Below are 56322 nucleotides of genomic sequence, written 5' to 3' on the forward strand. Positions count from 1 at the left end.
ATACAAACCCCGCCAGATTTCCCACGCAATTGATCCCCGCAATGCCCACCGCAACGGATGTCCCCGCAAGAAACGACGACGGAATGCTCCAGAACAGCGACAACGCCGACAAGATCCCCGCCGCCGCCACGCTCAGCCAGATTACGGCAAGCGCGGGGTGATGCCCCACGTACCCGCTCGCCGCGAAGCCAATCGCGCCGATCACGGCAAGCACCGAAAAATGCATCCGTCGCGAACGAAACCGGTCCGAACTCATGCCTGTGAGCACAATCGCGGGAATGGCAACAAGATAAGGAATTGCCGAGAGCCATCCAATGACCGAGACATCGGTAAGCCCTGAATCCTTGATGATCGACGGCAACCAGAAACTGATTCCATACAGCCCGATGATCTGGCAAAAATACACCGCGCAAAGCTTCCAGATATGTTTGTCGGAGAGAATGGCGCGCAGGTTGTGATGCGTCGTCTTTTCAGCGTCCTCGCGGCCAATCTCGCTGGTGACGAGGTTCTTTTCGGTATCGGTGAGCCACTTCGCCTGGTGGGGTTTATCGACCATCAAAGCGAGCACGGCGATGCCGCACAGAAGCGCCGGCAAGGCTTCGATAAGAAACAGCCATTGCCATCCCGCCATGACCGTGGAATGCGCGAATTTCGTGAGAATCCAGCCGGACATGGGACCGCCCACGACACCCGAAAGCGGTATCGCAATGTAGTACACGCCGAGCGCAAAGCCGCGTTTGCGCGCGGGAAACCAGTACGTCAGATACAGCATGATGCCCGGCGAGAATCCGGCTTCGGCCACGCCCAGGAAAAAGCGCGCGGTATAGAACTGCACGGGTGTCTTGACGAACAACGTTGCCGCCGAAATGATGGCCCAGGTGATCATGATCCGGGCAATCCATAGCCGTGCGCCGACCTTGTGCAAGATCAGGTTGCTCGGTACTTCGAAGATGAAATAGCCGATAAAGAAAATGCCCGCGCCAAGGCCGTATACGGCGTCGCTCATGTGCAGGTCGTTAAGCATCTGCAGTTTCGCGAAGCCAACATTCACGCGGTCCAGATACCCGCACAAATAGCACAGCACGATAAACGGCATGATGCGCCAGCTTATCTTGCGGTATACGTCGGTGCGCGCCGAGGGCGTGACCAAAATGGTGTCGCTGATATGGCTCATGTCTCCTCCGTCGCCCTTTGGCGGGCGTTATAGAGAACGATCGGTGCGGGATATGTCCCGCATGATCAGGGATACTTACGATGCAAGCTTGGCCGCCGCTACCTCCACGCCAAGTTCCTTCCTGAACAGCGCTTCCATTTCGAGGCGTACTTTCACCGCTTCCCGGGTGGCGTCGAAGGCTACGTCGGTCCAGCAAACCGGTTGGCCTGCGGCAACGGGTCGTTGCAGCACCATGTTGTGCGCGAGGCCAATGGGCAAGGCGCCCTGCATCAGCGAGTCCGTCGCGGGCATCAGCTTGCCGTAGACGGTGTGGCCGCCTTCGCCATCAAGACGTTCGCCCGCCCGCAGGTCGCGCTTCGCGGTGGCCGCGACATCGCCATGAAAGCCTGTCGTCGCGCCCGTTGCTTCGCCACGCACGGCGATGCTTGCAATCGATACCCCCAACTCCAGCCCAATCAAGTGATATGGCTTGTACATGGCCGCAAAACGACCGCTGCTGTCGGTCTTCAGTCCGTATTGCGCGAAGCAGTCGCGCACGTAATCCGAAGGCGCTTCGAAGACCGCGTACACGCCCCAGCGCAAGTCGCGAAAGACGGGCCGCCCGTCGCGTTCCAGGGACGACACCACTTCCACGCTTCCCCGATGCGGGAGAATGCCGCCATCGGACATGGGCTTCAACACATTCGGAAGATCATCGACGCCGCATGCCGGAAACGCGAGGCCATCAGAAGGCGGACGCAAGTCGCACGCATTCGATACCGCCGCCATTTCCAGCGCTGACTTCGTGCCATCGAGAAACGAGTTGAACATTTGCGCGTTGAAGTCGCCGGATGCGATCTGCTCTTCGGTGAAACCGTAGTAGCTCCATACGGTATCGGGCGTGGACTGGTGATAGATGGGCAGGTACTTCGTGCCTTTGCCGGCGCAGATGACGTCGAAACCAATGGTGCGCGCCCAATCCACGAGTTCCGCGATCAACGCGGGTTGATCGCCGGAAGCCATGGAATAGATGATGCCGGCCTCGGCCGCGCGTCTTGCAAGCAAGGGACCAGCGAGCACATCGGCTTCCACGTTCACCATCACAATGTGCTTCTTGTATTTGCAGCACAGCAGCGCATGGTGAATGCCCGCGGCGGGGCTGCCGGTGGCATCGATCACAATATCCACGTGGTCGCTCGCGATCATCGCGTCTGCGTCGTCGGTAATGAACGTGGTGCCGCTGCGCAATGCTTCGGACCACGAAGAAGCAGAATATCGTGCTTCTTCCCAGCCCACCCGATGCATCGCGTTGCGAGCCCGTTCGGGCGAAATATCCGCGATGCCAACCAGATGAATACCCGGCGTGCGCGGTGCCTGCGAGAGGTACATCGAGCCGAATTTTCCTGCGCCGATCAATCCGACGCGAACCGGGCGGCTTGCTTGAGCGCGTGCTTCGAGTTTCGCGATAAGCGACATGCTGTCTCCTGTACGGTAGTTCGAAAGGGATTCAAGACGTCCTTTGAACCAAAGATAGCAGCATGCTTTTTGCAATAGAATGGGCAATTCCACAACCGCGCTGTGCAAAAATCCCCATGCGAAAATTCGATTGGGATGCGCTCCAGGCCTTCCTCGCGATCGCCCGCGCAGGACGCCTGACTATCGCGGCGCAGCAAATGGGCGTGGATCATTCCACCCTCAGCAGACGGGTTGCATCGCTTGAAGCGAGCATTGGCGTGCAGTTGTTCGAGCGCAGTTCAGTTGGTTTTCTACTGACGCCAGAAGGCGAGCGCCTGATGACCGACGCCGAGGCCATGGAAAGCCTTGCAATGCGCATCAACGCGCGTCTTGACGATCCATCCGGCGGTTTGACCGGCACTGTCCGAGTGGGAACGCCGGAAGGTTTCGGCACATATTTTTTGGCGCCAAGGCTCGCCAGACTCACGGCGGCGCATCCCGATCTCGAGATCGAACTGGTCGCAAATCCGCGCATGTTCAGCCTGTCCAAGCGTGAAGCCGATATTGCGGTGACCATGACGCGTCCGACTCGCGGCCGCGTTTATGCGCACCGGCTCAACGACTATGCGCTGGGTGTGTTTGCATCGCGGCAATATGTCGATTCACATGCGCCCATCAATACGTTTCAGGACATTTTCAAGCACCGCTGGATCGGATATATAGACGACCTGATGTGGAGCACGGAGCTCGATTACCTGTCGCAGATCTCGACGGCGCTGATGCCCACGGTGCGCATCTCGAATGTGATCAGCCAGGCGGCGGCTGTGAGCGGTGGCGCGGGAATTGGCGTGCTGCCATGTTTTATTGCGCGCAACGAACCGGCGCTTGTGCGCATATTGCCTGACGAAATCGCACTTAGCCGTTCCTATTGGCTCGTTTCGCATGCCGATACGCGCGATATCGCCCGAGTGAAGTTGCTCACCGATTTCATTCGGACCGAATGCGGTAATTCCGAGGCGTTCTGGAACCGATGGCCGTGACCTTTTTTATTTCACGCGATCAATCGCCACGCGGATTGCCTTTCTTCGCCGCCGGCGCTCGCGTTGTTGTTACCAGGCAGGCCTTTCAAACAACGCGGGCGACCCATCATTCCTTTCCCTGAGGTTCCAGCGGCTTATGCTGTTCTTTACCTGAACCCGGGAAGAATTTGTCCCAGACCGCTCTCACCCCTTCAGCAGCAACCACTTCCGCGCTGATGTTTTCTGTCTCTTCAGCGGCGCCCGGATCAGCCGCGAGCCCGCGCCAGTGCGTAAAAACCAGCAGCGGTTTCTCCGTCCACTCATCGGCGCCAAACTTCGCAAACGCCGTTGCGCCGCTGGCAAGCTGCACTTCGTACCAGCCGTCGCGCACGGGTGCGTAGTCGCTCAACGGAAACCATTCGGTCGGTTCGATTTTCACAAAGTCCCCCATCAGTCGTTTGGACATCGCGGCGGATATCGATACCCTGATGCCTGCGTGTCCGGTTATCCAGAATAAGGTGTCCGTTGCGGACGCCACCGTTCCAGTTTCGCAAAACGTCAAAGCCAGCATACGCCAAGATAAAAAAGCACCGCACGAGATTCAACCTCCTTGCATGTACTTTCTCGCAAAAGAAAGCCGAGCTATTTTTTCTCGCGTTGCAATAAATCCGGTGCTCATTCGTCTTTAACTACAGCAAACGCACCGCGATTAACGAAGCGCATCCTGAATATGCACCAAATTGCACCGAAACGACCGCGAAAGCGCCGCAAATCATATGCAAACTTATTAAGAAATTTCGAAATAGGGCAAATCCTGATGACCCGTTTTTTATGTTTATCGATAATGCCTAAACACAAATTTATATCCGGACCGGTCCCGACGCTTGGGGCGGGTGGAATGGTGAACTGAGAGAGGAGTCCGACATGCGCGACGGCGAGATCGCTTATAGGAACGTTGTCCTGATTCCCTTGGCTGCTTACGACGACGGCACGTACGCCGCTATGCTGATCGTCAGGGAGTCCGACGGCCTTCAGCGCGCGAGCGGCATTCTGGGACACTTTGCATGTGCGCTGGACGCGCGAAAATTCGCGCTTGCCCATGGCATGAACGAGATCGACGCGCGGCGGCATGCGCATCCCGATCCGGCAAAAGTCGACGAATGGAATGCCCATGCTCAGCCCGCTTTCGAGCGGGCTGCATAAATGGTGCGCGTTCGAACTGCATTCCAGCGGGACTTCATAAGTGGAGTTCCGCTAATTTATTTGAATAAATGCGGCGCAATGAATAAAACCAAGGCTTAATTTCTCCGCAACTCTTCACCCAGGAATTCCACAAACGTTCTCAGCTTCGCGGACAACTGATGCCGTTCCAAGTAAACGGCGTGAATATCCGCATTAGGCAGCGCCCAGTCCTTCAGCAATTCCACGAGTTTTCCATCCCGCACCAGCGCTTCCGTCTCCCATTGCGAGCGCACGGCAATGCCTCGGCCATCGAGCGCCCATTCGAGCACCGTACTGCCGTCGTTACTGCTTAACGGACCGTCGACCTTGATCGTCTCCGCTTTTTTCCCGCGCGTGAAGTGCCACGTCCCGTAAGCCGATTCGTTCTCCCGAAGCACCAGACATGCATGCCGCGTCAGATCGTTCGGCGTCGCGGGCACGCCGAACGCCGCCACGTATTCCGGCGATGCACACACCACCCGCCGATTCTTCAGGAGCATTCGCGCGTTGATTCGCGCATCGGGGACATCGCCGAAACGAATCCCCAGATCGAATCCTTCTTCCTGCAAGTTCACTGGCCTGTCCGACAAGTGCAATTGAATCTTGATCGCCGGATAGTGCGCGATGAACTTCGATACCGCCGGGGCCACGCGTCTGCGCCCAAATCCAAACGATGCATTCACGCGCAACAACCCCGCTGGTTCTCCACGGCTTTTCGTGACGAGTTGCTCCAGTTCGGCGAGTTCATCGAGGATGCGCGAGCCGTTCGCCAGATACAGCTCGCCTTCGGGCGTCAGGCTGACGCGCCGCGTCGTCCGGTTCAAAAGCCGCACGCCCAGCCGCCGCTCCAGTTGCGCCAGACGCTTGCTGATGGATGGCGGCGTCACGCCCAGATCCCGCGCCGCCGCCGCCAGATTGCGATGCCGCGCCACGAGCGTAAACAGGTTGAGATCGGAAAAACCGTCCATCGGATTCATTCCTGAAAGTTAAGTCTGGATTGCCTGAATAGAAACTGTATCGTTCAGCGCATCAATTAAACTTTATAAAACTGCTGGAGACAACGATGTTCGAAGATTTCAAGGATGCATCTGCGACGGTCGAGGGAATCAGGATCAAGGCCATAACCGGTGGCGCTGGTCCAGCGCTGCTCCTGTTGCACGGCCATCCGCAAACGCACGCGATCTGGCATAAGGTTGCGCCGGCTCTGGCCCAACATTTCACGCTGGTCGCCGCGGACCTTCGCGGTTACGGCGAGAGCGGCAAGCCGCAAGGCCTGCCGGATCACAGCAACTACTCGAAGCGCCGCATGGCGCAGGACCAGGTGGACCTGATGCGCACGCTGGGCCACGACTCGTTCGCCGTTCTGGGCCACGATCGAGGCGGCCGCGTCGCGGTGCGCATGGCGCTCGATCACCCCGGCGTGGTCACGAAACTGGTCACGCTGGACGTTGCGCCAACATTGGCGATGTACGAAAAAACCTCGTTCGAATTTGCTCGCGCCTACTGGCACTGGTTCTTTCTCGTGCGTCCCGCGCCGTTCCCCGAAACGCTGATCAACGCCGACGCCGACCTTTATCTCAAGCAGACCATTGGCGCACGCAGCGCGGGCCTGAAGCCATTCGCGCCCGAGGCATACGCGCACTACCTGCGTTGCCTGCGGAGTCCCGGCACGGCGCACGGCATCTGCGAGGATTACCGCGCAAGCGTGACCATCGACCTCGAACACGACCGCGAGACGCTCGCAAACGGGGAGAAAATCGCCTGCGAATTCCTGGCGCTCTGGGGCGCGGAAGGCGTGATCGAAACGTGCTTCGATCCGATCGCCGAGTGGCGGCAGTATTCCCGCAACGTCACCGGCCACGCGCTGCCGTGCGGCCATTACATTCCCGAAGAAGCGCCCGAGGCGTTGATCGAATGCGTCTTGCCGTTTCTTGAGGCCTGAGATCATGCCGATCGCCACGACCTTCTATAAAAAGCTTGTCGACTCGCATACGGTTTCGCGTATCGATGAACAGAACGTCCTGCTCTACGTCGATTTGCACTTGATGAACGAATACACGAGTCCGCAAGCGTTCAGCGCTCTCGCCGATAAAAACCGTCCCGTGCGCCGACCGAATCAGCAGCTTGCCGTTGTGAGCCACATCATTCCCACGCACGCCGAATCGCCGCGCGTGATTCGCGACGCCGCGTCGCTGCTGCAAGCCGATAACCTCGCGCGCAATTGCAATCAAGCCGGCATACGCCTGTTCGCCGCGAACGATCCGCTGCAGGGCATTGAACACATCGTCGCGCCGGAACTGGGCCTGATCCGCCCGGGCATGGCCGTTCTTTGCGGCGATAGCCATACGACGACCTACGGCGCGCTCGGTGCGCTGGGGTTTGGTATTGGCACGTCCGAGGTCGAGCACGTGCTTGCAACGCAAACGCTCGTGTATCGCGTAGCGCGAACCATGCGTATTACGGTCGATGGCGCGTTGCCTTACGGCACGTCATCGAAGGACTTGATCATCTGGATCATCAGCCAGATCGGCGCTCAGGGCGCGCGCGGCTACGCCGTTGAATTCGCGGGATCGGCCGTGACGTCGCTTTCGGCCGAAGCGCGCATGACCTTGTGCAACATGACCGTGGAAGCGGGCGCCCGGGCGGCGCTGATCGCGCCGGATCAGACCACGTTCGACTATGTCCGCGCCCACGCGAAGACGCTCGACGACACCGCGTGGTGCGCCGCGCTCGCGGACTGGACGCAACTCAAGTCGGACGAGGACGCAACTTTCGATGCCGAATACCGTTTCGACGCGAGCGACATCGCGCCCTTCGTCACGTGGGGCACGAGCCCGGATCAGGCAATGCGCGTGGACGCGCTCGTTCCCGACGCCGCGTCGCAGGCCACGCCCGAAGCCGCTGCCGCATTGCGCCGCGCGCTGGACTATACCGGCCTCGAATCGAACCAGCCAATAGCCGGAACGCCAATCGACCGCGTGTTTATTGGCTCGTGCACGAATGGGCGGATCGAGGATTTGCGCATCGTGGCCGGGATTGTTCGTGGCCGGAAGGTCGCTCAAGGCGTGCGCGCGATGGTCGTGCCGGGTTCGGGATCGGTGCGCCGGCAGGCGGAGGCAGAAGGTATCGCGCAGACGTTGAAGAACGCGGGTTTCGAATGGCGCGAACCGGGATGCTCCATGTGCCTTGCGATGAACGACGACTTCCTGCAAGCCGGCGAACGCTGCGCGTCGACCACGAATCGCAACTTCGAAGGGCGTCAGGGACGCGGCGGCCTCACGCATTTGATGAGTCCCGCGATGGCCGCCGCGGCCGCGTTGACCGGCAAGATCACCGATGTCCGCACGCTGGAGAACCGCCATGTCTAAGCTAAGCGTCATTGAAGGGAGCGCGGCGCCGTTGCCTATCGAAAATCTGGATACCGATCAGATCATGCCGAAGCAATTTCTTCGGATTATCGATAAAGCGGGTTTGAGCCAGGGCCTTCTATACGATCTTCGCTTCGATGAGCACGGCGAGCCGCTCGACGCTTGCGTGCTGAATCAGGCGCAGTACAAAGCCGCGCGCATCCTGATTGGCGGCTCGAATTTCGGGTGTGGATCGAGTCGCGAGCACGCGGTGTGGGGCCTTCAGCAATATGGTTTCGATGCCGTCATTGCGCCGAGTTTCGCCGAAATCTTCTACTCGAACGCGATGAACAATCGCCTGCTGCTCGTGCAACTGGACCGGGAAGCGGTAGATATCCTGCTGCGTGATTCGGTGGGCGATCCGGCATCGATCATCAGGATCGATCTTGAAGCGCAAACCGTGACATCCGGAACCAGCGGCAAGGTTTTCAGCTTTCCGCTGGGCGCGCGGCATAAACGCATGGTGATCGAGGGCATGGACACAATCGACCTGACGCTCGCGCAACGCGCCGATATTGAAGCATTCGAAAAGCGCCACTTCGAGCGCTATCCCTGGGCCGCCGTGATGTAGTCCACGCGGCGTCCAAACCTGCTCGCGATACAGCATGACCGTTAAGGTTGGCCGTATCGCGAGTCCAGCGGCGCAACGCTACTTCGCCGCCGGGTCCGAATAATCCGGCAAGCCTTGCGACTTGCTGCTGCCGCCCGCGCCCGGCTGCGCAGGGGCCGACGTCGCGCTCGCGCCTGCTGCCGGCACGGCGGTCGCGCCGCTTTCGTCCCCGTAATCGGGCAGCGCCGCATTAGCTGCGCCCGTCAGCAAATACTGGCGACGCTGCGTGTAGGCGTCGCGCACGAATGCGTATTTATCCAGCGCCGCTTGCGACAGGATGTCCGTTGCGCCCAGCAAATCGGCACGCGCGCTCATGAAATGCACGCCGAACAGCGCGGCGTTCGCGCCCGCGCTCATATACGTGCCCGGATTGAGCGGATAGCTCGCAATCCAGCTTGTGGAGTCCCGCACTGAACTCGGTCCAAGCAGCGGCAACACAAGATACGGCCCGGACGGCACGCCGTAATGCCCCAGCGTCAAACCGAAATCCTGGTTGTGCTTCGGCAGCCCCGCCGGCGTTGCCCAGTCGATCAGGCCGCCAATCCCGAACGTGGAGTTGAACGCGAAGCGCATCAGGTCCTCGGTCGCGTCCGTGATCCGCAACTGCAGCAGGTTGTTCGCAAAGTTGCCAATATCCCCGATATTCGAGAAGAAATTGCTGATTGCCGTGCGCAGCGGGCTCGGCGTGACCTTCACGTAACCCGTGGCGATGGGGCGTGCGACGTATTTGTCGGCGGCGTCGTTGAACTTGAAAATCTGGCGGTTCATCGGCTCGAGCGGATCGCCCGGTTTTCGGTCGGGACCGGTCGCGCAGCCTGCCAGCATCAATGCGGCAGCGAGCGCCGCACCGCCCGAAAGGGCGCGCAGGTTGCGGGTGGCGCGTGGCGTGATTGCCATCGTCATGAGTCGTTTCCTTGGATCTTGCTGGTGATCGTACGAATTAATGAGTGTCGGCGGTCTTGCGCTGCACCCGGGGTTTGCCCATTAGAACCGGCTGAAATACCACTGCGCCAATCAGCGTTGTGAACAACGCCAGAACCAGCAGCCGACCCATGCTCGACGTGCCCGGATGATGCGAAAACCACAAACTGCCGAACGCCGTTGCTGTGGTCGCGGCGCTGAACATCACGGCGTGCGTGAGGCTGGAATGCAGCAATCCGGTCTGCCCGGAGCGCCACGCCATCACGAAGTAGATCTTGAACGCCACGCCAATACCCAGCATCAGCGGCAACGCAATGATGTTCGCAAAGTTCAGCGGCATGTTGAACACGACGCACAACTCCAGCGTGACCACGGCGGAGACCAGCAAAGGTATCAAAGTTCTGAAAACATCGCCCACTCGACGCAACGTGATCCACAGCAAAATGGTGATTGCGATCAGGGACAGCGCCGCCGCCTGCTCGAAGGCCTTGATGATGGTATTGGCCGAATGCAGCACGGAAATCGGGCCGCCGATTGCGTTCGGTTCCGCTTTTTGCACGGCGTCGGCGAAGCGGGCGAGCATCTCGTCGTCGTCGCGGTTCTTGCCTTCCAGCGCTTTTGGCGATGCCTCCACGAGTGCGTGGCCGTCGGCGGCGAGCCAGCCGTCGGTCATCGATTTGGGCAGCGAAGCCTGCGTGACAAGCGACGGCTGCAGCAGCGAACGCATCTGGCCGAGCGCGATGCGCAGCGGATCGGACATCGCGTGTTCGGCGCGATCGCGCGTGGCGGCATCGGCGGCGGCGAGCTTTTTCAGCGTCGCGGCGAGATGGCGCGCTTCGTTTTCGCCCGCGCCGGGATGTTCGTCGGCGGCGAGTTCGAGGGAGTTCGCAAGGCGCTTGAGCGTCGCGATGCGAACCGCGTCGCTGGCCGGTTGCGCGACGCGCTGGTTCAACGCCGGCAGAAGCTGTGCCGCCGCGGCCGAAATCAACTCGATTTTTTTCGGCTGGTCGGCGGGAATCAGCGAGGACAGCGTTGTGGCGCGCTCGACTTCCGGCAATCTGGCGAGCTTCGCCGCGATCCTGTCGGCTTCCGCAAGCGATGGCGCCAGCACTTTTACATCGTTTACAGCAGCTTCGGGTGCGTCTTTCAGCGAGATCAGCGTGGCCATGGACTCGGTTTTCGGGTCCTTCAGGTTCAGCGGATTGAAGTCGAAGCGCAGATGCATCAAAAGCGGCAGCGCGCCAATCACGACGATCAACGTGCCAATCAGCACCGGCTTGCGATTGCGCGCGAGGTATTCGTCGACTGGCGCGAGCTTCGGAAAGCCCGGCGAGCCCGCTTCGCCCGGCGGCCCGAACACCTTGATCAGCGCGGGCAGCAGCGTCATGTTGGTGAAATACGCGACCAGCATGCCGACGCCCGCGATCTGCCCGAGTTCCGACACGCCACGGTACGCGGTCGGCAGGAACGAGAAGAAACTCGCGGCGGTGGCGGCGGCGGCGAGCGTGAGCGGCACGCCGACGTGCCGCGCGGTGCTGACGAGCGCGACGTCGAGCCGGTCGTCCTTGAAGCGTTCCTCGCGATACCGCACGCCGAACTGAATCCCGAAATCCACGCCGAGCCCGACGAACAGCACCATGAACGCGACTGAAATCAGGTTGAGCGCGTGGACCATGATGAGGCCGAGCGCGGCCGTGACCGCGAGCCCGACAAACAACGTGATGAACACGGCGACGATCATCCTGCCCGAGCGCAGCGCGAGCCAGAGAATCACCAGCACGACGATAAACGTCAGGACGCCGTTCAGCACCGCGCCATCTTTGAGCGATGCGAATTCTTCGTCGGAGAGAGGCTGTTCGCCCGTAAGACGCACGACCGCGCCGTATTTCTCCTGGATTTTCAGCGCGTTTGCCGTTGCACGGATCGCGTTCGAACCGCTCGCGCCGGGTTCCAGCGCGTTGTAGTCCACGACCGGCTGCACCGTGACGAACGCGCGCGCGGGCTGGGTTGCGGCGGTATCGACGAGATTGCGCCACGAGAACACGGCCGGCTGGTTCGCCACGACCTTATCCAGCACGCCGGCGCTTTGTCCCAGCAGCTTCGACATTTGTCCGAGCGTCACCTGGCCGAGCTGCAACGGGAGGTTGAGGCTGGTATTGAGCGTTCCGGCCAGGCCCGTCAGCGTGGGATCGTGCGCCAGCGCGTTGATCAGTGGGCGCGCCTTGACGAGTTGCTGGGTGGTGTCGGCGACTTTATCGGCAGAAAGATACAGCAGGCCGTTGTGCTCGAAGAACTCGCCGCCCGATGGTTGCGAGACGGCCGTGAATTTTTTCGTGTCCTGGGCGAGCGCCGCCGCAAGTTCGCTGGCGGCGGCATCGGCGAATTCCGGCGCCTGCGCTTCGACCACGACCAGCACCGTGGAACCCCGTTGCGGAAACGCGGCGTCAATGGCGTGACTGCGCGCCGCCCACTCGGGTTCTGTCTCGATGAGCTGGCTGATGTCCGTGCTGATCTTGAAGTGGTGCAGCACGTAATAGCCGCTCAAAATGGCAGCCAGCAGCGATAAAACGATAATCCACGCCGGCCGGCGGATGGACAAGGTGACGAGACGCGCAATAAGAGGCGTGAGCATGAAGACGAGTGCCTCGGAGGGCTTGTTCGGTGTTTTTTGGGGGAAAAGTGCGAAAGCCGGCGTTCAGGCGGCCTTGGGCGACGCGTGAGTATACCGGTCGCAATAAGCGGGCAGCAGGGAAGCGGCCCGTGCGGGTGATTTGCGTGTCTTTCCGACGACTACAGTTAATGACAGAAAGTAGCGGCGGATTGAATGAGCGTGTGGTTCCGGACTGGGTTCAGGTCTCGCTCCAAAGCCTCAATAAATTGTGATAACACCCGACAAGCGTGCGCCTGGCGGAGTCATCGGCGTTTTCGGCGTTGAGCCTTTGAATTGCCGTGTCCATATCGAATAGCAAGCTGCGACGCGTGTCGTCGCGAACCAGGCTTTGCGCCCAGAAGAAGCTCCCCACGCGCATCCCGCGCGTCACTGGCCGGACCTGATGCAGGCTCGTCGCCGGATACACAATCGCGGCTCCCGCCGGCAGCTTCACTTCCTGCACGCCATACGTGTCCTCGATAATCAGCTCGCCGCCGTCGTATTCGTCCGGCGGCGTGAGGAAAAGCGTTATCGATACATCCGTGCGCACCCGCGTGCCATGTCCCGGCACGAGGCGAATGGCGCCATCGACATGACTGCCGAAGTGCATGCCGCCTTCATAGCGGTTGAAAAGCGGCGGATAAACCTTGTTCGGCAGCACTGCGCTGATAAATAACGGATGTCGTTCGAGCGACGCAAGAATCGCGTCGCCGAGTTCGAATGCAATCGGCGACTCCTGCGCGATCTGCTGGTTGCGCTTGACCGGCGCACCCTGGTAGCCAGCCGTCGCGCGGCCGTCCACCCAGGCGTCCGATGCATCGAGCCGCTGGCGCATCGCGGCGGCGTCCTCGGGACTGAGGACATCGGGTATTGAAAGGATCATGATTGATGTGCAGCGCCGCCGCGCTCGGCCAGTAAAGTCAATAGAACCGATAGTTTAGCGTTGCCAGGAACGTGCGCCCGTAACCTGGCACCGCGCGCCCGCCGTCCGACGGAATCAGTGCATCGTAATAATGCTTGTTGGTCAGGTTCTGCACGTTCAACTGGATGTCGTAGTGCTTCTGGTGGTAGGCCGCCATTGCGTCCCAGCGCGTGTACGCGGGCACCTGCACGAAGTCGTTGCTGGCCGCGTATCGTGCCGACGTGTACACCGGACCGCCGCCGAACGTCCATTGCGGCGTGAGGTCGTAGGTGGTCCACAGCGTGATCATGTTGCGCGGCGTGTTGGCGAGCGTCTTGCCGTTCGTGTTGTCGAGTGCCTTCACAACCTCGCCATCCATGTAGGTATAGCCGCCGAACACCTGCCATTTATTCGTGATGTGACCGGCGAGACCGAGTTGATAACCACGCACGCGCACGTCGCCGTCGAGCGTGTAGCTGCCGTCGGTCTGAAGCGTGCGGGCATTGGTTTTGTCGATATTGAACAGCGACTGCGTCACCGACAAACCGCCGTTGAGCAAATCCCATTTCGTGCCGATCTCATACGAGCGGTTCGATTCCGGCGGGATGTTCTGCTGGTTGTTCGTAAGCGTCAGCGCTTCCAGCGACGGGTTGAACGACGTGCCGTACGAGACGTAGTACGACTGCCAGTCGGTCGGCTGGAAAATGATCCCGCCGCGCACGCTCGTGAAGAAGTTGGTCTGCGTGGCATACGAAGGCGCGTTGAGCGTATTCTTGATCGACGCTTCATAACGGTCCCAGCGCACGCCGCCCACGACCTTCCAGTACTGGCCGATCGAGACCGTGTCGTTGGCGAAAATGCCAATGCCGTTCGCACTCGATTCCACCAGATTGGTTGCGACTTCCTGCGTGTTCGCCGGCCGCGTGGTGTATTGCGGATTGAGCAGCGGCACGATGGCGATGGTGTTCGACGGCAAGCCCGGCGCGGTCGCGGTGAACGACTGGTTGCTATAGGTCTCGTGGCTCAGGTCAACGCCCGCGATCACCTCGTGCTTGAGGAATCCGGTGTTGAACTTGTAGTCGATATCGGTGGTGTTGTAGATCGAATGATCGTTGATGTTGCGGTCCTTGCCTTGCAGCCTCACAAACAGCGACGACAGCGGCAGCGACGTGAAATTGCCGTTCGCGAGCGCCGGTGAATTTCCAGCCGGACCGGTCAGCACGGCGGCTGCGTTTGTGGCTATGGCGTCGGTGCTGTAGTGACTGAACTGCGTCTGGTTGCGCAGCGTGAGGTCATCGCTGAAACGATGCTTGATCCGCGCCGAAACCGTCTGCACATCCTGGATCGTGCGGTCGCCCACGAAACCGTAAAATTGGCTCTTGCTCACCGGCGCAGGCGCACCGTTCACCGGCGGAATGCCGTAGTCGGGCTGGTCGCGGTTATGCTCGATCAACGCGGAGAGCGTGACTTCGGTCGGTGTGCCGATACCGAAAGTCGCCGTCGGCGCGAAGCCGTAGTCCTTGCTTTTCATCACGTCGCGCGTCGAGCCGAGGTCCTGGCCGAACGCGTTCAGGCGTATTGCCGACGTGCTGGAAAGCGGCTGGTTGATGTCGAAGCTCCCGCGATACCGGTCGCTCGTGCCGACCATCGCGGACACGGACGCGTGCGCTTTCAGTTCCGCCTGCTTGCTCACCTGGTTGATCACGCCGCCCGTTGAACCGCGGCCAAAATAAAGCGATGACGGGCCGTACAGCACGTCGATGGATTCAAGATCGAACGTGTCCCGATAGTACTGGCCGCGGTCGCGGAAGCCATCGAGATAAATGTCCGTGCGCGCCGAGAAACCGCGCAAGTTGATGTTATTGCCGATCTGACCGCCTTCCGCCGCACCGATCGTCACGCCGGGCACGTTGCGCAGCGCGTCGGAGAAAGAAGTGACGGCCTGCGATTGCAGTACGGACTTGGGAACGACCACGGCTGCCTGCGGAATATCGCGCAAAGCGGTGGGCACTTTTGCGCCGACGCTCGATTTGTCGGGCTGGAAATCGTTCGACGTATCCGCCTGGCCGGTCACGCGAACAGCAGGCAGTGTGGCGTTTTCCGCGGGTGTCACCGCTTCGGTTTGTGCTTGCCCGGGTGCTTGAACCTGGGTAGTCGGCGCGGTTTGCGCGTAAGCGTAAAGCGGCGCGGCAGCAGGTACGGCCACGAAACTCATGATCGCGGCAGCAAGCGGTGTCTTCCTCAACATGTGCATCCCCGGTACTAAATGGTTAATGGCCGCGTTTGGGGCGCGAGCCGTGAATGGAAGGTCGCGAAAAACGCGCGACGCGTTTATGACGGGTTTGAGTGTGCAAGCAGTGGCCGGCGGGCATCTCGCGTTTGCGATGGATGTCACCCGGACTGCTGGTTGTGTAAATGCGAATCGATATCATTACACAGGTAACAATAGTTTTCAATTAAATAAAATGAACTTAACGAGCACCAGACGAACAAAGCGCCCTTGTTGAAAAGGGCGCAGTTTTGTCTGGAGAGATGTGGAAGAAACGTGATTGCGGCAAGTGTCGAGGGCGAACCGCGGATCCTCGATGAACTGTCATGCAAGACTCCGGTCGATATACTGACGACGCATGCTTCGATCCCTTTTTAGCGCTGTGGATCTGAGCATGTGCAGAAATCGTCGCGAGCGGCGCGCAAGCATCGTTCGATGCCGGCTAGCAGCCGTCTTCCATTACTTGAACTTTCGGTCGTATGAAACGCTATTTGCCTGCCCGTATTGTCTTTGTCGCCCTGGCTTTTTCGGCGACGCTTTTTTCCAGCGCATCGTTCGCGCAAACAAGTCCCGACGCCGTGGTGAAAGGCGCCGTGGAGGGAACGGTCAATGCGATGAAGGCCGATCCGCAAGCGCGCGGCGGCGACATGGCCAAGATCACGCAACTGGTCCAGACCCGTTTCGTGCCTGCTACGGACTTCCAGCGCACCACGCGCATTGCCGTCGGCAAGGCGTGGAGCACGGCGACGCCGGAACAACAGCAGCAGCTTTACGATCAATTTCAGACGTTGCTGGTGCGCACATACACATCGTCGCTCTCGCAATTGCGCGACGAAGATGTGAAGTTCAAGTTTGATTCCCCCACGCTTGATGCAGGCGGCAAGGATGCTGTCGTCCAGTCGCATGTTTATTCGACGGGCGGGGACAATCCGGTGCGGTATCGGCTGCAGAAGACTGCGGATGGCTGGAAGATCTACGACATCGACATGATGGGCGCGTGGCTGATTCAGGTCTATCAGACTCAGTTCGCCGGCCAGTTGCAAAAGGGCGGCGTGGATGGATTGATCAAGTTCCTGACCGCGCACAACGCCCGGACAGCGGAATAAGAACTTGCGAGTGGACGTAAAAAAAACGCAGCCGGCGGAAGCCGGCTGCGTTTTTTTGTTGGTCAGATCGCCACTTCAGCGCTCTGATGACCATAGACATATGACCAGGGGCATAAAATGCCGAATCGGCACGTATCGAAATCGGAGTTCAAGGCAAAAGCGCTCGAACTTTTCCGCTAGGTCGAATCCTCGGGAGATCGGCTGATTGTGACGAACCACGGTCGTCCAACCCTTGAGGTGCGTCCCTACCGCGATGATGCTCAAGGTCCACTCGAAATTCTTCGTGGCTCGCATTTGCGTTATGAGAATCCAACGGACCCGGTCGGTGAGGATGATTGGGAGGCCGTTAAGTGATTGGCCTGGATACGCACACGCTGGTTTGGTGGGTGACCAGCGATGCCTCACTGAGCAAAAAAGCCAAGTTGGTGATCGAACGAGAGCACGCAGGAGAGGAAATCGTCGTATCTGCAATTTCCGCATGGGAAATCGCGATGCTGGTTGAGCGAGAAACGCTTGCGTTTTCCATGGATGTCGAGCAATGGCTTGGACATGTGCAGCAGATTCCCGGAGTCCGGTTTGAGCCAATCGACGTGAATGTTTCCATCAAGTCGGTCAAGTTGCCGGGCGAACTTCACAAGAACCCGGCGGACCGGTTGATCGTGGCGACCGCGGGAAATCTAGCGGCACCTCTGATAACAAAAGGTCTCAGGATCAGAGCGTACGCGCACGTCAAAACAATCTGGTGAGATCGGGTAGTGGGACGGTGGGTACGCCTGGTCCACTGTGTCCCTTGAAACTTTATGCGCAGCAAGTTTCGCCCACCGGTCAGCATTCCGACACAAGCACCATCGCTGCCGACGAAACGTTCTTTGCCGACTTCAGCGCCTTCTCTCTCACTGCGGTCATATCTTCGGTCGTGCTTGAATATCGGAACGAAGCTGGAAGCAACCGATAATCCGCCGCAACTTGTGCGGCCTTCGTCTCGCTGAATCCTGACTTGCGAAGTGTCTTTGCCAGAAGCAGATAATCGTCCAGATCGGCTTTGCCGAGATTGATCATTACGTTGAAGTCGGCCATAGCGTCCTGCTGGTTTACGTGAAACAAGCGATGCTACACGGGCTCGTCAGAAGTGCGTCTTGAAAACAAAACGGGCGGAAAAACGTTGCTCAACGCAACGCCATCCACCCGTCTTGTTTCCCTGCTGCTTCGGTTGCCGCTCAACACATCAGCCGCAAAAACACCGCGTGCCAAAAAAACTCAGGCCGCAGCCGTCGTTGTCTGCTTGCCGCCCTTGTTGGTCTTTGCACGGCCGATTTCTTCCAGCTTGATCTCAACGTGCTTCGAGAATACGTATTCCGCCGGGCGCTGATTGTCCACCGGAAGGTCTTTCGCGTAAGCGCCTTCGGTACGCGGACCGCGCAAGGCAACCCGTGCCGCCTTCAAGGGATGCGCAACAGTGTCCATCACGGCAGTGGCTTCGAAGCCGCAATGCACCATGCAATCGGCGCACTTCTCGTACTTGCCCGTACCGTACTTGTCCCACTCGGTCGTTTCCATCAGCTCCTTGAAGGTCTTTACATAACCTTCGCCGAGCAGATAGCACGGACGCTGCCAGCCGAACACGGTGCGCGCCGGGTTGCCCCAGGGTGTGCATTCGTACGTCTGGTTGCCGGCCAGGAAGTCGAGGAACATGCTCGACTGGCTGAACGACCAGCGCTTGCCGTTGTCGCCACGCTTGAAAATGTCTCGGAACAACGTCTTCGTTTTCTCGCGATTCAGGAAGTGCTGCTGGTCCGGCGCGCGTTCATACGCATAGCCAGGCGACACCGTGATGCCGTCAACGCCCATGGGCCCGAGCGTATCGAAGAAATTCGCGACGCGTTCCGGATCGGCGTCGTTGAACAACGTGCAGTTGATGTTCACGCGAAAACCACGGCGTTTTGCTTCCTTGATCGCCGCGACCGCCTTGTCGTACACGCCGTCTTGCGAGACGGAATGGTCATGCGCCTGTTTGTCGCCGTCGAGGTGGACCGACCAGACGAAATAAGGATTCGGCTCGTAGTCGTCCATCTTCTTTTCCATCAGCAGCGCATTCGTGCACAGGTACACGAACTTCTTGCGCGCGATGATGCCCTTCACGATCTGCGGCATTTCCTTGTGCAAGAGCGGCTCGCCGCCAGCAATGGAGACCACCGGCGCGCCGCATTCGTCGACGGCCGCGAGGCAGTCTTCCATGGAGATGCGCTGATTCAGGATGGGATCCGGATAATCGATCTTGCCGCAGCCATTACACGCGAGGTTGCAGCGAAACAGCGGCTCTAGCATCAGCGCGAGCGGATAACGTTTGTTGCGCATGAAATGCTGGCGCGCGATATATGCGCCAACCCGGACTTTTTGCAGCATCGGAATAGACAATTGCGTGTGCTCCTTAATCTTCGCGAAGGGCGCCGGCGGAAGCCGTTGCCGCTGCAAGCGGCCTGGTCAGCTTCGCGGGGAGTTTGAATTCAACTTTTTCTTCGCGGCCGGACATTGTCGTCACTTCGACAGGGCCCAGCGCGCGCAGTGCATCAATAACGTGTTTGACCATTTCTTCCGGGGCGGACGCGCCCGCCGTGATGCCGACCGCCTGCGCACTCGCAAACCACTCGGCCTTCACTTCCGAACCGTCGGCAACCAGATAACTGGGCACGCCCGTTTCGGCGCCGATCTCACAAAGGCGGTTCGAGTTCGAGCTATTCGTGGCGCCGACCACAAGCAGCACGTCCACTTGCGTGCTGAGTTCGCGGACAGCAGCCTGACGGTTTTGCGTGGCATAGCAAATATCGCGCGTATCCGGACCGACAATATCGCTGAAGCGCCGGTGCAACGCGTCGATAATGCCGCGTGTATCGTCCACGGAAAGCGTGGTTTGCGTGACATAGGCGACGGGTTCGTCGGCGGGCAGCGAGAGCGTGGCGACTTCCGCCTCGCTCTGCACCAATACCACGGTGCCCGGAATCTGGCCGATCGTGCCTTCCACTTCCGGATGCCCTGCATGGCCGATCAGGATCAGCGTGCGGCCTTGCGCGACATATTGCCGGCCTTGCACGTGGACCTTCGTCACGAGCGGACAGGTCGCGTCGAGTACATCCAGGCCGCGTGCCTGTGCGTCCGCTTCCACCGTTTGCGCTACGCCGTGCGCGCTGAAAATGGCGACGGCGCCATGCGGGACTTCGTCGAGTTCCTCGACAAAACGCGCGCCCTTGCTACGAAGATTGTCGACAACATGCCGATTATGAACGATCTCATGGCGCACGTAGACGGGCGCGCCATGTCGTTCCAGAGCACGATCGACAATCTCGATCGCGCGGACCACGCCCGCACAAAAGCCGCGGGGTTGAGCAAGGATAATACGCATATTCGGGCGAACTCCGACTGGCGCGGGTTTCGAATGGAACCGGCAAATGCTTCGATCAAATCCGGTCGATTTGTTGTAAGCAAAATTAAAGCTTCTCCGAAAAGCTTGACGAAACAATTGCCTAAAAATAGACCATTCGTTTCAACTTTAGGGCCGAACTTGACCGTGTATTCTATCGCGTTCGCTTTTTGCATGCTTGTTATGGGGTCGTTCCACTTCCCGTGGCAGGGCGAATTATTTTGTGCGCGGCGAAGCCGGTAAACTGTCGGTCGATATGGGGATCGCCGGATGTCGCGATGTCTTTCCGAAGCCGGATCGCGGAATTGCACCGTGAATACGGTGGCTCAGCCGGTGTAAAGAGGCGGAGAAGGCCTGGTTGCGCGGGTTATTTAAAACCTTTGCGGTGGATTTCCTATTAACGTTTGCCCGCCAGTCATTGATTTTCATCGCGTTTTTCGAATCGCGAGAACCGAGTGGACACTTCTGCCAGTCGTTGCGCATAGCCAACAGAACATGACGTCGAGCACGCGCCTGGCCGCGCGTTGCCATTCTTCGGGTGAATAACACGCGCATTCACTTTGACTCGTGTATCGACGTTGGCCGAACGGCATATCGACACCGAGCGCGGCGACAATGCATGCTTGTGGCTCGACATCCGCTTTGCATTGAGGCTTGCATCGAGCCTTACACCCAAGCCTTAACAAGCGTTTGAGCGTAAAGTTCGCACCGCCGAAGCGCTTCGTGGAAATGCCGGCGCCGTTGTTTAGACCTGTAATAAACCTGTAGAACCGAACTGACGATGCTCCTGATTGCCTGGTTGTCCCTTCTAGTCTGGATTGTCCTGTTGTTTGCCCGTGGCGGTTTTTGGCGTGCGCAAGCCGTCGAACCGCTTAGCGAAAGCACCGTTCACGCGGTGGGACAGGCGGAAATTGCGCGTCGTGGCGCGTGGCCCGCTGTGGTCGCGGTCGTGCCGGCGCGCAACGAGGTCGACGTGATCGGCCGCGCGGTGGCGTCTTTGCTCGCGCAGGACTACGCGGGCTCGTTTCATCTGATCGTGGTCGACGACCACAGTACCGACGGCACGGCCGACGCCGCGCAGGCCGCCGCGCGCGAAGCGGATCTCGAAGACCGCTTGACGGTGCTGACCGCCGCGGCGTTGCCGGCGGGCTGGTCGGGCAAGGTCTGGGCGCAGTCGCAGGGGATTGCGGCTATCGACAAGCTGGGTTTGCCCGCCGACTATCTTTTGCTCACCGACGCCGATATCCGGCATCCCCCCAACGCCGCGTCGCAGCTCGTGGCGCGCGCGATTCTGGAGGACCGCGATCTCGTGTCGCTGATGGTGCGTCTGCGCTGCGACTCCACGTGGGAAAAAGCGTTGATCCCGGCGTTCGTGTTTTTCTTCGCGAAGCTGTATCCGTTCGCGTGGGTGAACAACGTGCAAAGCCGTACGGCAGGTGCGGCGGGTGGTTGCATGATGGTACGGCGGGCGGCGCTCGTGGAGGCTGGCGGCATTGAATCGATCCGCGGCGAGCTTATCGACGACTGCAGCCTGGCGTCGCGCATCAAGTTTCGCAATGGCGTGAACGCGGCGCGTCCAATTCGTCTTGATCTCGCCGCCAGGAGCGAGTCGTTGCGCCCCTACGACGACTGGCGTGAGGTCTGGAACATGATCGCGCGCACGGCGTTCACCCAGTTGCGCTACTCGGCGCTACTGCTGGTGGGCACGCTGCTCGGCATGTGTGTGATCTATCTTGCGCCGCCTGTCGTCGCACTTTCCATGGGAGCCAAGGGCTGGCCGGCGTGGCTCGCGTGGATCGCAATGTGCTGCGCCTATGCGCCAATGCTGCGTTATTACCGCCGCTCGATTCTATGGGCGCCGCTGTTGCCGCTGGTCGCGCTGTTTTATGTCAGCGCGACAGTGGGATCGGCGGTGCGTTTCTGGAGCGGGAAAGGCGGGCAATGGAAGGCGCGGGTGCAGGCGCCGTGAATGTGCGGCGGCGCGCGGGCCCGGCATACAATCCGGACCCGCGTGAATCAACGCTGGGTCAGCATTGCGTAAAGCTCGATCACCATATCCGGCGAGAACGAGAACGGCACCCAGCCGTGGCCGGTGTGCCGCAATACCAGCAGGCGGTCGCCGTTCGGATAACGCTGCGTGGCCATCACGGGGTTTTTTGTCGCGACGTAACGCCAGCCGGGCGGCAGGCCATTCGGCTGATCGACGCTCATTGACGCGCGCGCGTTCGACAATTCCTCGATCAATTGCGACACGCCTTCTGGACTCAATGCCACCGTCTTCCCGCCGATGGTCATCTCGATCACGTTCTGCTCGGGACGCGAGACGTTCAGCGTGGGCTTTTCGTCGGCTGCGGGCACGTCATGCGCGCCGTCACCGGAGGCTGATGCGGCAGTGGAATCAGCGACGGTATCATCGGGAACAAAATCAGTAACAGGATCAGAAGCGGAAGCTGCAGCCAGAATCAGTTCATCGAGACTTGATTCCAGCGCGCCGAGCTGGTCGGTTAGGTTCATGCGGTGTATGCCTTTTCTCGCCTTGCATCGAACCCGCGATTTTAACTGCTGCATCCCCCGCGTCGCGCCACGTGTTGTAACAAAATGCGTGTTGGCGCACCAGGAATGGGGCCAACGCAACACCGTCAACGCGTCAGATAACCGTTTTCGCGGAACCAGTCGAGTGCGTGGCTCAAGCCTTCGCCGTAGGGCCGCGCGCGGTATCCAAGTTCGCGCTCGGCTTTCGCCGACGTGAAATACATCTTGTTTCTGGACATCCGTAATCCGTCGATAGTGACAAACGGCTCCTTGCCGCTGAACTTGGCAAATAGTTCCGCGCCGGCCGCGAGCGGATAGAGCGGGCCGCGCGGCAACTTGATGGTCGGCGGCTTGCGCCCGGCCAGTCCGGCTATATCGGCGAGCATTTGCTGCAGGGTCAAATTTTCTCCGCCCAGAATGTAGCGCTCGCCGATCACGCCGCGTTCAAGCGCGAGAAGATGGCCGTTCGCCACGTCGTCCACATGCACGAGGTTCAGGCCGGTATCGACGAAAGCCGGGATCTTGCCCGTCGCCGCCTCCACGATGATCCGTCCGGTCGGCGTCGGCTTGACGTCGCGCGGGCCGATCGGCGTGGACGGATTCACGATCACCGCCGGCAAGCCGTCATTCGCGACCATGCGTTCCACCGCGCGCTCGGCGAGCACCTTGCTGCGCTTGTACGCGCCAATGGTCTGATGGGCCTGCGCAGGCTTGGTTTCATCGACGATATCGCCTGACGGATTCACCTTGAGCGTCGCGACGCTGCTGGTGTACACGACACGCTCTACGCCTTCGGCGAGCGCCGCGCGCATGGTGGCTTCGGTTCCCTCCAGGTTCGCGCGCTCGATCTCGCCGGGGTCGCGCGCCCAGATCCGATAGTCGGCGGCCACGTGCAGCAGATAGCGCACGCCTTTCATGGCGGCACGCATGGATGCTTCGTCGCGCATGTCGCCGATCACGACTTCGGCGTCGAGCCCTTCGAGGTTCTGCCGGGAACTGGTCTTGCGTATGACAACGCGCACGTCCAGGCCGCGTTCCCGGGCAAGGCGCGCGACCGCTGACCCCACGAATCCGGATGCACCAGTGACAAGCACGCGTCCACTGCAACCATGTGAAAGGTCGATCGGGTCAGTCATTTTTTCCTCTTTCTGGCTTGCGAAGGTAACAGTTGCGCATCTCTCGAAGCGTCTCAATCAGCCCTGAACCCATATGTGACAAGGGCTGGCGGGTCGTGCTATGGTCCGGTGCTGCCTTTTCGGCGCCTGACAAAATTTCAACAACATTCACTCGCCAATGTTCATAGACAGCCGAAACCGATCCACATGGCTCTACTTCGCGATCATCCTGATCCTGATGGTCGTGTTCGCAATCGACTGGCTCACGCCGCTCAGGATCGCCATCTGGGTCTTCTACATGCTGCCGGTCGCGCTGTGCATGTGGGTCGATCGGCCGAGTGTGCCGTTTCTGACTGCCGGCGCGGCGTCGGTGCTGACCGTGCTGGGTTTTTACCTGACGACCGGCGACGCGATCGCAAGTACATTCGTGCTGCAGATCAACCGGGTCATTGGCGTGATCGTGATGTTCGTGCTCGCGGGCGTGGGGCATCTCTATATCAAAACCCGGCTGAACCTGCAACGCAGCGCGTGGCTGAAGCAGGGCGAAGTCGAGATCGGATTGCAGATGCGCGGCGATCTCACCCCCGCTGCCATTGGCGAAGGCATCCTTCGTTCGCTCGTGCCTTACGTGGGTGCGCGCGTGGGCGTGCTGTACGGGCGCAAGGGCGACGCGCTGGAACGCATCGCGGCGTGGGCGCTGCCCGCAGACAGCAATGTGCCGCAGCGGATCACGCGAGGACAGGGACTGACCGGACAAGTGCTCGATGAAAAGCGGATCATCGAAGTGGCGGGGGCGTCGTCGGGATTCCTGAAGGTCGGTTCGGCGCTCGGTTCGGCGGCGGCGAGCCATTGCGTCGTTGCGCCCATGATTGCGGACGGCGAGGTGACCGGAGTGCTGGAACTGGGGTTTATCGGCGATGAAAATGCATTTTCCGATACCCGCGAACTGCTCGAAAACGCATCGGAGGCGATGGGCATGGCGTTGCGCTCGGCGCAATATCGGGCGCGCATGGTCGAATTGCTCGAAGAGACGCAGCGGCAGAGCGAGGAATTGCAGGTTCAGCAAGAAGAGTTGCGGGTATCGAATGAAGAGCTCGAGGAGCGCGGCCGCGCGTTGATGGAAACGCAGGCGCGCCTGGAAACGCAGCAGGCCGATCTCGAGCAGTCCAACGTGCGCCTGGAAGAGTACACACACAGTCTCGAGCGGCAGAAGGCGGAACTCTTGCGGGCGCAAAAGGAGCTGGAGGCGAACGCGCAGGCGCTGGAACGCGCGAGCCAGTACAAGTCCGAGTTCCTCGCGAACATGTCGCACGAATTGCGCACGCCGCTCAACAGTTCGCTGATTCTTGCCAAGCTGCTGCAGGACAACAAGCACGGCAACCTCACCGACGAACAAGTGCGCTACGCCGCGACCATCCATTCATCGAATAGCGACTTGCTGTCGCTGATCAACGACATCCTGGATTTGTCGAAGGTGGAAGCGGGGCAAATGGACGTGCAATTCGCGCCGGTCGCCATCGACGGAATGCTGCAGTCCTTGCGTCAGTCCTTTGCGCCCGTTGCCGACTCGAAGGGACTCAAGCTCGTGACGGAGCGCGGCGAGGGCGTGCCGGAGTACTTTGTCACGGACAATCAACGGCTGCAGCAAGTGCTGCGCAACCTGCTTTCGAATGCGTTCAAGTTTACCGAGCAAGGGCAGGTGACGGTATCGGTGCAAATGGCGGATAACGCTGAAAACACGGTGCGTTTCGATGTGCGCGATACGGGCATTGGCATTGCCCGCGACAAGCAGGACCTGATCTTCCAGGCATTCCAGCAAGCCGATGGCACGACCAGCCGCAAGTACGGCGGCAGCGGCCTGGGGTTGTCGATATCGCGGGAATTCTCGCGGCTGCTTGGCGGTTCGGTGAGCGTTGCGAGCGAGCCGGGCAAGGGCAGCGTCTTTTCGGTCACGCTGCCGTTGAGCGTTCGCGAAGGCACGGTGACGGCCAAGCTGGACGCAACCGGTCATGCGGGCGAACTCGTGGAAGCCGGGGCGCTGGTTGAAGGGCAAGAAGCGCAAGGTGCACAAGAAGCGCGGGAAGCGCGCGAAGCGCCGGTGCAAAGCCATGCGCCCGCACATCTCGTGGCGCAGGCTGCATCGAGCATACCGGACCCCGCGTCGTGGCGCGCGACGGTTGCGAGCCATCACGTGCCGCAACCCATTGCCGATGACCGCGCCAATCGCAAGCGCCCGAATCGCGTGATTCTCGCGATTGAAGACGACTTGCGTTTCGCGCATATCCTCCACGACCTCGCGCACGAACTCGAATTCGACTTCGTGCACGCAACTACCGCGACGCACGGCGTGGAACTTGCCCGGGAACTGCAGCCGAACGGCATCCTGCTCGATGTCGGCCTGCCTGACCAGTCGGGCCTGACCGTGCTCGAATGGCTCAAGCATGATCCATTGACGCGTCACATTCCCATCCACATCGTTTCGTCGACGGACCATGCCGACGTCGCACTGCATCTCGGCGCTATCGGCTATACGCTCAAGCCTAGCGCGCGCGAGACGCTCGCGGGCGCGATCCGCAAGCTCGAAGCGCGCTCGGCGCAAGGTATGCGGCGCGTGCTGGTGGTCGAGGACGATCCCACCTTGCGCCAGAGCATTCACGCGTTGCTGCAAAGCGCGACCGTGGAGATCGTGGAAGCGGGAACGATCGCGGAAGCCATGGAGCAAATCGATCGCGGCACCTTCGATTGCATCGTGATGGATCTGGCGTTGCCCGACGGCTCGGGCTATGACCTGCTGGAACGCGTATCGACGGCGAAGGAACATGCGTCGCCGCCGGTGATCGTGTACACGGGGCGCGTGTTGTCGCCCGACGAAGAACAGCGCCTGCGCCGCTATTCCAAGTCGATCATCATCAAGGGCGCAAAGTCGCCGGAACGTCTGGTCGATGAAGTCACACTGTTCCTGCACAGCGTTGAAAGCGCGCTGCCGCCCGAACAGCAGCGCATGCTGCGCGCGGCGCGCCAGCGCGACGACGTGTTCGAAGGCCGCACCATCCTGCTTGCCGAAGACGATGTCCGCAATATTTTCGCGCTGTCGCACGTGATCGAGCCGCTCGGCGCCAGGCTCGAAATCGCGCGCAATGGCCGCGAGGCGCTGGAGGCGCTGGCGCGTCATCCGGACGTCGATCTGGTGTTGATGGACATCATGATGCCGGAAATGGACGGTTTCACCGCGATGACCGAGATCCGCAAGAACCCGGAACATGCGCGCCTGCCGATCATCGCGCTGACCGCGAAAGCCATGGCGAGCGACCGCCAGAAGTGCCTTGAAGCGGGCGCGGACGATTACATTTCGAAGCCTATCGATGTCGACAAGCTAGTGTCGCTGTGTCGCGTCTGGCTGCGGCAACGGTAGACGGAGCGATCATGCCGCATCGGAACCCGAGAAACGCGGACGAAGCCATTTTCGACATCGAGTTGAAACTGCTGCTCGAAGCCGTGTATCTGAAATACCAGCACGATTTCCGCCATTATTCGGTGAGTTCGCTGCGCCGCCGCCTTGGACAGGCGCTGACCGACCTGGGATACCCGACGCTGTCGCAATTGCAGGAGCGCATTCTGCGCGATCCCACGCTGTTCTCGCGCTTGTTCCAGTACCTCACGGTGCAGGTGAGCGAGATGTTTCGCGATCCGGCGTATTTCCGCTCGATTCGCGAACAGGTCGTGCCCATCCTGCAAACGTATCCGTCCATCAAGGTCTGGGTTGCGGGCTGCAGCACCGGCGAAGAACTTTGGTCGCTCGCCATTTTGTTCGCGGAAGAAAATATCGCGGACCGTACCGTTTTATATGCCACCGACATCAACGCCGGCGCGCTGCGCCAAGCTGAAAGCGGCATTTATCCGCTGGATCGGCTGGCGAGTTTCAGCCAGAATTACCTGGCGGCGGGCGGCAAGCGTTCGTTGTCGGACTATTATCACGCGGCTTACGGCGCGGCGAAATTCTCGCAGACGCTCAAGTCGCGCGTGGTCTTCGCCGACCACAGCCTCGCGACCGACAGCGTGTTCCTGGAAGCACACCTTGTGTCATGCCGTAACGTGCTGATCTATTTCGATCGTGCGCTGCAGGACCGCGCGCTGGGCCTTTTCAACGATTCGCTGGTGCGGCGTGGTTTTCTGGGCCTGGGCAGCAAGGAAAGCATCCGCTTTTCGAAACATGCAGACAGTTTCTCCGATTTCGATGCGCGTGAGCGCCTGTACCAGAAGGTCTGACGATGACTTTGACACTGCGAGGATCGGAGGAATTTTTCAGTCCGATGGCTGGCGTCGACGCCATCGTAATTGGCGCATCCGCGGGCGGCGTGGAGGCGTTGAGCCAGTTACTGCCGGGGCTTCCCACTGATTTTCGTCCGGCGGTGCTGATTGTGGTTCATGTCAGGAGCGACGCGCCCAGCCTGCTGCCGGAACTGTTTGCATCGCGCTGCCGGTTGCCGGTCGTCGAACCCGACGACAAAGCCGCAATCACCGGCGGCACGATTTATCTCGCGCCACCGGGATATCACATGCTGGTCGAGCCCGACTGCACAATCTCGCTTTCCGTCGATCCGCCCGTGCGGTTTTCGCGGCCATCGGTGGATGTGCTGTTCGAATCGGCGGCGCTGTGTTTCGGCGATGCACTGCTTGGCATCGTGCTTTCGGGCGCGAACGACGACGGTGCGCGCGGGCTCGAGGCGATCGAACGCGCCGGCGGGCGCTGCTGGGTGCAGGAACCGCGAACCGCGATGTCGGACGCCATGCCGCTCGGCGCCATCGCGGGCGGCGGGGTCCGCGACGTTCTTACAATTGACGCGATGCTCGCGCGTTTGCGCGGCATGGGACAAGGATCTGCGACGTGAACCAGGTTGACTTGGAGCTGACACGCTAATGGAACTCCGCTAATGGAACTCAACAGGCAACCGATTTACGTTCTGATCGTTGACGACGTGCAGAACAACATCACCGCGCTCGAGGCGTCGCTCGCGCGCCCGGATATTTCCGTGCTCGCCGCCGGATCGGGTCCGGCCGCGCTCGAATTGCTGCTCAAGCATGAGGTCGCGCTCGCCATTCTCGACGTCAACATGCCCGGCATGGACGGCTTCGAGCTGGCCGAACTGATGCGCGGCAGCCCACGCACCGCGCACGTGCCGATCATCTTCCTGACCGCGACCGCGCAGGACACCGGGCGCACGTTCCGTGGTTATGAAGCGGGCGCGGTGGACTTTCTCTACAAGCCGTACGACTCGCGCATTCTCAATTCGAAAGTGGATGTGTTCATCCAGATCGAGAAGCAGAAGCAGCAACTGGCCACGCAACTCGCGACCGTGCAGCAGCTTCTCGATGCGAACGAAATGCTCATGGCCGTCCTCGGACACGACTTGCGCACGCCGTTGTCGGCGGTGATTGCCTCGGCGGAATATCTCGCGCGGTTCGTCCCCGATGAAAACGTCGCGAATATCGGCACGCGGATCAAGAGCAGCGGCATGCGCATGGTGCGCATGGTCGACCAGTTGCTGAACCTCGCGCGGCTGCGCGGCGGACGTGTCACGCTGCAGCCACGGGCCGTGGAGTTGATGACGCTCGCGAAGAACATCGTCGAAGAATACGAGGCGCGCGTGGGCCGCGGCCGGATCTTTATTTTCCGCGATGGTGACACGCTGCTTCAGGGCGATGGCGATCTGCTGTCGCAGGTGTTTTCGAATCTGATTGGCAATGCGCTGACGCACGGCCGCGAGAGCTCGCCGATCCAGATCCGCCTCAACGGCGAGGCCGCCGACGAAGTAACCATCACGGTGCAGAACGCGGGCGAGATTCCCGTGGATGTCTTGCCGACCATTTTCGCGCCGTATCGATCAGGGCGGCCACAGCAGGAAACGGGCGGCCTGGGACTCGGACTCTACATCACGCGCGAAATTGCGCAGATGCACGGCGGCCGCGTGGAAGTGCGCTCCGACGCTGAAAGCGGCACATTGTTCGAGGTCACCGTGCCGCGGGAAGCGGTGGCGCGGCGCGCAAGCAGCACTGCCGGCGAAACCGCGCAGCCTTTCCGGTTGGGATGACCCTGAACGAAAAGGATGGGCGCTGTCCAATTTGCCGGTCTTGTCTAGAATGCTGCCTGATGAGTGTGTGCCGGCAAGCGTAACAGTGCGGCGCGGTTCACTCGAAAGCTTATGCACTAGTCAGGAGAAGCAAACATGCCGGGTCCGGATCTGGATACTCGAATAGAAACGTATTACGTGCGTGTGCGGGGCGTGGTGCAAGGCGTCGGGTTTCGTCACGCTACATTGCGGCGCGCACATTCCCTCGGCGTGAGAGGATGGGTAGCCAATCTCGACGACGGCTCGGTCGAGGCGATGATTCAAGGGCCTGCGAACCAGGTCGACCTGATGCTCGAATGGTTGAGAAGAGGTCCGCCGCACGCGCGCGTGACGGATTTGACGAGCGAAGAGCGGTATATCGAAAAACGGTTTGAACGGTTCGAGCAACACTAGGATTGCGCCTGGGTCAGCGGCCCGACCCATCCACTTCGATTCACTTCCCAGGCGCGATCAAAAATCAGCCGGCCACCAGCAAACTTTCCGCAAACCCCCATTCCTTATCCGTCCACTGCCGGGTGCATCGAAAGCCCGCGTCGGACGCTAGCGGCCCGACTTCTTCCACGCTGTATTTATGGCTGCTCTCTGTCCAGATCGTCTCGCCCTGACGGAATTCCACCGTCAGTTTCGCAGCCCGGATCGTCGCCGTGACTGGCCGCGTCGCGCGCAGATGCATCTCGATACTTCTTGCATCCGGATTGAATCGCGCCAGATGTTGGAACGCATCCAGCGGAATATCGGCATCCAGTTCGCGATTGATTCGCGCGAGCAGATTCAGGTTGAACGCGGCTGTCACGCCGATTGGATCGTCGTACGCGGCAATCAACGTATCCAGCGGCTTGAGCAAATCCATTCCAAGCAGCAAGGCGTCGCCGGGCTTGAGCATGCCGCGTATCGACTTCAGAAAACGCGTTGCGGCAAGACGCGAAAAATTGCCGATCGTGCTGCCGAGAAACAGCACGAGCAGTACTTCGCCCTCGCGCCGGTTCGCGCTGACTTCGGCAAGACCGGCCAGATAGTCGCGCTCGTACCCGACAATCGATACGCGTTCGATATCGCCGAGTTCACGTTTGCACAATTGCAACGCGGCAGGCGAAATTTCAATCGGACAGTATTCGGTCGCACCGCTTGGACGCTTCTTCGACAACGCTTCCAGAATGCGCCGCGTCTTGCGCCCGCTGCCGCTGCCCAACTCGGCCACCGTTACGTTACGCGGCAACTCGGCCACGATATCCGCTGAATGCGCGCTCAAGACACGCTCCTCCGCGCGCGTCACGCCATATTCGGGCAGGGCGGTGATGACTTCGAAGAGAGCGGAGCCGACTTCGTCGTACAGATACATCGATGGCAATTCTTTCTGTGGCGAATGCGTCAGGCCGTCGTGCACAGCGGCGGCGAACGCGGAAGGAAAACGCGATAGATGAGCGGCGTGAGTCGTTGCCAGGGGCATGGATGTCTCCAGATATCGCGTCGCGATGAACGCGGCCAGTTATGCATGACAGGCAGGTACACAGTGACGTGCCGTCATGAGAGTAAGCCCGGCGTGTGACGGCAGCATCGCGGCGAGGTTGCCATGCTTCGCAGGGAGCGCAGGGAGCAATACGGCGAGCAAGAAGCGCGCGCGGCAGGGTGTTTCGATCGAAGTTCTCCTGATCGTTGCGGCGGATTGAACGTGAACATCAGGCGCCATCAGGGAAGTGCACGACATCTTCCGCGCGAATTTTCTCGAATCGAGGGGTGGTGGCATCACGGCCGTGTGCGCTTGCTCGATCAGACGCGCAAGAACTACAGTCCATGGGCACGCTTTTACACGGGAGATGTGAAATTCCGGAGACGGCTGCGTGGTGAAGCGGCCGTTGCCACGCATGCTGAAAGCGAAGCACCGACACATAGCTCATACATAACGCCGACTGGCGCAATGCTTGCTTGCAACTTCCCAACACGTCCAGCGCATCCATCTAATCTTTGCTTCGCGCTGTCATCGCCGTCTCCCCTCCTGTGCCAGATTCATGACCGACCCAGTTAGCCCCGATCCCGCGATTGCACGTCTCGACGAAACGGGTGCGCACTGCCTCCCGAAGCCGGCTGGGCAAGCCGAACCTGCAGCCCGCGCCGACATACCTTTTGGTTTCCCCCTTGGCCCTCAGCCCTCGGAGCCGGAAGCAGGCCCGACAAGCGCCACGCCGCCCGATGCCGTTCCCGACTCCAATCCGTTTTTTCTGAGCGTGCTGAACGGCAGCACGGATTGCATCAAGGTGCTGAAGCCCGACGGCACGCTCGAATTCATGAACGCGAACGGCATCTGCCTGATGGAGATCGACGACTTCGCGCCGTTCAAAGGCAAGTCATGGGTATCGCTATGGCCTGTGGAGTCGCGCGTGCTGCTGGACGACGCCATCGATAACGCGCGGCAAGGCCGCCATTCGCGCTTCGAGGCGCTCTGTCCCACCGCGAAAGGTACGCCGAAATACTGGGAAGTCACGGTTTCCCCGGTGAATGGGCCAACGGGCGTGGAATGGCTCGTATCGATTTCCCGCGATATCACCGAACGCGTGCTCAACCTGCGCTCGCTCGACACGGCGCTGCAGGAGCAAAAGCGCCTGAGCGAGGCGCTCGAGCGGCACCGGGAGACGCTGGAACAACGTATTAATGAAGCCATGGCCGCGCTGCGCGCAAGCGAAGAGGAGCGCCGCGAGACGGCGGCGGTGCTAGCGCAGTCGCAGAAAATGGAGGCGGTCGGCAAGCTGACCGGCGGCGTGGCGCACGATTTCAACAACGTGCTGCAAGTGATCGGCGGCAACCTGCAGCTTGCCGCGCAGGACGCTGGCGGCCACGAGACGCTCGCACGCCGCCTGGCGAGCGCGCATGAAGCGGTCGAACGGGGCGCGAAGCTCGCGTCGCAGTTGCTTGCATTTGCGCGCCGCCAACCGCTCGAACCGGTGCCGCTCGACCTCGCGCGGTTGTTGCGCAACTCCGACGACATGTTGCGGCGTGTGCTGGGCGAGACTATCGAGCTGGAAACGGTGGTGTCGGGCGGCCTGTGGAACACGTTCGCCGATCCCAATCATCTGCAGAACGTGATTGTGAATCTGGCCATCAACGCGCGCGACGCAATGGACGGCGAGGGCCGCCTGACCATAGAAGCCGGCAATGCAATGCTGGACGACGAATACACGCGCTACCACGACGACTTGAAGAGCGGCCAGTACGTGATGATCGCCGTATCCGATACGGGTTCCGGCATGACGCCCGACGTGATGGCGCGCGCGTTCGAGCCGTTCTACACCACCAAGCCCGACGGCCGCGGCACGGGACTGGGCCTGAGCATGGCATACGGCTTCATGAAGCAGACCGGCGGCCATATCAAGCTCTACAGCGAGCCCGGCGAGGGCACCACGGTCAAGCTCTACCTGCCGAGATCGATGGAAGATGAAACCCAGCGCGTCGAGACATCGCATGAGCCCGTGACGGGCGGCTCGGAAACGATCCTGGTCGTGGAAGACGATCCGAATGTGCGCGCGACCGTCGTCGACACGCTGACCGAACTCGGCTACAACGTGCTGAAAGCCAGTGACGCCCAAAGCGCGCTGAATGTGCTCGAAAGCGGGGTTCACGTCGACCTTCTTTTTAGCGACGTGGTCATGCCGGGGCCGCTGCGCAGTGTCGACATGGCGCGCCGCGCGCGCGAGATGCTGCCTTCGCTGGAAGTGCTGTTCACCTCCGGCTACTCGGAAAACGCGATCGTGCACGGCGGCCGGCTTGATGCAGGCGTGGCGCTGATCAGCAAGCCGTACAGGCGCGACGCGCTCGCGCGCAAGGTGCGTTCAATGTTGCACCACGCGCAGGCGAGCCGCAATCCCAACCGCAATCGCAGGAGCCTGAAATGCCTCGGCCTTTGCGCGTGCTGGTCGTGGAGGACGACATCAATACGCGCGAAGCCACGCGCGAGCTGCTCGAACTGCTCGACGCACAAGTCCACGCGGTAAATAGCGCGCAAGCCGCGCTGGACCTGATCGAAGCTCAGGAATTCGATGTCCTCCTCACCGACGTCCGCATGGCCGGCATGTCGGGTCTTGACCTCGCGCGGGCGGCGAGGCGCATGCGGCCGCGCTTGCGGGTGGTGCTTGCGTCGGGATATGGCGCCGGTATTGGGACCGAACTCGGCGTAGAACTGAGTTCCGCCACGTTGCTGCCGAAACCCTTCAGCTTCGAACAACTCGAAGAAGCTGTGTTCAGGAAGCCATGACAGGTTGCGGCGCGCGCGTGTCTTGCGACGCCGTGCCGTTGTTCGCGCCTGCGTCCGCGCCCGGATAATCCGCACCCACCGGCACCACGATCCTCACAATCAAACCGTGTTCCGGCGCGTTGTCGATCTCGCAGCGGCCGCCGAGTTCGCGTGCGAGCCGCCCGACTATCGCCAGGCCGAGTCCGCAATGGCCGTCTCCGGCGCGTGCCGGATCGAGGCGCACGAACGGTTTGCGGGCGTCGCTCAGACGCTCTGGCGCAATGCCTTCGCCATGATCGCGCACCGTGATCACCCACTCGTTGCCGTGCCGGGCCGTGCCGATATCCACGGGCGGCGCGCCGTGTTCCAGCGCGTTATCGACGAGATTGGTCACCAGCCGGTCAAGCGACGTACGCGGCAACCTGAACCCGTCTCCCGCGAGCAGTTCAAGCCGGAACAACGCGTCCTCGCCCGCCTCGTCGTGCGCGAACTGTTCCGCGAGAAAACCGTCGACGTTCACCGCCGGCCCCGTTGATGGCGTGCTTGCCGCGAATTCCAGGAACTGCTGCACGATGCGCGTAAGCGAATCGATATCGCGGATAAAATGCGCGCGCTCGGCGTCGTCTTCCACCAGCACGCTCGCACGCAGTTTCAGGCGCGTAAGCGGCGCTTTCAGATCGTGCGCGATACCCGCCAGCATCACGGCTTTTTCATCGTCGGCGTCGTTGATCTGCCGCATCATCTGGTTGAACGCGCGGATCAGGTCGCGCAATTCACGCGGTCCTCGCTCCTCAACGGGCACTGGCCGCTCGCCCGTGCCGAACTGTCGCGCGCTTTGCGCCACGCGCGACAGCGGCCGCTGCAACTGCCACGCCGCAGCCAGCGAGAGGATCACGGCCGCCAGCAGCATGCCCACCGATTCGACAAGGATTGGCGGAGCCGCCGGCAAATCCACCGGCGTCACGATCCAGTTTGGATTGTCGGGATAGCGCACCCACAGGCGCGGCGAACGATTCGGACCATCGATGGCAATCTGCGCGCCGCGCGGCAACAGGTTTCTCAGCGCCCGCAGCAGATGCACGATCTGACCATGATCCGGTTCTCTCAAGGCCACGCCTTCCGGAAGATTCGCGGCGAGCACAAGTTGCGCGTTCAGCGCGGGTGCGATCCGCACGCCCTGGCGAGCGTCGTCATTCGCGGCGGCCAGGACGAGCATCAGGCCGCGCGCGTAGCCTTCGGCATCGTGATGCGGACGCTGCACGGTCAGCACCGCGAACCAGCATGCCTGCACGGCGAACAGCACGACGAGCGAAATCAGCGCCATGCGCCCGAACAGCGAGTTGAAAGGGTTGTTTCGGGTGGACATGCCTCGGGCTGAATTGCCCGTACCGCGCTTGAACCAATGGAAGATCTTCATACCGGCGCTGCACGATCGGGATGGTCGCGGACTCCGTCGGGATCGGGAATGAATACGTAGCCCTGGCCACGCACGGTCTGCACGTGACGCGGGCTGGCCGGGTCCTCTTCGATGATTCTTCGCAAGCGCCAGATGGGCACGTCGAGGCTGCGCTCACTGAAGCTTGCGTCGTCACGATGCACCAGATCGTGAATCAGCACGCGCGACAACACCTTGTACGGATGCTTGACCAGTACCTTGAGCAACGCGAATTCGCTGTCGCGCAAGGCTACGCGCTCGGTGCCGCTGACCAGCGCGCGCGTGACGAAGTCGAGTTCGAAGCGGCCGAAGCGCTCGCTCGCGCGGGTTTCGGGACGCGCCGTGGAAGCCGGCGCGCGCCGTCGCAGCACGGTATCGATGCGGGCAAGCAGTTCGCGAGGATCGAAGGGTTTGGAAAGGTAATCGTCGGCACCGAGTTCGAGGCCTTCGACTTTCTCCGTCACGCTGTCGCGCGCGGTGACGAAGATCACCGGAATGTCGTCGCCGGCGGCGCGCACCTGGCGCAGCGCGGCGAGGCCGTCCACGCCGGGCATCATGATGTCGAGGACCACAATGGACGGCCGTTCGACTTCCAGCCTCCGGCGCAAGGCGGTGCCGTCATGCAGGACGCTGACTTCCAGCCCGCGCGTGGTCAGGAAGCGGCTCAGCAGGTCGCACACTGCCGGGTCGTCGTCGACGATCAATACCGATGTAGTCATGCTGGAAATTTTAGCTGTGCGGGGTAAGGATGCGGCTTTTCCGTGTCCTCTGCATGGTTACGGATTCTTACGCGACACTGCCAGAAAAACGGCAGCCTTGCGCCCGCCGCATGCCGCCGAGCGAGTGGCGGCGCGGCCGGATGAATCGATCCGGGCAAGGCGACCGTTCGGCCAGCATGCAATTCGATGAAAGGCGCGGAAAGGAATCCCTGTCGCAGAAGTCAGGTTGCGCGTTTTAGAATCAAACGCATGACCCAACATGTTCTTCTCGTCGACGACGACCCCGTGGTGCGCGATCTGGTGCGCGAATATCTGCAAGGCCACGGCCTGGCGGTATCGGTGATGCACGATGGTCTGGGCCTCAAGCGCCGGCTCGATGCCGAACGGCCTTCCATTGTCGTGCTCGACGTCATGATGCCCGAGCAGGACGGCATCAGCGCGCTGCGCGAACTGCGCGCATCCGGCGACGACATTCCCGTCATTTTCCTGACCGCGCGCTCCGACGTGATCGATCGCGTGATCGGCCTGGAACTCGGCGCCGACGACTACCTGGCCAAGCCCTTCGATCCACGCGAACTGCTCGCGCGCATTCGTACGGTCTTGCGGCGGCGCGACGCGGCGTCGCCGGGTGCGCCGGAAGACCGGCCACCCTACCGGTTCGGTCCGTATGAAGTGGATTTCGCCGCGCGCGAATTGCGTCATAACGGCCAGCGTGTGCCGCTGCGTTCGGGCGAATTCGCGACGCTCAAGATTTTCGTCAAGAACGAGATGGTCGTGCTGACGCGCGCGCAATTGAACGAGAAGCTGCGCGGACAGGCCGGCACATACCGGGACCGTAGCCTCGATGTGTCCATCTGGCGGCTGCGGCGGTTGCTCGAAGCCGATCCCTCCGATCCACGATACGTCCAGACCGTCTGGGGCCAAGGCTATATTTTCGTGCCGCAGGGCGAGACCGGCGCGGTCGAGCGCGCGCTGCGGCGTGGATCGACGGGAGCCTGACGCGATCAAAACGCGCGGACTCATATGTATCCGCTGAAATGATCCGTTACCAACTGCATCAGTTATTTCTTCGCTGCCCGCATAAGATCGTTTCCATAGTCCCGAGCACGGGATCTGGAGAACTCAAATGAAACGCGTAGCAGCAGTGTTGTTGATGGCCGGTACTCTCACCATGGCAGGTCAGGCGTCCGCGCACGGACGCGGCGGGGATGGCGGCGCGGTGGTCGGAGCCTTGCTGGGCGGGGCGGTGATTGGGGCGCTGGTCGGCTCGGCGGTCAGTGCGCAGCCGGTATATGCGGCGCCTGTCTACGCCCCGCCGGTGTACGCGCAACCCGCATATCAGCCGGTTTATGCCCAGCCGGGCCCGCCGCCGGGATCGTGCTACGACAGTTATCGCGGCGCTTATGTGCCGTGCGCTCCGCCGCCGCCACGCGGGTATTACCAGCAACAGAGCTGGTAATACGGGTTATCGGTGCAGGGACTAAGAACCGGGCTATACGCCCGGTTTTTTGTTTTCGTGCGCGGCAACGTGCATTGATCATGGTTTGTCCATGATGCGCAAGGTCACAAGTTCCGTGCGGGCCGTATCGCCCGAGGGCCCGTCTGGCAAGGCTTACCGGCCATTCGAAATCCGCTTGAGCGGCACGCCGTTTGCAGTGAAGGAAAGGCGGGCGTTGCGACTTTGTCCTACGCAACGCAAATAACGAATTTCCAGGAGGCTGCAATGAAACATGTATCGAAGAAAATCCTGATATCGGCGATTGTCCTTGGTTTGTCGGGCGGCGTGTATGCGCAGGCGGGCGGCGGTGCGGGAGCGGGCGGTGGAGGCGGAGCCGGTGGCGGCGGCGCTGCGGGAGGCGCTGGCGGTAATGGCGCGGGCGTGGGCGGAGGCGGCGGCATGAGCGGCTCCAACGGCGCTGGCATGAGCGCCGCGCCCGGCTCGACGGCAACGGGCGGCGGCATGGGCACGGGAACTGGCTCAACGCCGAACATGAAGAGCAACGGTTCGAGCACGAACAACAACTCGAACGCGGCGGCGCCTAATGGAACCGGCGGCGCCATGTCGAAACCGCAGTAATGCGTAGGGTGGGCCTGCGAAACGAGGCTTGAAGCAGCCGGTTGCATCGATGGATGCTGCCGGCTATTTTTTTGTTCGCGGCAATCAGGAGGAAGTTGAGGCGTTTGGCCAAAGCCGCGAAGACCGTATCCGATGCGCTCGCCTACGCACGTCCTTCTTATTTCCGGCACATAATGCACCGCACACGAGCGCCTTGCCCTGCACGGCGAGCCGTCCGGCCAACCTTGCGTGGACCGCGATCCGCGTAGCCAGCCGGCCTTTGTGCCCGAAGCGCGGCCCGCGGCCCGTGTGCCGTCCGCTGCTTACCATTGCCACCCCGATTGGAGACCTTACGCCTTGCATTCGTCGGATTCCGCGGCCCTTGATTTGCCTCTGCCCTTGCGCAATTTCGCCGGAACGCGGCGGATCTTGCTGATGGTGCTGGCTGCATCGATTATGTTTCCGGTCGCATTTCTACTTGGCTACGGTTATTACGATTACCAGCGCCGCATGTCTGACGCGAACGATATTGCCGATCGCATCACACGCGTAGCGGACGAGCACGCGAGCAAGGTCCTCGACCTGAACCGCCAGATGTCGATGCGCGTCGTCGATCTGCTCGGCAACAGCGACGACGCCCGAATTCGCGCGAATCAAAAACCTATTCACGAACGCCTGAGCGAGATCGGCGAATCTTTCGCCCATGTCGCCGGCATCGCGGTGTTCGGCTCCACGGGCGACATGCTCGCAAGCAATCGCTTCTACCCGGTTCCAGCGGTTTCGGTCGCGACGCGCGAGGACTTCCTCGCCGGGCAAGCCATGCGTCCGGAGCCGTATTTTTCGCTGCCCTTGATCGGCAAGGTCGCCAAAAGCGATGTCTTCACGACCAGCGTCGGCCGCAGCGCGAGTGACGGGCACTTTCTCGGCCTGGTCTCGATCGCGCTCAAACGCGACTACTTCGCAAGCTTCTACAGCGATTTATCGAACGGCGATCCGGGCGTGACCGTGGGCCTTTACCGGCGCGACGGCGGCATTCTCGTGCGCGAACCGCCGGGCCCAGCGAGGATCTCTCATGCTCGAAACTCCGAGTTCACATCCGCCATGCGCAGCAACGAGCTGTTCGGCCGCGTGCGGGTGCATTCGAGCGTGGATGGCGTGGAACGCATTCTGGCGTTTCGCCGCGTGAGCGATTACCCGCTTTACGTGGCAAGCGGTTTTCCGACCGCCGTTATCTTTGCGAATTGGTGGAGGCATTTTGCGTTGATCATGGCGATCACGGCCGTGCCGTGCATTGCGGTGTGGCTGCTGGTGCTGTTTTCGCTGCGCCAGTTGCGCGCGCAGCAATCCGCCTGGGAACGCTGGCAGGCGGAAGTCGCCATGCGGCTTTCGGCAGAGGCGTCGAGCCGCCAACTGCGGCGCATGGGCGCGCTCGGCAACCTGGTTGCAAACGTGGCGCACGACTTCAATAACCTGCTGATGGTGGTATCGGCGAATATGGAGCTTGCGCGGCGCAAGAATTTCAACGGGCTCGAAAGAGAAGTGCTGGCGGTGGAGCGCGCGACCACCGGCGCCGAAGCCCTTGCCCGGCGCTTGCTCAGCGTCGCGCGCAAGCAGCCGCTCAAGCAGGAACCCATCGATTTCACGACCTGGCTGCCTGCTGTTGCCGGACTGATTGAAACTGCGGTCGGCGAGAAGATCCAGGTCAAGGTGCAGGTCTCGCCCGACATGTGGTGGGTGCGGGCCGACACCACGGAACTCGAGTTTGCGATCATCAACATTGCCGTCAATGCCCGCGATGCCATGCCGCATGGCGGCCGTTTTGCGATTCGCTGCCAGAACGTGCGTGTCACCGCCGATAACGTCCTCGCCGATGGCGAATATGCCCTCCTGGCGTTCACCGACAGCGGCGAGGGCATGAACGAAGTCACCGCGCGCCGCGCGTTCGAACCGCTTTTTACCACCAAGCTGAGCGGGGCGGGCACGGGTCTTGGGCTGGCGCAAGTGCTGGCGGCTTGCGAACAGGCTGGCGGGACCGCGCGGCTCGACAGCGTGCCCGGGCGGGGTACGACCGTGCGGCTGTATTTGCCGCGCTGGCACAGCGCACGGCCAATGCCGCCGGATGCCGCTGAAACCGGCAACGCAGGCCCGGCGCACGGTATGCCTGCCGAGGCGCAAAGCCCGGGTTCCATCCTGCTGGTCGAGGACAACGAGGAGGTTGCCGCGGGCGTCGCGGCAGTGCTCGCCACGTTTGGCTGCGACGTCCGCCACGAACTCACCGCCGACAAAGCCTTCGACGTCCTCAACGAAGGCGGGCGCTTCGACCTGGTGTTATCGGATATACAGATGCCTGGGCGGCTCAACGGTATCGACCTGGCGGAAAAGGTGCGCGGCACGTGGCCCGCGCAGCGGATCGTGCTGATGACCGGTTACGCCGATGAATTCGAGCGTGCGCGGCATACGGGTGTGACCATTCTCGCCAAGCCGTTCAACATCAACGAATTGCGTGAACTGGTTCAAGGGTGACTGAAGCAGCTTTGCGCGTCAGCGTGGCGGAGATGCCGGGAAAAATTCGCTGGGCTCGAATTGCGTCGAGAATTTCTGGACCTGAAGGCTGACTTTCTCGGCGTACGCTTTCGATCCGCCGTAGCTTTTCAGCGCCGCGCCCACGTCGCCACGTGCGGATTGCACGTAACCGTGAAGAATCGCGGAGCCGGCTTCTATGTTGGCATCGGCTTCGGTCAGGTCGATATTGCGCACCAGTTTCTTGTGCGCCGACGGCACGACCTGCATCAGTCCGGTTGCGCCGTTTGCGCCGCGGGCGTTTTCCTTGAAACGGGATTCGATCGAGATGATCGCGAGCAGCAGCGCCGGAGGAAGGGAGTATTTCGATGCCGCCGACATGACCGCCGCCGAGATCTGCTCGGCCTTCGCGCGTGCAACACCGAATTTCTGCGAGATCAGGCGTGACACCTGATGCCTCGCCTGAAGGTCGGCTTCGGCTTCGCTTGCGGAGAGATTTTCAACGGCGGCGGGGGCCGTAGCAGCTATTTCGGTGGCGCGCTCCTGAGCCGCGGCGCCTTGCATCGCGCCTAGCGACAGACTGAACGTCAGCGTCAGCAAGAAGAGTAGTCGGCTCATGAATGGGGCCATCGAAGAGAAGGTCGCATTATACCGATGGAAAAAATCCTTGCAAATCATGCGCTTGGTTGAAATGGCCCATTACGCTGATGAACCGGATCGCTAGCCCGGCTCAGGACTGCGTGACTTCGATGTCCTGCAGCGCCATGGGACGCACGCAGTCGCGGCCCGCGGCCTTGGCTTCGTAGAGTTGCTGGTCGGCGGCGCTCAATAGCCCATATGCGCCGCCCAGGCCCGGTGGCGCGGCGCTGGCGCAGCCAATACTGACCGTCAGGCGCCCGATCAGGCTGCCCCGGTGGGCGATCGAACGGGTCTTGATGCCGGCTCGGATGGTCTCGGCAATATGAAGCGCGCCATCCATCCGGGTATCGGGAAGGAGGACGACGAATTCCTCGCCGCCATAGCGCGCCGGAATGTCGCCGGGACGCCGCACCGCCAGCGCGATGCATTCCGCGACCGCCGCCAGCGCGTCGTCGCCGAGTGCGTGGCCGTAGTTGTCGTTGTAGGCCTTGAAGTAATCCACGTCGATAAACAAGACCGACACCGCCGCGTTGCTGCGCCGAGCGCGCCGCCATTCCTCGTCCATGCGTTCGTCGAAGGCGCGCCGGTTCGGCAGGCCGGTCAGCGCGTCGGTGCCCGCGAGCCGTACGAGTTCTTCCTGCGCCCGCGCCCGCTCCCGAAGCGAAAGCGCCAAAAGCCACGACAACGCGATGAAACTCAGTCCGAACAGCAGCGTCAGCACGCCAACGACCGTGCTGCGCGCGCGCCACGTGGCCAGCACGTCGTCCTGCGCAGGCGCCACGCCCACAATGAACGGCGTACCCGTCACGCGCGCGAAGGTGTAGATGCGCACCACGCCGTCGACCGGCGATTTGGCCACATACGAACCCGAGCTCGCGCTCGTCATGCGCCCGAACGTGGCGGAACCGGCGACGTTGCGGTTGATATCGTCGTCCACGAAGGGTTTGCGCACGACCATTGCGCCATCGTTCTGGACGATGAAGATCGATCCTTGCGGGCCGACGTCGACCTTGTTCACGAGCGAGCGGAAATACGCGACGTTCACGGTCAGCAGCGCAATGCCGCCAAACGAGCCGTCGGGCATGTCGATGCGCCGGCTCATGCCGATCGCCATGCCGTGCGCATACGTCAGGTAAGGATGGGAGAAAAACAATCCAACCGATGGGTTGTGCTGGTGCGCGCGGAAGTATTCGCGCTCGGCGAAGGTTTCCGGTGGCGCCGCCGCGTTGTTGCCTTTCACGATCACCCGCCCGTTCGCGTCGATGACGTAGCCGCCGCCTATGTAGGCCGCCGTGGTCGCGCGGTCGAAAAGGATCCTGCGCCGCAGATCGGGCGCCAGCGCCATGACGGAGGGGTCGCGCGCGCCGTCGACTACCGCGCGCAGTGAGAGATCATAGATTTCGACATTCCGGGCAATATCGCCGCCAATGATTGACACCAGATTCTCCGATGTCTCGCGCGCGTGGCTGAGCGCCTCTTCGCGGCCCTGATACAGCGTCGCAATGGACAAGCTGGCCATCAGTACAGCGACCGCGGTGCCGGCAAGACCCGCCAGGAGCGGATAGCGCGACAGCGAGGTTGCCATGCCAAGCGCTGTCCATCTGTATCGGCCACGGCGCTTTCGCACGCTTGAACCGGGCGACAGGCGGTTTCTCATGGCGAACGCCTTGACGGTCGCGCAAGGATTTTTCCGCTGCGTTGTGACATGGGCGACCGGGAGGCATCGGGCGGCGGCATGGAAATCTGATTTGGCATCGCGCGGCAGTGTTGGGTCAAGGCGCCAATCTGGTGTGCTGCCCGCATTGTATCGGCCTGAAGCTTACGAATTGCCCAGTCGATCAATAAGGCGAGTCCCATCGGCTGGGTGCGAGAAAACGTGCCCGAAAAACTCATCCAAGATTACAAAATCATTTCTAACGTGGTAGCCTTTGCCGGTCTTTGGGGAGTAGCCGGCTTCCAGTCATTGGAAGCGCTCATGTCAACACGCTTGGTTCAATCGAACCATGGCATGAGCAACCAGTCCGAATTCTGGTTGGCAAGACCATCGATGCAACGCCGGGACCGGTCGGGCTCGGCGCAGCATCGCATGTTCCTGTCCCGGCCAGAATGATTATCTTCCCTCATGAATATCGCTTCCACTCTCCTGCTCGCCTTCGCCATGTCGACGGACGCCTTCGCCGCCGCCGTGGGCAAGGGCGCAACGCTGCAGCGTCCGCGCATGCGCGAGGCGCTGCGCACGGGCCTCATCTTCGGCGTCATTGAAGCGATCACGCCGCTCGTTGGCTGGGCGCTTGGCAAGGCTGCCGCGCCTTATGTCACTTCGTGGGACCACTGGATTGCCTTCGGCCTGCTGCTCGTGCTCGGGCTTCGCATGATCCGCTCGGGATTCAGCTCGCCCACGCCGGAGGCCGAGAAGCCCGTGCGCCACAGTTTCTGGCTGCTGGCCGCGACAGGCTTGGCGACCAGTATCGACGCCATGGCGGTGGGCGCGGGGCTGGCTTTTATCGATGTAAATATTTTCTCGACTGCCGCGACCATTGGACTAGCGACACTGATCATGGTGACCATTGGCGTGATGGTGGGACGCTTTCTGGGCCGCGCGGTCGGACAGCGCGCGGAAGTGGCGGGCGGCCTGATCCTGGTTGCGATCGGCTCGGTGATTCTGGCCGAGCATCTGGGGTATATGGTTTGATGCTTATGAGCGGTGCGCGCGCTTCGAGCGCAGCCTCGGGCACAAGCCATTTGTGATGATGGCCTTGTCGAATTTGATAAGGGTTCCGAAGTTTTACCGGTCGATGTGGAAATCGAGAGGTTGCGGTACTCCGTCAAGAAACGCGTGGCGGGCGTGTTATTTGCATGCCTGGATCACGGCGTCCGCCGCGCCGGCACATGGAGGCCTGCATCATGCCGCAGTTGCGAAGAGGATTTTGCCGTGTAGCACTGTGTGTCGTTTCCGTGGCTGTGTTCTCGCAGGCAGCGGTGGCGCAGCGGTCTATCGCGGTGATGGATTGCACGCTGATCGACGACAACGCGTCCTATAACGACGCCGATACCAACCGCACGCAGCAGGCGCGCCTGGAACTCGTCAGCAAGGACTTGCGCACGCAGTTGAGCGAGCGCCAGCTTTTTCGCGTAGCCAATAACGCCGCGGCGAGCGCCATGATCGCCCGGCTTGCGCGCGGGCAGGACTTGAACGCATGCAATGGCTGCGAACTGCAGATAGGACGCACGCTCAACGTGGAGCGCGTCGGCGTGTGCTGGGTGCAGAAAGTCAGCAACCTGATCATCAATATCAATCTGCGCGTGGAAGACGTGGCAACCGGCCACGCGCTATTCCAGCGCTCTGTCGATATACGCGGCAATACGGATTTATCGTGGAGCCGCGGCATGAAGGGACTGGTCGATCGTCTCGCTGAAGACCCCGAAGCAATCCAATAAACTGCTTTCGGGAAATTCTCCCGCCTCCATCCATTGTCAAGCGGCCGCGCGATGGGCTAAGTTGACCATGTCGCCAATGGCATTGCGAATGCGGGCGCGCAGTGCCGGGTCAGGCGGCGAACCAATAAAAACAAGCGGAGACGATCATGCAATTGAAGAAAGCAGCGGCGTATCTGGCGCTTGCATCGGTGACAACGTTGAGCGCGGGGTTCGCGCTGGCTGCAGCGCCGGTCGCTTATGTGACGAGCGAGACCATGGGCGTGGGGGTTATCGACCTGGACCAGATGACGCTCGCCAGAACCTTCGCCGTGGGCGACGATGGCCCGCGCGGCCTGAGCCTCACCGACGACGGCAAGCACCTGCTGGTCGCCAACAAGAAGACGGCCGATCTTTCCGAAATCGATACCGCGACCGGCAAGGTCGTGCGCCGCGCGAAGATTGGCCAGAATCCGGAGTTCGTGCGGGTGTATCGCGGGTATGCATATGTGACGTACGAACCCGGCGAGGACGGCGGCCCGCCGCAGGCGGCGGGTGCATCGGGCGGCGGCAAGGTTGCAAGCAAGGACGATGACGACGCAAACAGCCCGCCCGCCGAGATCGCGATTGTCGACTTGAAGACGCTGCGGGTCATACGGTCGGTGAAGAGCGGCCACGAAACGGAAGGCGTCGAATTTTCCGCCGACGGCAAGGAACTGCTGGTCACCAACGAGGGTGACGACACGGTGTCGGTCTATCACGTGGGCACGGGCAAGCCGCTGCGCAGCATCAAGCTCGATCATGGCTCGCGGCCGCGCGGCATCAAGCGTTCGCCGGACGGCCGGCAGTATGTGGTGACGCTTGAAAACACCGACAAGTTCGTGGTGCTCGACGCGCATAGCCTCAAGCCGGTCAAGACCGTCGATACAAAAATGGGCCCTTACGGCGTCGCGTTCGATCCATCGGGCAAGCGGTTACTGGTGGCGGCGGCGCGCGGCAAGACGCTTCAGGTGTTCGATTCCGGCACTTACGGCCACATCAGCGATATCCCCGTTGGCCAGCGCTGCTGGCACTTCAGCTTCACACCGGACGGGTCGAAGGTGCTGCTTGCATGCGGTCGTTCGAATGCGGTGTACGTGCTGGATGCCGCCAGCTATCAGACCGTCAAACAGATCGAAGGATTGTCGTTGCCCTGGGGCATCGTCACGTATCCGCGCAGCGCGGGATCGATTGAATAACGCAGGCGGAAGCGGGTTCTTTTCAAAAGAACCCGCTCTCTCTCAAGGCTTATTTCCACGCATACCGCAATCCAACCCACGCGCCACGCGGCGCACCGATCCCCAGGAATTGTTCGTTGACCGGGTTGGCGCCATCGAAGGTATGGTTCGGTCCATTGAAGAAATTCTGCCCAAGGATGGCGAAGCTTGCATAGTGCTTGTTGAGCAGATTCGTTACGCTCGCGAACACCTGAAGCTGCTTCGTCACGTTGTAGGTCGTGTCCAGGTCGATCAGGAAATAGCCCGCGATCTTTCCATTCGCGTCCTGATTGTCCTCGTCGCCGCGCGCAAAAATGCTGCCCCTGTAGGTCAGGTTGCTGCCGACGTTCCACTTCGGCGTAGCCGCGTAATCGAGCCGCAGCTTCACCGTATTCTGCGGAATGCCTGGAATGCGGTCGCCCTTGTGCACGGTGATGTTGCCGTCGTCGTCCGCGCTGGAATTGCTGCCGCTGCTTTCGGTCCAGGTCGAGCGATACGTGGCGTCCACGTAGCTGTAGCTCGCGCTCACGCCGACCGGCCCGTACTGCGTGCGTCCTGCAAGTTCGAAGCCTTGGCGCTGGGTCTTTCCCACGTTCTGGAAAAAACCGAGCGTGCTTGCCGCGCCGTTGCTGCTGACAAACTGGATGTCGTTATCGAGCGTGGTCCGGTAGATGGCGGCGCTCCACGTGGTCGCGCGTCCAAGCTGCCCGCGCGCGCCAATTTCAAATGTCTTCGATATCACCGGCTGCAGCGTCGGGTCCGCAATGAAGTCGTTGGGCAACGAGCATGGCGAAGCGGGATCGGCGCAAGCGAGTTCGATGGCCGTCGGCGAGCGCATGCCTTCGTTGTATGTGGCGTAGGCAGTGAAGGTCGATGTTGGATTCCAGTTGACGCCGACCGCCGGATTGAAGCGCGAGAACGTATGGTTGCCGTCGAGCAGGGGCTGCACGCCGCTTTCGTCGCCGATCACGGACTTCGACCAGTTGTAACGCCCCGCCAGCGTCAGCGACCACTGCTGCGTGATCGACAATGTGTTCTCGAAGTAGACGCCATAGTTTGCGTTGCGCGTGGCGGCGTCGGTCTGGGGCTCGAATCCGCCAATGCCAATCGTTGCGCGCGAATCCGTAAAAAAGGCGTCCTGCGACGACTGCGTGAAATGCGAGTTGGCGAAGTCCGCCGCCACGCCCGCGACGAACTGGTTGTCGTAGCCAGCGAGCTTGCCGAGCAAGGTCATCTGCAGGCTTGCACCGTAGCTGTCGGTGACGATCACGGATTGATCGTTGGTCGCCTGCAGTGTGTTGATATCGCCGTCGTCTTCGACCGTGCCGAAGTCGTCGTTCACGTTGCTGCTGACATTCGTGTTCCGATAATGCCGGTAGTACACGTTACCGCTCAGTTCCAGGTTGGGCGAGAAGTAATGCTCGCCGGAGAAGGTCAGGTAGCCGACGCTATTGTGGTTCTGGTCCGGAAACGTATAGGCCTGCTTGCGGTTGTCGAGGAACGAGCGCGGGATGGTCTGCGAGCCTTGCAAGGTGTTGTCCGCGCCGCCCATGGAAAGGGAAAGCGTGGTATTGGCGTCGGTGTAGCGCAGCTTGCCGAACGCCTGGCGAAGGCGGCTTGAGTTGTGGTCGGCCCAGCCGTCGTCGTTGGTCGTGTTGGCGGTGAAGTAATAATCGAGGTTGCTGCCAATCACGCCGCCTTGCTGGATCTGCGCTGTTTTTCGTCCCCATGATCCCGCCGAGATTTCCGCTTCGCCGCCCGGGTTGCTGCGGCCGTTTTTTGTCGTGATGGCGAGCGCGCCGCCGAGCGTGTTCAGGCCAAAGGTCGGATTGGAACCGGGGATCAACTGGATTGTGTTGATGGCCGCTTGCGGTATCAGGTCCCAGTTCACGACATCGCCGAAAGGCTCGTTCACGCGCACGCCGTCGAGGAAAACCGATAACCCTTGCGGCGTGCCAAGCAGCGGCGAGGCCGTAAAGCCGCGGTAGTTGATATCGACTTGGGATGGGTTGCCTTGCGCCTCGTTGATATCGACGCTCGTGAGGTTGCTCGCGAAGTAGTCCGTGAGCGTGGCGCGATGCTGCTGGTCGATATCGCGCCCGCGAATGGTCTGCACGTTGGCTGGCACGTGTTCCAGCGGCGTGCCGATACCCAGCAGCGGTGTTGTCCCGATCACGATGATCGGCGCGAGTTGCGTCACCGCGGCATCTGAAGCGGGCGCGGCCGCTTCCTGCGCCCAGCTTGTGACGCTCAAGCCGGCCAGCGCGCCGCCGAAGTACACACGCAGCGCGTGGCGCCGCCTGAAGGGAAGCTTGGTCATGGTTGTCTCCTGCCGTTTATCGTTATCGGTTTGCTTCTTTATTGCAGTACTGAAAGCGTCCCACAAGACGCGTGCGGTGCGGTCGGGAAGACCTCCCGATTACGTGAGGAAGCTTTCCCTGCCCTTGTCTTGCGGACGCGACGCGAACGCGCGCGCTGAGTAGAATGAGAGCGCCATGCGACCCGAACCCGAACCTGATTCCCCGGCCTTTGTTGCCAGCGCGCGCTCGTCCCGTTCCACGGCGTGGCGCGATCTTGTATGCGTGCTCGCGCTCACGGTGCTGGCGGCGCTGGTATGCATGCGCTTCGAAGCCGGCGAGTTGACGTATTCCCTGACGCGCCGCTTCGAGCGTTTTCAACTCGATGAAATTCCGCCCACGCTTGTTGTCCTGGCAACCGGGCTCGCGTGGTTTGCATGGCGGCGATACCGCGAGTCGCAGCGTGAATTGCTGCATCGCCGCGCGCTTGAAGCGAAGGCCGCGAGCCTGCTTGCGGAAAACCGGCGGCTTGCAAGCGAGAGCATCGGCGCGCAGGAAAACGAGCGTCGTCACCTCGCGCGCGAACTGCACGATGAACTCGGCCAGTATCTCAACGCCATCGCGCTGGACGCGGGACGTATCCGGGATTTATCGGCGCACGATCAGGCGAGGAGTGAACCCGAGGTTCATAGGCTCGCGCTTGCGGTCATGCAAAGCGCGAGCACCGTGTACAGGCAGATTGGCGGGATGATCCGGCGCTTGCGCCCGATCGGTCTCGATGAATTCGGCTTGCCGAGCGCGCTCGAACATTGCGTGGAAAGCTGGCGCGAGCGCTTGCCGCAGGCGTCGTTTACGCTGACCGTGGACGGCGACTTTTCCAATCTCGCGGACGTGGTGAACATCACGCTGTACAGGCTGGTGCAGGAGGGACTGACGAACGTGTCGAAGTTCGCGCGGAACTCGCGCGTGGAAATCTATCTGGTTCGGACTTCAGACAATACGAACAACACGCGCGCGAGTCGCGGTGAAATTGTCGTGACCATGACCGACGACGGTCCGGGTGTCGACCTGACAAAACCACGCGCGGGCCTGGGCCTGATTGGCATGCGTGAGCGTGTCGAGGCGCTGGGCGGCGAATTCCATGTTGCGAGCCAGCCGGACGGCGGGTTCCTGTTTTGCGCGCGCGTGCCGGTTCAGGCCGGATTGCCCGATCTCACGGATCCAAGCGCGCTTGCGGAACTGGCGAAATCGGAGAAATGAAGGCCGAGGCGATTCGCCATCTGCGCGAGTTGCACGCCATTGTCCGCACCGAATTTTTGCCGGATCACTGACTGATGATTGGCCACGGTCTTCTGGCTCAAGCCCAGCCGTTCCGCGATGCTCGGCAGCGTATAGCCTTGCACCAGCAGCCGCAGCACTTCGAACTCGCGCGCCGATAACTGGCGTCCCGGCGGCCCGTCCTGGAAAGTGGCGCGCAGCGCGAGCGCCTGCGAGATGTCGGGGCTCAGATAACGGGCGCGGCCCGCGACGGCGCGCACGCCTTCCACCAGTACGTCGGGGGCGCTTGCCTTGGTCACGTAGCCGCGCGCGCCGGCGTCGAGCGCGCGCCGGACGAAGATTGTTTCCTCATGCACGCTGAAGATCAGCACCTGGGCGTCGGGTTCGCGCGCAAGCATGCGCCGCATCGCTTCAATGCCGCTTGCGCCCGGCAGTGCAAGGTCCATGACCACAACGTCGGGTTTCAACGTGCAGAAGCGCTGGTAGGCCTGGGCAGCATCGGCGGCTTCGCCTGCCACGCTGATGTCCGGGCTGAGTTCCAGCAGGCGCCGATACCCCTCGCGCACAACAGCGTGGTCATCGACGAGAAGAACACTGATATCCGCGATGGTCATTTGCGCGCTCCCGCAAGATCGGCGACATTGTGATGGTCCGGCTCCCCGCGCGTTTTCAATGCCGCCAGCCGGCGTGAATTGGTGTCGTTGCGAAACACAATCGGATGCTCTTCAGGCTCGCGCTGTACCGCCGCGCCTGCTGCTCTTTTAACCACGTTGATCACGGTCTCGTGATGGGGCGATTTATCGCAGACGGGGTCGGCATTGGCCGGGTCGCCCGTCAGCAAATACGCCTGGCAGCGGCAGCCGCCTGCATCGATGGTTTTTTCTTCGCAACTGCGGCATGGCTCCTTCATCCAGTCGAAGCCGCGAAAGCGGTTGAACGCGTCGCTCTCGTACCAGATGTCGCGCACTGACGTGTCCTTGACGTTGGGAAAGCTCAGGCCGGGAAGCGAGCGCGCGGTGTGGCAAGGGAGCGCCGCGCCATCGGGCGCCACGCCGAGGAACACGGAACCCCAGCCGTTCATGCATTTCTTGGGCCGTGTCTCGAAGTAGTCGGGCACCACAAAGTAGATCTTGCAGCGATGCCCGATCTTCTCTCTATACCGCTCGACCACCGCCTCGGCCTCCCTCAACTGCCCGGCGGTCGGCATGAGTTGCGCGCGGTTCGCATGCGCCCAGCCGTAATACTGCGTGTTCGCGAGTTCGAGATATTCCGCGCCCATTGCAAGCGCCATGTCGATGATCTTGTCTACGTGCGGCAGGTTGTATCGATGCAGCACGCAGTTCAGGACCATTGGGAAGCCATGCGCCTTGATCGACTTGGCGACGCGGTTTTTCAGGTCGAACGTGCGGGTGCTGCTGAGAAAGTCGTTGAGTTCCTGCGTTGAATCCTGGAACGACAACTGGATGTGATCGAGTCCGGCGTCCTTCAACGCGTCGAGCCGCTTGTCCGTCAAACCGATGCCCGACGTAATCAGGTTGGTATAAAAACCGAGTTGCCGTCCTTCGCGAACCAGCACTTCAAGGTCATCGCGCAACAAGGGTTCGCCGCCCGAGAATCCCAGTTGCGCCGCGCCCAGCGCGCGCGCTTCGCGCAGCACGCCTATCCATTGCTCGGTGGTGAGTTCGCTGCTGTGGTCCGTGTAGTTGACCGGGTTGTAGCAGAACGCGCAATGCAGCGGGCACCGGTAAGTGAGCTCTGCGAGCAGCCACAGTGGCGGAGCGATCACGCCTTGATCGCGGGCTGTCATGACGCTTCCTCCAGCCATCCGCGCCGTTCGGCTTCGGCTATGAACAGACGCACTTCACCGCCAATGTCCTGCGCATTGAAGGCCTGCTGCAGGTCGGCGATCAACGCGTTAATATCGCGCGTGCCATCGCAACGCTTCAGGATTTCGCCGGCGCTTTGATTGAGCTTCACCATGCCTTCGGGATAAAGCAGCACGTGCGCGTCCTGGGCTGGCTCCCATTGCAGCCGGAAGATGCCCTTGAGCTTGAGGTTCTGCGTGGACGTGGGCGTTGTCATTGCGGAAAGGCCTTTTCGATTGCGTCGAGCATCGACCACAAGATGTCGAGTTTGAATTGCAGAATGTCGAGCGCGCGTTCCTGCTGCTCGCGCGTCTTGAAGTAATCGAGCGTGACTTGCAGGCCGTGTTCGACGTCGCGCTGCGCCAGCGAGATGCGCGAGCGGAAGTACGTGAGGCCATCGGCTTCTATCCACGGATAACACGTCGGCCATGTCGCGAGCCTGTCCTTGTGGATCTGCGGCGCGAAAATTTCCGTAAGCGAAGAACACACGGCCTCTTGCCACGGCGCGCGCCGGGCAAAGTTGACGTAGGCATCGACGGCGAATTTCACGCCCGGCGCGACGTGTTCCAGCGACCAGAGTTCATCGCGCGTGAGGCCGACTGCATCGCCCAGCCGCGCCCATGTTTCTATGCCGCCCTCGTCGTCGCCGTAGCCGTCGTGATCGAGAATGCGCAGTACCCAGCGCCGCCGTGTTTCGCGATCAGGACAGTTCGACATGACCGCCGCGTCCTTCAGCGGAATGTTGATCTGATAGTAAAAGCGGTTCGCGACCCAGCCGCGAATCTGCTCGCGCGAGCAACCGCCTGCGTTCATTTTCACGTTGAACGGATGATGGATATGGTACGCCGCGCCCTTCGCGCGAAGCTGGGCTTCGAATTCTTCGCGGGTCCAGGCGGTCGCGCCTGAATTCCGGGTTGCTGCCTGATTCGTTACTGCTTGAGTCGGTCCGTTCACATGTTTCTCCTGTAATCCGTTAGCGCATATTCAGAGATCGAATGCCATGCCGTCGAAGGCGACTTCTATGCCGTGTTCCGCGAGCCGCCGCCGCTCAGGGCCGTCTTCAATCAGGATGGGATTCGTATTGTTGATATGAATGAGCACCTTTCGCACACCTGCGTGTTCGATGGAATCGAGCACGTCGATCATTCCTCCCGGGCCTGTTTGCGCGAGGTGGCCCATGTCGGCCGCGGTCTTTTTCGACAGGCCGAGTTCGATCATTTCATCCGGCGTCCAGAGCGTGCCGTCGACCAGCAAAAGGTCCGCACCGTTCATTGCCTCGAGCACGTGCGGCTCGAGCGCGCCAAGGCCGGGCGCATAGAACGCGCGCTTGCCCGTGGCTTCGTTTGTAAACGTGAGGCCGATGTTGTCGCCGCGTTCAGGCGCTGCGCGATGCGGCGAGTAGGGCGGCGCCTTGCTCGATAGCGGCAGCGCCTCGATGCGTATGCCCGGGAGCGCGGGAATGTCGAACGGCGATCCGTCGAGCGGGATCGCATGCCTTTCAACGCCGCAGTAATGCGCGAGTATCGGCACTATCGGCAAGCCCGTACTCAAGTCTTGCAGCACGGCGTCGGTCACGTAAAGCGGCAACGGTGTATCGCGTTCACGGAGCATCAGCAGGCCCGTGACGTGATCGATTTGCGCGTCTATGGCGATGACCGCCGCAATCCCGCTGTCGCGTTTGCGGCGCGCGGGCTGCAACTCCGGATTCGCCGCGATCTGCGCGAGCAGGTCAGGCGATGCGTTCACGAGCAGCCAGTCCTTGCCAGTCGCGCTGACAATGATCGACGACTGCGTGCGCCGCTTCGCATCAACGCTGCCGTTACGCACTCCGTCGCAATTGCGGCAGTTGCAATTCCACTGCGGAAATCCGCCACCCGCCGATGAACCCAGCACCTTGATCTTCATTAACCGCGTTCCTCGATAAAAAAACTCATGGCAGCATTCTCGACATCAGTCCGTCGCGATCGATCAACTGATGTTTCAGCGCGCCCGCCACATGCAGCGCGATCAATGCGATCAGCACCCATGCGCAGACTTCATGAATGGTGAAGAAGATTTTTCGCAAGCCGGGATCGTCCCAGCCCCACATCGGCAATGCAATGCCCCAGAAGCGCGTGCCGAACTTGTTGAACGACGAACCGAGATAGCCGGTCAAGGGCATCCCGATCATGGCGACGTATAAAAGACCCTGCGTCATGCCCGCGGCGGCGCGTTGCCACGCTTGCATCGGCGGAAGCGGCGGCCGACCTTTGACCAGGCGTACCACGATGCGAATCAGCACAAGCAGGAAAACGGTCATTCCGAGCGACTTGTGGAAGTTGATAAGGTTCGACTTGAAAGAAAGGCCCTTGGGCAATCCGACCATGTAGAGACCGATGCCGAGCATTGCGATGATCGCAAGCGCAATGAGCCAGTGCAGGATGATCTGCGTATGAGTGTAGCGTTGCGCGGCGGCGCTTGCTTCAAGCGTCGCCGCGTGCGGATGCGCAGTGTTCATGGGCGTCTCCTTTCGCTCGGGTTACCTCGACTTACATTACGCCGAATGTCACGATCCGACGATCAGCACTTCTCCGCGTCCGTCGACCGCAAGGTCGCCCGCGTAGCGACGCGGCAGCGCGTCGGCCCTCAAGTTCGCGAACAGCGCCAGTTCACCCGCGAGCGAGCGCGTCAGAAGGCGCCAGAACACGTCGAAGCCCCGGCCGCCTTCGGCGAATGTCGGAGGTATCCGGGCGGGCGTCCGGGCCAGCAGCAACGTGCCGCGCCGCATGCCGTAACCCAGGTTGGCGCCGGTGGCCCCCGCTACGCCGATCGTTCCGGCAACGAGCCGCGACGCCGCGCAGTCGCCGGCGTTGCCGCCCACCAGCACGAGGCCACGGCGCATGCGGTCGCCCAGGCGCGCGCCGGTGTTGCCATGAATGGTCAGCGTGCCGCCGGTCATGCCTTCCATGTCGCCCGGTAACGCGCCCGCCGTAAAGTCGCCAGCGTTGCCGCCGAGCGTGAGGCGGCCGCCCTGCATCTGGCAGCCGGTGAAATGTCCCGCGTCGCCGTCGATTCGCAATGCGCCGCCCGCCATTTGAAAGCCCGCGTAATCGCCGGCAGCGCCGTGGACATCGATGCATCCCTGCGTCATCTTCGCGCCCAGCCGGTCGAGCCAGCGCGCGTCGCCTTCCATGACAAGCGCCGCCGCGTTTGCGCTTTCCGCGCGCGAGACGTCGAAGATATCGCCGACGGAACAGGTCTCATTGCCCGCTGGCAACGCGAGCCGCGCGACCTCATCCAGCGATAAAGCGGCAAGCGCCGCAGGCAATAACCGGTCTGCGTTGACGCGAAATCCGGGCGCATTCCTGACACGCAGCGTGGTCGTGGTCATGCGCGCCTCCCGGTCACGTCGGCTGCAAGCTGATGCAGGTGGAAGTGATAGGGCCCCAGCTTCCCGCCGTAATTTCCCGCCGATATCCGCAACACGCCCGCCGCGCGTCCCAGTTCCACAGCCGCTGCAATCCCCGCCGTCATCGCAGCGCCTACGTCGCTCTCGGTCAGGCCGTCGATCACGATTTCCAGCACGCAGCCCACGTCGGCGCCAAGCTCGCTTTTTCTGGACAAGCCGATCAGCGTGGGACAAAACGCGTCATTGGTCGACGCAGGCACTGCAGCATATTTCGAGCCTACTTTCGAACCCGAGCGCACCACGCCGCCCGGAAAGGGTGCGATCACGTTCGGCAGGCGGCGCATGGCGGCCACCGCGGTTTCGGCGACGTGCAACGCGCTGTCCGTATCGCGGGCGAGGAACAGCAGGTTGCCGCCGCCAACCGCCTTCACCGTGACCGCGCTTTCCTGGCAGACAAACTCGCCGTCCATGACCGGCACGCGCCAATACCGCGTCTCGCCGATCATCTTCGAGATCTGCCAGCCGTCGCCGAAAAAACGCAGGCTGCGGCCAATGGAGGCGTTGTCCGAGAGCGGCGCTCGGCTCGTGGCGGGATCGATGCCGCTATAGACGGCGGTCGTCGGGCAGGTCAGCACGCATTGCCCGACGCGCCGCTCGACTTGCTTCGCAAGTTCTTTCGTCGATACCGCGAACATCAGAACCGCGATTCCAGGCCGTCCGTCGGGTGTTTCATCCGCCGTCAGCACCCTCTCGATGCCCGCTTCGCAGCCGCAGCCGATCACCGAGGTTGCGAATCCCGTGAGCGATTGCGCCGCGTGCTGCGCCCAGGCCGGCGTGTGCGCCGTGATGACGAGACGCGTCGCCTTCATTGGGAAGGCTTCGGCAAAGGTGTCGTCTATTACCGTGTCGTTGATCTGCATGGCGGCCACCCGTCAGGTCCCGCTCAGGCACGCGACGGGAAGCAGCCGGCCGCCGCGGCAGCACGCGCAGATTTCGTCGTCGCTGATGGCGGCGTGCGCCGGATTGCCCACGAGATTTCCGGCGGCGTAAGCCCTCAAGGTCTTCTCGATGCCGGAATCGAATTCCGGCGATACGTAATGGATTCCGCCCGTTGGCGTGGCAACGAGCGTGCCGTCGCGCGCGACCAGTTGACCGTCCTTGAACACATACGCCGGCGAGGTAAACATGCGCTCCTTGTCCGCGTCCTCACGATACACCGCGATATCCGCCGCCGCGCCCACGCCAAGATGGCCGCGATCCGTGAGCCCGAGCAAACGCGCCGGCCCCGCGCGCGTGATGATCGCAATGTCGTAGAGCGAGAACTCGCGTTT

52 protein-coding genes, 1 pseudogene and 1 riboswitch (2 of these 54 only partly in view) are annotated in these 56322 nt (G+C 61.4%); of the genes and pseudogenes, 24 read left to right on the forward strand and 29 right to left on the reverse strand.

What is annotated here, in order from left to right; genetic code table 11:
* Positions 1-1174 carry the 5' portion of an MFS transporter gene (locus ACRWA7_RS13520; protein WP_438391442.1) on the reverse strand. 131 nt of this gene lie to the left of the window's left edge, so only the first 1174 of its 1305 coding nucleotides appear in the window; its start codon is at positions 1172-1174; the stop codon falls past the left edge of the window.
* Positions 1175-1249: 75 nt separating this feature from the next.
* A complete protein-coding gene (locus tag ACRWA7_RS13525; protein ID WP_438391443.1) occupies positions 1250-2629 on the reverse strand; it encodes an NAD(P)H-dependent oxidoreductase in 1380 nt (459 codons plus the stop codon).
* Positions 2630-2745: 116 nt separating this feature from the next.
* Here ACRWA7_RS13525 and ACRWA7_RS13530 point away from each other — a divergent pair, with 116 nt between their 5' ends.
* Complete coding sequence (locus ACRWA7_RS13530; protein WP_060817920.1) at positions 2746-3648, forward strand: LysR family transcriptional regulator; 903 nt, start codon at positions 2746-2748, stop codon at positions 3646-3648.
* Between the two features lie 106 nt (positions 3649-3754).
* On the opposite strand, the gene ACRWA7_RS13535 is transcribed toward ACRWA7_RS13530, so the two are convergent.
* Positions 3755-4093, reverse strand: a complete 339-nt coding sequence (locus tag ACRWA7_RS13535; RefSeq protein WP_438391444.1) for a hypothetical protein — start codon at positions 4091-4093, stop codon at positions 3755-3757.
* A gap of 458 nt (positions 4094-4551) precedes the next feature.
* Between ACRWA7_RS13535 and ACRWA7_RS13540 the strand changes: the two genes are divergently transcribed.
* Complete coding sequence (locus tag ACRWA7_RS13540) at positions 4552-4830, forward strand: hypothetical protein (RefSeq protein ID WP_060817921.1); 279 nt, start codon at positions 4552-4554, stop codon at positions 4828-4830.
* A gap of 95 nt (positions 4831-4925) precedes the next feature.
* Here ACRWA7_RS13540 and ACRWA7_RS13545 read toward each other — a convergent pair whose 3' ends face one another.
* Positions 4926-5816, reverse strand: coding sequence for a LysR family transcriptional regulator (locus ACRWA7_RS13545; RefSeq protein WP_060817923.1), 891 nt, complete (start codon positions 5814-5816; stop codon positions 4926-4928).
* Between the two features lie 95 nt (positions 5817-5911).
* Between ACRWA7_RS13545 and ACRWA7_RS13550 the strand changes: the two genes are divergently transcribed.
* The 3 genes from ACRWA7_RS13550 to leuD are packed head-to-tail and all read left to right on the forward strand — an operon-like array spanning position 5912 to position 8826.
* Positions 5912-6790 carry an alpha/beta fold hydrolase gene (locus ACRWA7_RS13550; protein WP_438391445.1) on the forward strand — a complete coding sequence of 293 codons (879 nt, stop codon included), beginning with the start codon at positions 5912-5914 and terminating at the stop codon, positions 6788-6790.
* 4 nt (positions 6791-6794) lie between these two features.
* Positions 6795-8216, forward strand: a complete 1422-nt coding sequence (gene leuC / locus ACRWA7_RS13555; protein ID WP_438391446.1) for a 3-isopropylmalate dehydratase large subunit — start codon at positions 6795-6797, stop codon at positions 8214-8216.
* Entirely contained in the window at positions 8209-8826 is a 618-nt protein-coding gene (gene leuD / locus ACRWA7_RS13560) for a 3-isopropylmalate dehydratase small subunit (RefSeq protein ID WP_438391447.1), read from the forward strand. Before leuC ends, leuD begins: the two co-directional genes overlap by 8 nt.
* A gap of 78 nt (positions 8827-8904) precedes the next feature.
* Here leuD and ACRWA7_RS13565 read toward each other — a convergent pair whose 3' ends face one another.
* From ACRWA7_RS13565 to ACRWA7_RS13580, 4 genes are all read right to left on the reverse strand, one after another.
* A complete protein-coding gene (locus ACRWA7_RS13565; protein WP_060817929.1) occupies positions 8905-9768 on the reverse strand; it encodes an MlaA family lipoprotein in 864 nt (287 codons plus the stop codon).
* A 37-nt stretch (positions 9769-9805) separates the two neighbouring features.
* The gene (locus tag ACRWA7_RS13570; RefSeq protein WP_438391448.1) at positions 9806-12418 is read right to left on the reverse strand and encodes an MMPL family transporter; all 2613 of its coding nucleotides are present in this window, start codon (positions 12416-12418) and stop codon (positions 9806-9808) included.
* Positions 12419-12635: 217 nt separating this feature from the next.
* Positions 12636-13319, reverse strand: coding sequence for a Fe2+-dependent dioxygenase (locus tag ACRWA7_RS13575; RefSeq protein ID WP_438391449.1), 684 nt, complete (start codon positions 13317-13319; stop codon positions 12636-12638).
* A 37-nt stretch (positions 13320-13356) separates the two neighbouring features.
* Entirely contained in the window at positions 13357-15585 is a 2229-nt protein-coding gene (locus tag ACRWA7_RS13580; RefSeq protein WP_438391450.1) for a TonB-dependent receptor, read from the reverse strand.
* Positions 15586-16085: 500 nt separating this feature from the next.
* On the opposite strand from ACRWA7_RS13580, the gene ACRWA7_RS13585 reads away from it, so the two are divergent.
* The 3 genes and pseudogenes from ACRWA7_RS13585 (at position 16086) to ACRWA7_RS13595 (ending at position 17458) form a co-directional block, all read left to right on the forward strand.
* Positions 16086-16712 carry an MlaC/ttg2D family ABC transporter substrate-binding protein gene (locus ACRWA7_RS13585; protein ID WP_060817935.1) on the forward strand — a complete coding sequence of 209 codons (627 nt, stop codon included), beginning with the start codon at positions 16086-16088 and terminating at the stop codon, positions 16710-16712.
* Positions 16713-16829: 117 nt separating this feature from the next.
* Positions 16830-17066 (forward strand): annotated as a pseudogene (locus tag ACRWA7_RS13590) (type II toxin-antitoxin system Phd/YefM family antitoxin).
* Complete coding sequence (locus ACRWA7_RS13595) at positions 17063-17458, forward strand: type II toxin-antitoxin system VapC family toxin (RefSeq protein ID WP_060817938.1); 396 nt, start codon at positions 17063-17065, stop codon at positions 17456-17458. The pseudogene ACRWA7_RS13590 and the gene ACRWA7_RS13595 overlap by 4 nt, the downstream one beginning before the upstream one ends.
* Before the next feature lie 79 nt (positions 17459-17537).
* On the opposite strand, the gene ACRWA7_RS13600 is transcribed toward ACRWA7_RS13595, so the two are convergent.
* The 4 genes from ACRWA7_RS13600 to ACRWA7_RS13615 form a co-directional block, all read right to left on the reverse strand.
* Positions 17538-17789 carry a hypothetical protein gene (locus ACRWA7_RS13600; RefSeq protein ID WP_060817940.1) on the reverse strand — a complete coding sequence of 84 codons (252 nt, stop codon included), beginning with the start codon at positions 17787-17789 and terminating at the stop codon, positions 17538-17540.
* A gap of 180 nt (positions 17790-17969) precedes the next feature.
* Positions 17970-19127 carry an adenosyl-hopene transferase HpnH gene (hpnH, locus tag ACRWA7_RS13605; RefSeq protein WP_060817942.1) on the reverse strand — a complete coding sequence of 386 codons (1158 nt, stop codon included), beginning with the start codon at positions 19125-19127 and terminating at the stop codon, positions 17970-17972.
* A 13-nt stretch (positions 19128-19140) separates the two neighbouring features.
* The gene (gene ispH / locus ACRWA7_RS13610) at positions 19141-20109 is read right to left on the reverse strand and encodes a 4-hydroxy-3-methylbut-2-enyl diphosphate reductase (protein WP_438391451.1); all 969 of its coding nucleotides are present in this window, start codon (positions 20107-20109) and stop codon (positions 19141-19143) included.
* A 234-nt stretch (positions 20110-20343) separates the two neighbouring features.
* Positions 20344-20682: a hypothetical protein gene (locus tag ACRWA7_RS13615; RefSeq protein WP_438391452.1), complete on the reverse strand. Its 339-nt coding sequence runs from the start codon at positions 20680-20682 to the stop codon at positions 20344-20346.
* A gap of 226 nt (positions 20683-20908) precedes the next feature.
* On the opposite strand from ACRWA7_RS13615, the gene ACRWA7_RS13620 reads away from it, so the two are divergent.
* Complete coding sequence (locus tag ACRWA7_RS13620; RefSeq protein ID WP_438391453.1) at positions 20909-22096, forward strand: glycosyltransferase; 1188 nt, start codon at positions 20909-20911, stop codon at positions 22094-22096.
* Positions 22097-22143: 47 nt separating this feature from the next.
* On the opposite strand, the gene ACRWA7_RS13625 is transcribed toward ACRWA7_RS13620, so the two are convergent.
* Entirely contained in the window at positions 22144-22641 is a 498-nt protein-coding gene (locus tag ACRWA7_RS13625; protein WP_060817945.1) for a hypothetical protein, read from the reverse strand.
* Positions 22642-22766: 125 nt separating this feature from the next.
* Positions 22767-23795 (reverse strand): hopanoid-associated sugar epimerase, encoded by a 1029-nt coding sequence (hpnA, locus tag ACRWA7_RS13630; RefSeq protein ID WP_438391454.1) that lies wholly within the window; start codon positions 23793-23795, stop codon positions 22767-22769.
* A gap of 157 nt (positions 23796-23952) precedes the next feature.
* On the opposite strand from hpnA, the gene ACRWA7_RS13635 reads away from it, so the two are divergent.
* The 5 genes from ACRWA7_RS13635 (at position 23953) to ACRWA7_RS13655 (ending at position 30295) form a co-directional block, all read left to right on the forward strand.
* Positions 23953-27186, forward strand: a complete 3234-nt coding sequence (locus ACRWA7_RS13635) for a response regulator (RefSeq protein WP_438391455.1) — start codon at positions 23953-23955, stop codon at positions 27184-27186.
* 11 nt (positions 27187-27197) lie between these two features.
* The gene (locus ACRWA7_RS13640) at positions 27198-28040 is read left to right on the forward strand and encodes a CheR family methyltransferase (protein WP_060817949.1); all 843 of its coding nucleotides are present in this window, start codon (positions 27198-27200) and stop codon (positions 28038-28040) included.
* Positions 28041-28042: 2 nt separating this feature from the next.
* Complete coding sequence (locus ACRWA7_RS13645; protein ID WP_438391456.1) at positions 28043-28663, forward strand: chemotaxis protein CheB; 621 nt, start codon at positions 28043-28045, stop codon at positions 28661-28663.
* Between the two features lie 42 nt (positions 28664-28705).
* The gene (locus ACRWA7_RS13650) at positions 28706-29863 is read left to right on the forward strand and encodes a hybrid sensor histidine kinase/response regulator (protein ID WP_060817953.1); all 1158 of its coding nucleotides are present in this window, start codon (positions 28706-28708) and stop codon (positions 29861-29863) included.
* Between the two features lie 135 nt (positions 29864-29998).
* The gene (locus ACRWA7_RS13655) at positions 29999-30295 is read left to right on the forward strand and encodes an acylphosphatase (RefSeq protein WP_060817954.1); all 297 of its coding nucleotides are present in this window, start codon (positions 29999-30001) and stop codon (positions 30293-30295) included.
* Positions 30296-30359: 64 nt separating this feature from the next.
* Here ACRWA7_RS13655 and egtD read toward each other — a convergent pair whose 3' ends face one another.
* Positions 30360-31349, reverse strand: a complete 990-nt coding sequence (egtD, locus tag ACRWA7_RS13660; protein WP_438391457.1) for an L-histidine N(alpha)-methyltransferase — start codon at positions 31347-31349, stop codon at positions 30360-30362.
* 559 nt (positions 31350-31908) lie between these two features.
* Here egtD and ACRWA7_RS13665 point away from each other — a divergent pair.
* Together ACRWA7_RS13665 and ACRWA7_RS13670 are read left to right on the forward strand one after the other, a co-directional pair.
* Positions 31909-33885, forward strand: a complete 1977-nt coding sequence (locus ACRWA7_RS13665; protein WP_438391458.1) for an ATP-binding protein — start codon at positions 31909-31911, stop codon at positions 33883-33885.
* Positions 33783-34145 (forward strand): response regulator, encoded by a 363-nt coding sequence (locus ACRWA7_RS13670; protein WP_438391459.1) that lies wholly within the window; start codon positions 33783-33785, stop codon positions 34143-34145. Before ACRWA7_RS13665 ends, ACRWA7_RS13670 begins: the two co-directional genes overlap by 103 nt.
* Here ACRWA7_RS13670 and ACRWA7_RS13675 read toward each other — a convergent pair.
* Positions 34132-35490, reverse strand: coding sequence for an ATP-binding protein (locus ACRWA7_RS13675; RefSeq protein ID WP_438392789.1), 1359 nt, complete (start codon positions 35488-35490; stop codon positions 34132-34134). The genes ACRWA7_RS13670 and ACRWA7_RS13675 overlap by 14 nt on opposite strands.
* 47 nt (positions 35491-35537) lie before the next feature.
* Positions 35538-36278 (reverse strand): response regulator, encoded by a 741-nt coding sequence (locus ACRWA7_RS13680; protein WP_060817959.1) that lies wholly within the window; start codon positions 36276-36278, stop codon positions 35538-35540.
* 249 nt (positions 36279-36527) lie between these two features.
* Between ACRWA7_RS13680 and ACRWA7_RS13685 the strand changes: the two genes are divergently transcribed.
* From ACRWA7_RS13685 to ACRWA7_RS13700, 4 genes are all read left to right on the forward strand, one after another.
* Positions 36528-37277: a response regulator gene (locus ACRWA7_RS13685; RefSeq protein ID WP_060817961.1), complete on the forward strand. Its 750-nt coding sequence runs from the start codon at positions 36528-36530 to the stop codon at positions 37275-37277.
* 127 nt (positions 37278-37404) lie between these two features.
* On the forward strand, positions 37405-37737 hold the full coding sequence (locus ACRWA7_RS13690; RefSeq protein ID WP_060817964.1) for a hypothetical protein: 333 nt from the start codon (positions 37405-37407) through the stop codon (positions 37735-37737).
* Between the two features lie 264 nt (positions 37738-38001).
* The gene (locus ACRWA7_RS13695; RefSeq protein ID WP_060817966.1) at positions 38002-38355 is read left to right on the forward strand and encodes a hypothetical protein; all 354 of its coding nucleotides are present in this window, start codon (positions 38002-38004) and stop codon (positions 38353-38355) included.
* A 336-nt stretch (positions 38356-38691) separates the two neighbouring features.
* Positions 38692-40857 carry an ATP-binding protein gene (locus tag ACRWA7_RS13700; protein WP_438391460.1) on the forward strand — a complete coding sequence of 722 codons (2166 nt, stop codon included), beginning with the start codon at positions 38692-38694 and terminating at the stop codon, positions 40855-40857.
* A gap of 18 nt (positions 40858-40875) precedes the next feature.
* Here ACRWA7_RS13700 and ACRWA7_RS13705 read toward each other — a convergent pair whose 3' ends face one another.
* On the reverse strand, positions 40876-41472 hold the full coding sequence (locus tag ACRWA7_RS13705; protein ID WP_438391461.1) for a transglycosylase SLT domain-containing protein: 597 nt from the start codon (positions 41470-41472) through the stop codon (positions 40876-40878).
* 112 nt (positions 41473-41584) lie between these two features.
* Entirely contained in the window at positions 41585-43150 is a 1566-nt protein-coding gene (locus ACRWA7_RS13710; RefSeq protein ID WP_438391462.1) for a sensor domain-containing diguanylate cyclase, read from the reverse strand.
* Between the two features lie 271 nt (positions 43151-43421).
* Positions 43422-43527, forward strand: a riboswitch (yybP-ykoY riboswitch).
* An 88-nt stretch (positions 43528-43615) separates the two neighbouring features.
* Here ACRWA7_RS13710 and mntP point away from each other — a divergent pair.
* The 3 genes from mntP to ACRWA7_RS13725 all read left to right on the forward strand — a co-directional run bounded on the left by mntP (position 43616) and on the right by ACRWA7_RS13725 (position 46145).
* Positions 43616-44185 (forward strand): manganese efflux pump MntP, encoded by a 570-nt coding sequence (gene mntP, locus ACRWA7_RS13715; RefSeq protein ID WP_060817970.1) that lies wholly within the window; start codon positions 43616-43618, stop codon positions 44183-44185.
* Positions 44186-44397: 212 nt separating this feature from the next.
* On the forward strand, positions 44398-44931 hold the full coding sequence (locus tag ACRWA7_RS13720) for a DUF3280 domain-containing protein (RefSeq protein ID WP_438391463.1): 534 nt from the start codon (positions 44398-44400) through the stop codon (positions 44929-44931).
* A 146-nt stretch (positions 44932-45077) separates the two neighbouring features.
* Positions 45078-46145, forward strand: a complete 1068-nt coding sequence (locus ACRWA7_RS13725; protein ID WP_438391464.1) for a cytochrome D1 domain-containing protein — start codon at positions 45078-45080, stop codon at positions 46143-46145.
* Between the two features lie 49 nt (positions 46146-46194).
* On the opposite strand, the gene ACRWA7_RS13730 is transcribed toward ACRWA7_RS13725, so the two are convergent.
* Positions 46195-48483, reverse strand: coding sequence for a TonB-dependent receptor (locus ACRWA7_RS13730; RefSeq protein WP_438391465.1), 2289 nt, complete (start codon positions 48481-48483; stop codon positions 46195-46197).
* 175 nt (positions 48484-48658) lie between these two features.
* Here ACRWA7_RS13730 and ACRWA7_RS13735 point away from each other — a divergent pair, with 175 nt between their 5' ends.
* A complete protein-coding gene (locus tag ACRWA7_RS13735) occupies positions 48659-49720 on the forward strand; it encodes an ATP-binding protein (RefSeq protein WP_438391466.1) in 1062 nt (353 codons plus the stop codon).
* On the opposite strand, the gene ACRWA7_RS13740 is transcribed toward ACRWA7_RS13735, so the two are convergent.
* The 9 genes in view from ACRWA7_RS13740 to ACRWA7_RS13780 are tightly spaced (at most 48 nt apart) and all read right to left on the reverse strand, a layout consistent with a single transcriptional unit that may run on beyond the window.
* Positions 49654-50352, reverse strand: a complete 699-nt coding sequence (locus ACRWA7_RS13740; protein WP_438391467.1) for a response regulator — start codon at positions 50350-50352, stop codon at positions 49654-49656. The two genes, ACRWA7_RS13735 and ACRWA7_RS13740, sit on opposite strands and share 67 nt — an antisense overlap.
* Complete coding sequence (pqqE, locus tag ACRWA7_RS13745) at positions 50349-51545, reverse strand: pyrroloquinoline quinone biosynthesis protein PqqE (RefSeq protein ID WP_244163972.1); 1197 nt, start codon at positions 51543-51545, stop codon at positions 50349-50351. Before pqqE ends, ACRWA7_RS13740 begins: the two co-directional genes overlap by 4 nt.
* Positions 51542-51820 carry a pyrroloquinoline quinone biosynthesis peptide chaperone PqqD gene (pqqD, locus tag ACRWA7_RS13750; RefSeq protein ID WP_438391468.1) on the reverse strand — a complete coding sequence of 93 codons (279 nt, stop codon included), beginning with the start codon at positions 51818-51820 and terminating at the stop codon, positions 51542-51544. Before pqqD ends, pqqE begins: the two co-directional genes overlap by 4 nt.
* Positions 51817-52557: a pyrroloquinoline-quinone synthase PqqC gene (gene pqqC, locus ACRWA7_RS13755; RefSeq protein ID WP_438391469.1), complete on the reverse strand. Its 741-nt coding sequence runs from the start codon at positions 52555-52557 to the stop codon at positions 51817-51819. The genes pqqD and pqqC overlap by 4 nt, the downstream gene beginning before the upstream one ends.
* Positions 52558-52587: 30 nt before the next feature.
* Positions 52588-53508, reverse strand: a complete 921-nt coding sequence (gene pqqB / locus ACRWA7_RS13760) for a pyrroloquinoline quinone biosynthesis protein PqqB (RefSeq protein WP_438391470.1) — start codon at positions 53506-53508, stop codon at positions 52588-52590.
* A gap of 25 nt (positions 53509-53533) precedes the next feature.
* Entirely contained in the window at positions 53534-54100 is a 567-nt protein-coding gene (locus ACRWA7_RS13765; protein WP_438391471.1) for a cytochrome b, read from the reverse strand.
* A 48-nt stretch (positions 54101-54148) separates the two neighbouring features.
* Positions 54149-54973, reverse strand: a complete 825-nt coding sequence (locus ACRWA7_RS13770) for a formylmethanofuran dehydrogenase subunit C (protein ID WP_438391472.1) — start codon at positions 54971-54973, stop codon at positions 54149-54151.
* Complete coding sequence (fhcD, locus tag ACRWA7_RS13775; protein ID WP_438391473.1) at positions 54970-55911, reverse strand: formylmethanofuran--tetrahydromethanopterin N-formyltransferase; 942 nt, start codon at positions 55909-55911, stop codon at positions 54970-54972. Before fhcD ends, ACRWA7_RS13770 begins: the two co-directional genes overlap by 4 nt.
* 12 nt (positions 55912-55923) lie before the next feature.
* Positions 55924-56322 carry the final stretch of a formylmethanofuran dehydrogenase subunit A gene (locus ACRWA7_RS13780; RefSeq protein ID WP_438391474.1) on the reverse strand. The gene runs 1290 nt beyond the window's last position, so the window shows 399 of its 1689 coding nt (coding positions 1291-1689); the start codon falls outside the window, past its right edge; the stop codon is at positions 55924-55926.

The organism is Caballeronia sp. DA-9 (genome assembly GCF_051615025.1).
Classification (GTDB): Bacteria; Pseudomonadota; Gammaproteobacteria; order Burkholderiales; family Burkholderiaceae; genus Caballeronia; species Caballeronia sordidicola.

Bases quoted from the DNA above. Each gene is read 5' to 3' on its own strand.
- leuD (WP_438391447.1), top strand. From the start codon at position 8,209: ATGTCTAAGCTAAGCGTCATTGAAGGGAGCGCGGCGCCGTTGCCTATC.
- ACRWA7_RS13535 (WP_438391444.1), bottom strand. From the start codon at position 4,093: ATGTCCAAACGACTGATGGGGGACTTTGTGAAAATCGAACCGACCGAA.
- egtD (WP_438391457.1), bottom strand. From the start codon at position 31,349: ATGCCCCTGGCAACGACTCACGCCGCTCATCTATCGCGTTTTCCTTCC.
- ACRWA7_RS13665 (WP_438391458.1), top strand. From the start codon at position 31,909: ATGACCGACCCAGTTAGCCCCGATCCCGCGATTGCACGTCTCGACGAA.
- mntP (WP_060817970.1), top strand. From the start codon at position 43,616: ATGAATATCGCTTCCACTCTCCTGCTCGCCTTCGCCATGTCGACGGAC.
- ACRWA7_RS13730 (WP_438391465.1), bottom strand. From the start codon at position 48,483: ATGACCAAGCTTCCCTTCAGGCGGCGCCACGCGCTGCGTGTGTACTTC.
- hpnA (WP_438391454.1), bottom strand. From the start codon at position 23,795: ATGACTGACCCGATCGACCTTTCACATGGTTGCAGTGGACGCGTGCTT.
- pqqE (WP_244163972.1), bottom strand. From the start codon at position 51,545: ATGACAGCCCGCGATCAAGGCGTGATCGCTCCGCCACTGTGGCTGCTC.
- ACRWA7_RS13650 (WP_060817953.1), top strand. From the start codon at position 28,706: ATGGAACTCAACAGGCAACCGATTTACGTTCTGATCGTTGACGACGTG.
- ACRWA7_RS13565 (WP_060817929.1), bottom strand. From the start codon at position 9,768: ATGACGATGGCAATCACGCCACGCGCCACCCGCAACCTGCGCGCCCTT.
- ACRWA7_RS13710 (WP_438391462.1), bottom strand. From the start codon at position 43,150: ATGAGAAACCGCCTGTCGCCCGGTTCAAGCGTGCGAAAGCGCCGTGGC.
- leuC (WP_438391446.1), top strand. From the start codon at position 6,795: ATGCCGATCGCCACGACCTTCTATAAAAAGCTTGTCGACTCGCATACG.
- ACRWA7_RS13635 (WP_438391455.1), top strand. From the start codon at position 23,953: ATGTTCATAGACAGCCGAAACCGATCCACATGGCTCTACTTCGCGATC.
- pqqD (WP_438391468.1), bottom strand. From the start codon at position 51,820: ATGACAACGCCCACGTCCACGCAGAACCTCAAGCTCAAGGGCATCTTC.
- ACRWA7_RS13695 (WP_060817966.1), top strand. From the start codon at position 38,002: ATGAAACATGTATCGAAGAAAATCCTGATATCGGCGATTGTCCTTGGT.
- ACRWA7_RS13575 (WP_438391449.1), bottom strand. From the start codon at position 13,319: ATGATCCTTTCAATACCCGATGTCCTCAGTCCCGAGGACGCCGCCGCG.
- ACRWA7_RS13640 (WP_060817949.1), top strand. From the start codon at position 27,198: ATGCCGCATCGGAACCCGAGAAACGCGGACGAAGCCATTTTCGACATC.
- ACRWA7_RS13645 (WP_438391456.1), top strand. From the start codon at position 28,043: ATGACTTTGACACTGCGAGGATCGGAGGAATTTTTCAGTCCGATGGCT.
- ACRWA7_RS13690 (WP_060817964.1), top strand. From the start codon at position 37,405: ATGAAACGCGTAGCAGCAGTGTTGTTGATGGCCGGTACTCTCACCATG.
- ACRWA7_RS13765 (WP_438391471.1), bottom strand. From the start codon at position 54,100: ATGAACACTGCGCATCCGCACGCGGCGACGCTTGAAGCAAGCGCCGCC.
- ACRWA7_RS13705 (WP_438391461.1), bottom strand. From the start codon at position 41,472: ATGAGCCGACTACTCTTCTTGCTGACGCTGACGTTCAGTCTGTCGCTA.
- pqqB (WP_438391470.1), bottom strand. From the start codon at position 53,508: ATGAAGATCAAGGTGCTGGGTTCATCGGCGGGTGGCGGATTTCCGCAG.
- ACRWA7_RS13600 (WP_060817940.1), bottom strand. From the start codon at position 17,789: ATGGCCGACTTCAACGTAATGATCAATCTCGGCAAAGCCGATCTGGAC.
- ACRWA7_RS13735 (WP_438391466.1), top strand. From the start codon at position 48,659: ATGCGACCCGAACCCGAACCTGATTCCCCGGCCTTTGTTGCCAGCGCG.
- ACRWA7_RS13740 (WP_438391467.1), bottom strand. From the start codon at position 50,352: ATGACCATCGCGGATATCAGTGTTCTTCTCGTCGATGACCACGCTGTT.
- ACRWA7_RS13770 (WP_438391472.1), bottom strand. From the start codon at position 54,973: ATGACCACGACCACGCTGCGTGTCAGGAATGCGCCCGGATTTCGCGTC.
- ACRWA7_RS13585 (WP_060817935.1), top strand. From the start codon at position 16,086: ATGAAACGCTATTTGCCTGCCCGTATTGTCTTTGTCGCCCTGGCTTTT.
- ACRWA7_RS13570 (WP_438391448.1), bottom strand. From the start codon at position 12,418: ATGCTCACGCCTCTTATTGCGCGTCTCGTCACCTTGTCCATCCGCCGG.
- ACRWA7_RS13675 (WP_438392789.1), bottom strand. From the start codon at position 35,490: ATGTCCACCCGAAACAACCCTTTCAACTCGCTGTTCGGGCGCATGGCG.
- ACRWA7_RS13680 (WP_060817959.1), bottom strand. From the start codon at position 36,278: ATGACTACATCGGTATTGATCGTCGACGACGACCCGGCAGTGTGCGAC.
- ACRWA7_RS13545 (WP_060817923.1), bottom strand. From the start codon at position 5,816: ATGGACGGTTTTTCCGATCTCAACCTGTTTACGCTCGTGGCGCGGCAT.
- ispH (WP_438391451.1), bottom strand. From the start codon at position 20,109: ATGCGTATTATCCTTGCTCAACCCCGCGGCTTTTGTGCGGGCGTGGTC.
- ACRWA7_RS13540 (WP_060817921.1), top strand. From the start codon at position 4,552: ATGCGCGACGGCGAGATCGCTTATAGGAACGTTGTCCTGATTCCCTTG.
- ACRWA7_RS13725 (WP_438391464.1), top strand. From the start codon at position 45,078: ATGCAATTGAAGAAAGCAGCGGCGTATCTGGCGCTTGCATCGGTGACA.
- ACRWA7_RS13625 (WP_060817945.1), bottom strand. From the start codon at position 22,641: ATGAACCTAACCGACCAGCTCGGCGCGCTGGAATCAAGTCTCGATGAA.
- ACRWA7_RS13550 (WP_438391445.1), top strand. From the start codon at position 5,912: ATGTTCGAAGATTTCAAGGATGCATCTGCGACGGTCGAGGGAATCAGG.
- ACRWA7_RS13615 (WP_438391452.1), bottom strand. From the start codon at position 20,682: ATGCGCGTGTTATTCACCCGAAGAATGGCAACGCGCGGCCAGGCGCGT.
- fhcD (WP_438391473.1), bottom strand. From the start codon at position 55,911: ATGCAGATCAACGACACGGTAATAGACGACACCTTTGCCGAAGCCTTC.
- ACRWA7_RS13620 (WP_438391453.1), top strand. From the start codon at position 20,909: ATGCTCCTGATTGCCTGGTTGTCCCTTCTAGTCTGGATTGTCCTGTTG.
- ACRWA7_RS13720 (WP_438391463.1), top strand. From the start codon at position 44,398: ATGCCGCAGTTGCGAAGAGGATTTTGCCGTGTAGCACTGTGTGTCGTT.
- ACRWA7_RS13530 (WP_060817920.1), top strand. From the start codon at position 2,746: ATGCGAAAATTCGATTGGGATGCGCTCCAGGCCTTCCTCGCGATCGCC.
- ACRWA7_RS13655 (WP_060817954.1), top strand. From the start codon at position 29,999: ATGCCGGGTCCGGATCTGGATACTCGAATAGAAACGTATTACGTGCGT.
- ACRWA7_RS13525 (WP_438391443.1), bottom strand. From the start codon at position 2,629: ATGTCGCTTATCGCGAAACTCGAAGCACGCGCTCAAGCAAGCCGCCCG.
- ACRWA7_RS13685 (WP_060817961.1), top strand. From the start codon at position 36,528: ATGACCCAACATGTTCTTCTCGTCGACGACGACCCCGTGGTGCGCGAT.
- ACRWA7_RS13580 (WP_438391450.1), bottom strand. From the start codon at position 15,585: ATGTTGAGGAAGACACCGCTTGCTGCCGCGATCATGAGTTTCGTGGCC.
- ACRWA7_RS13670 (WP_438391459.1), top strand. From the start codon at position 33,783: ATGCCTCGGCCTTTGCGCGTGCTGGTCGTGGAGGACGACATCAATACG.